Genomic DNA, 57,671 nt, shown 5'->3' with positions numbered 1-57,671 from the left:
CGAGTATGGATTACTCTCAAAAAAAGAATTTAGAAACTGGAGAGTATCACACTACAAAAAGCCCGATGATTTAATTTCTTTTGCGGACGACTTAGAAAAGTCTTTCATATTTTAGAAAGGAGGTTCTGTATATGAAGCATACTAGCTTATCAATAAGGAACAAATGGAGCCTATTATGAAAAGCAGCCTTAAACAATTACTTTTAGGTTGGTCAGGATTTATTGCTATTAACCGTAGAGTGTTGAAAGTTTTAGGCTTAGATAGAGCCTATCTGCTTAGCATTCTTGCGGAAGGAGAAGAAATGTTTTCTAAAAAGGGCGATAACGAAGGTTGGTTTTACCAAACGGTCAGCTCAATTGAAAATATGTCGGGATTCTCGCAATCGAAGCAATACAGGCTACTCAAAGAATTTGAAGATATGGGAATACTTTCAATCAAGTTCGATGGATTTCCACAAAGGAGATATTTGAAACTCCACTATGACGTTATTGAAAAAATAATTTTTGAAGAGAATGAGCAAGCTCCAGATGATCCAGTACCAAAGAATGAAGAAGTCAAAATGAATGAACAAGGTCTTCAAAATGACTGCTCAGAGGATTCATACAGTCAAAATGAATTACCAGATCAGTCAAACGGAATGACCAGATCAGTCAGACTGAATTACCAGATCAGTCAAACGGAATGACCAAATCAGTCAAAAAGACTGCTTTATATAATAAAGAAAGTAGAGATAAAGAAAGTATTAATCTAAAACATAGTATAAATAACCCCTATAAAGAAACCGCCGGGGAAAATCAAAAAATTAATTCAGTCGAAAAAAACGAAGAATCAGATGACAACGAAATTACGAATCTTGTATTTTTCTTTACTACAAATGCTGAACTTCAAGAAACGCTATTTAATTTTATTGCCTATCGAAAAGAATTAGGTGCAGCCGTAACACCTTCTGTGTTGCCATTTTTCTTGGAAGAATTAAAGACTATCACATCGAGTGAAAAAGAAATGATCGCTGTTCTAAAGCAGTCTATGGTGAACGGATGGAAAAGAATTTTACCTGTTCATCAGCAGAATCACGTAAGCAATCCACCTAAGACGGTTGTCGATGAGGTGGCGGATTTTTATGAGTGGCGTGGAGGTGTGGTATGACAATTAGCAATGATGATAGGGCAGTTGCCGAGTGTTTAAGTGTGTTAAAAGCGGCTTATCCGCAATATAAGTTTTTAACAGATCACGCCATGATGGAATTATGGCATCGAAAACTATCAGTACTGGATTCTGAAAAAAGAAGACTCGCTATTGAATTTTGGATTAATACCGAGAGGTTTCCGCCGGCAATTAGCGACATTTATGAGTTGTGCAGTCCTAAATCTTTGCCGAATAAAGATTGGTCTGAGGCGTGGCAAATAGTCCAGAGAGCAATACAACGGTTTGGTGCTTCTCGTGAAATTGAAGCTATGAAGTGGCTACAATCTGAAGATCCTATGACGGCAGAAGCAGCTCGAAGATTAGGATTTCAAAATTGCTGTTTATCGCAAAATATAGCTCAAGAAAGAGCAAATTTTAGAATGATCTACCAAAGCATGGAAGAAAAACAAGAGGCAGACGAACGCTTTATGCGTTTACCAGTCGGATTGCGCTATGGCGAAAGGAGCGAGGACATTGCCAAACTTGATATTAACGAAAGAACAATTGAGTCAGTATCACTGTTTAAAGCGGGAGATTAAATTATTATCGGAACGTTTGAGCAGGCTTGACGATGAAGTAACCGATACTGTCATAGGTTCGAACAGCTCTTTTCCGTTTCAAAAAATGCATATAACTATCCGAGGTAAAGAAACACAGACTGATTATACAACTGCTCTGAGGAAGCTTTTAACTCAAAGATTAAATAAATCAATAGAGTCTCTTTATAAAATCGAGTCATTTATATCGACGATAGAGGACGATCGAGTTCGTTATGTATTTACAAGGCGATATATCGACAAGGCAAGTTGGAAGCGAATATCCGGAGAGATGGGAAGCAGTGATGAAAGCTATGCTCGTAAAATACACGACCGCTATGCGAAGAGCTATTTTTAAATTTGTCCGATTTGTCCGATTTTTGTCCGTTTTGTCCGATTTGTCCGTATAGCATGGATAGTGAGGAAAGCTAATGCTTTTCTTTTGCACGACGTAGGAAAGGTGAATTTAGATGATTAATGATTTTCTGTTAGACAATGTTTTTAAAAATTCTGAAAACCCAAAGGAGTGGTGTATATCGTTTAAAGGAATGGATTATGAAGAATGGCAACCTCTACCGGTAAATGAGTTTATACAGGAAGTAGAAAAGAAAGATTCTTGGAACGATATTGAACCGGAGATTTACGAAAAGGCACTAGGGACTGTTGGTTTAGACTTTGCCTCATATGACAATCCGGAAGAAATGTGGAAAGAATTTTTATCCGCAGTAGAGGAAAGCAAAAGAAAACTAGCAGCGAAAGAAGCGAACGTTAACTTGTAGGTAGGTGATCTTACTCATGGGAATGGGCATCCAAGAAGGCATAGCTGATAGTGTACACGATAGAAGAAAAGTAATGTTTTTCCTTGATTTATCAAAAAAACTATTTACAAATATCGATTCATCGCTAGTACAGAAAGCCTCGTATGATGACATGAAGCTTTGGGAGGAACGACAGCAAATGAATGGTCAACTTGATCAAGAGCAGGTTATTTCAACTGATTTGCAAGAAGAATTAGTAAAAGCCTGTGATAAAGAAGGTATTCAATTTGCCGTTGCACCTATCGATGATGAAAAATTTCGACTGTACTTTCACGCCAAAGACACTAAACAAGTTGATCAGGTTCTTAAAAGAACGTATCAGGGTTTAGAAGCAAAACGAGAGCGTGAAGGGGACAGGAAACCTTATGAAGAACGCTATAATGCTGCAAAAGAAATTCGTGATAATTTACGAGAAAAGGCAGTAAACAAAGAAGATAAGTTAAAACAAAAAGACCGAGGAATGGATCGAAACTAATATTCAGGCGTAAGCCTTTTAATATAAATATTTAGTTACTATCCAAGGAGGAAATAATGAAAAAAATCACACGAAAGAAAGCCCTTAGTCTAGCACTGGCAGGATTAATGCTTGCACCGAGTATGCCGATTCAAAGTTTTGCAGAAGCAGCTAATCTTGGTACAAATGTTGAAAATAGTGCAGGAATCAGACAAACTCAACCGAAACAGTTTATATGGGGCAAGTATCAATTAACAAAATCTACTTCTGAAGAAGTTGAATTGTCAGGAAAAACAAATGGTATTCCCATCACATCGGGATTCTATAACTTTACAAATGACTATGGTTTTTATCGCGGACTTAGTGGTCAAGGTGAAGGTCGCCCAGGCATTAAAGTGGAAGGATATCAAAATGCGACCGCATTACCTGGAGGCTTGGTAAAATTAAGTGGAGCATATCAAAATTATGTTGAAAATAACAGCTCTACTAATATTGCAGGTCCCCTATATTCGGTAGCAAGTCGTTCAGAATACACGCTAAACATGGACAAGACTTGGTTTGAACCTACGGTTAGTATGAAAGGCACTTTGATTGTAGATGCTAGCCAAGTTAAAGCTGTGAAGAATGTAAATCTAGAAGTTTATGGTCCTTATGAGGATAATCCTCACTTTAGAATCACCGGTGAAGCTTACAACACAATTAAAGCTGCTTCAAAGACAGAAAAAGGTAGTTATATCGAAGATGTAACTGCCCCCCAAGGTACCTATCCTAACGATGGTGAAAAAGACGGATATTGGTATGTGTACAAGGGAGTAAAAGAGGAATATAATCCTGAAGTCTCCACATCTCCCTCTAATAAGGACGACGATATTAAGGGTGCCATCGAAAATCTACCTGAAGGTGCTACAGTTGATGTTATGTCGAAGCCTGAGCGCACTGCCTACACTCCTGAAATTAAGGAATTAACAGTAAAACCTGGTGAAAAGGCTGACTTAACTCAAGCGGTTACTAATCCTAAAGAAGGCGTCAAAATCGTCGAAAAGACTAGCGTCGATACCAGTAAAGTTGGAAAACAAACGGGAGCTATTACTGTAACCTTACCGGCAGAAACAAAAAATGCGAAAGCAAAAATCACATTTAAAGATCAAACGACTAAAGAGGTAGATGTTCCTGTCGAATTTAAAGAATTAAGCAAAGACTATGGCGTAACGGTTAACGTAAAAGAAAATGTCGTGAAAGTTGTCTTGAACTACGTTGACGAGTCCGGCAAGACGGTTGCGACGAAAGAAATGACTGCCGAATCCGGAAGCACGATCAAATTAACTGAAATTCCTGAATTATTCGGCTATGAACTTGTCTCTACCGAAGACATTGCAGTTAGTGAAGATGGTCAAGCTGTTACTGTAAAAGTTAAGGATTTAAACGCTGAAATTAAGAGTCTTGAAGATCAATTAAAAGCTAAAAAAGGTGAGCTTGATAATCTAGAAGAACAACTTGCTGCCGAAAAAGCCAAAGCCGAACAAGATGCCAATAAGATTGCCGAACTTGAAAAAGCAATTGCGGATAAGAAAGACGAAATCGACAAGCTCAATAAGCAAATTGGAGATCTCGATGAAGTCATTAAGCAACTTCAAGATAAACTCAATGAGTTAAAAGGCAACTTAGAAGATGCAAATAAGGAACTTGCTAAATCTAAAGCAGATTTAGAAAATCTAAAGAAAGAATTAGAAGCTAAGATCTCTGACCTGAATGATCAAATTGCTGACAAAGATGCTAAGGGCAAAGACCTAGAAAAACAACTTGCCGATGAAAAAGCGAAAGGCGATCAAGACGCAACGAAGATTGCTGAACTTGAAAAAGCGATCAAAGATAACAACGATGCAAAAGACGCTTTAAATAAAGAAAAAGATGCTTTAGCAAAAGAACTCGCCGACAAAGAAGCTAAGATTGCAGAACTTGAAGCGAATGCTGAAAAACTAGAAGGCGATGTAAAAGATCTTGAACAAAAAGTAAAAGATTTAGTAGATGGGAAAGCTATTGATGCAGAAACCATGAAAGATCTACAAGAGCAATTAGATAAGGCGAAAGCGGAAAATAAAAAGCTTGCCGATGATCTGAAGGCACTGCAAGATGAATTAAATGCCAAGATTAAAGAGCTAGAAGAACAAGTTAAAACTAAAGATCAAGAACTTGCTGATCTAAAAGATCAACTTGCAGCTGAAAAAGCAAAGGCTGAGCAAGATGCCAATAAGATCGCTGAACTTGAAAAAGCAATTGCCGATAAGGAAGCTGAAATTGGAAAACTCAACGATAAAGTTGGTAGCCAGTCCGAGCTTATTAAAGAACTGCAAGCCAAGCTTGATGAAATGAAGAAGGATTTAGCAGATGCTAATAAAAATCTATTAGACTCTAAGTCTGAACTGGATAATCTCAAGAAAGAACTTGCTAATAAGATCGCAGAACTGAATGATCAAATTGTCGACAAGGATGCTAAAGGCAAAGATCTTGAAAAACAACTTGCTGAAGAAAAAGCCAAGGGCGATCGAGATACCGGTAAGATCGCAGAATTAGAAAAAGCGATCAAAGATAATAACGATGCAAAGGACGCTCTGAACAAAGAAAAAGATGCTTTAGCAAAAGAACTCGCCGACAAAGAAGCCAAGATTGAAGAACTCGAAGGCAATGCTAAAAAGTTGGAAGACAATGTAAGAGACCTTGAAGCAAAGATTAAGGACTTAATCGACGGAAAAGCCGGCGACACAGATGCTTTAAAGAAAGCTGAAGACGCATTAGCACAAGCCAAAGCTGATAATGCGAAACTAGCTGATGAAGTTAAGAAACTTCAAGAAAGCTTGAAAGCTGAAAAAGAAGCAAATGCTGAAAAAGATAAAGAGCTATCCAAACTTCGAGAAGAGGCAAAAGCAGATCCCGATTCAAAACTATCTGAACTCAAAAAAGAACTGAAAAAAGAACTCGAAAGAGCGGATAAGGTTGATCGCAAACGTCTGAGTGAAAAAGAAAATAAAGAGCTCGATGAAGCAATTAAGAAGGCTAAAGATATTTTCGCTAAAAAAGATGCTAAGGACGATGAAGTAAAACAAGCTATCAAGGACTTGAAAGAAGCCTTGAAACCTTATGAAAACTTTATCTTCGATGACAAGCATATTAACGGCTTACTCGGAAAAAATGTCAAATCTTTGAAAGACTTTATTGACAAGGTAGAAAAAGCCATTGGTGGAACTCTCCTCGAAGAGGAAACCATTAGCAACGATAAAGAATACACTGCATTAAAATATGTCTTCATGATTGACTCGAACAAGTATGCACAAGCAACGAACAAAGATACTAAAATCTACAAAATGGATGTTAGTCCCTTTATTCGCAATAGCAGAACCATGTTACCTCTACGTTATGTAGCAAATGTGCTAGGAGCAGACGTCGATTGGAATCATGGAACAAGAACAGCTACCTTCACCAAGGATGGTATTGAAGCGAAAATTAATATCGACGAAGGTAAGACGATTAAAGTCGGTGGAAAGTCTGTAGATCTCTCTGCAAAACCTGAAATTGTACAAGATAGAATCTTTGTACCACTAACGGATATTTCGAGAGTCTTTGATGTAACTAACGGCAACACAGAAGACGGAATCAATCAAGATATTGAGTGGAACAAAGATAATAGAACGGTTACCGTTCACATTGCAAGATAGTACTTGATGGGAAGGGGGATACTCCCTCTTCCTATTCTTTTACTCAAAAAGGGCTATTATGGATATTATCAATCAAATTTTAAAGGACATTCAGGACTACATTGATTCAAAGATACAGGATCTGAAAGAAGTTAATAAAAAAACGCTTATAGCGTTAACTTTCCCCTATATATTATTTTTTATTTTCTTTAATCGATTCTTCTATTTAGTAGAGGTTGTTTCTTTTGGGTTTGCGTTTAAAAATCTGTCAATGTGCTTTAAAACGGAAATACCAATTATACCCTTAGGTAAATTTACACTTTATGCCTTGGCAGCAAGTGCGCTCATTCGAGTGATTGCATGGCAGAAAGCTCAAAATGCCAAAAAGTTTAGAAAAGGGGAAGAATATGGCTCTGCAAAATGGGCAGATCATAAAGATATTAAGCCTTATATTAACAGTAAAGAGCCGGATGATAATATTATCTTGACTAAAACAGAGTCGCTTACGATGGAAGAAAGAATGCCGTCTAATAAAAAGAAATACGAGAGAAATAAAAACGTGCTCGTAATTGGTGGCTCCGGTTCAGGTAAGACACGATTTTATGTAAAGCCTAATATTATGCAGCAGCATAGTTCTTACGTTATAACAGACCCGAAAGGAAGTCTTTTAACCGAAACTGGAAAAATGCTTGAGCATGGCAAAAAAGTGAAAAAGAAAGATAAAAATGGCAAAGAAAAATTAGTGCGTGAGGCTTATCAAATAAAAGTGTTTAATACGATCAACTTTAAAAAGTCGATGCACTATAATCCCTTTGCTTATGTGAAAACAGAAAAAGATATTTTAAAGCTTGTTAACACATTAATGGTCAATACAAAAGGTGAAGGCAATCACTCAGGAGATGACTTTTGGGTGAAAGCGGAGCGTCTACTCTACTGTGCGTTAATCGCCTACATCGTTTTTGAACTTGAAGAAAAAGATCGACACTTTGGAACATTGGTAGATATGATCGATAATTCCCATGTTAGTGAAGAAGACGAGAGTTATAAAAATATCGTCGACGTTATGTTCGAAGAACTTGAGAGTCGGAAAAAAGACTGTTTTGCGGTACGTCAATATAAAAAATACAAATTAGCAGCCGGGAAAACGGCTAAATCTATATTAATTTCTTGCGGTGCACGACTAGCTCCATTTGATATGGATGAACTGAAAGAAATTATGTCTTACGACGACCTTGAACTAGATAGAATTGGTGACCGTAAAACTGCTCTTTTTATTATAGTTTCCGACACAGACACGACGTTTAATTTTGTTGTGGCAATGCTTTATTCTCAACTCTTCAATTTATTGTGTGAACGTGCAGATGATGAGTTTGGTGGGAAACTTCCTGTACACGTTAGATGCTTATTGGATGAGTTTGCGAATATTGGACAAATACCTAATTTCGAAAAATTAATTGCTACGATACGCTCAAGGAGAATTTCAGCAAGTGTTATTCTTCAGACTCAATCACAACTAAAAGACCTCTATAAAGAGAAAGCAGATACCATTATAGGGAACTGTGATACTACTCTATTTCTCGGTGGGAAGGAAAAAACAACCTCTAAAGAGATGGAAGAGTTACTAGGTAAGGAAACAATAGACTTATTTAATGACTCTGAAAATAGAGGTAGGGAAAAAACTTATGGTATGTCTTATCAAAAGACCGGTCGTTCTTTAATGACTCAGGACGAGGTAGCTGTAATGGACGGTGGAAAGTGCATACTTCAGATTCGAGGTGCTAGACCGTTTTTAAGTGAAAAGTACGATCTTTTAAGCCATAAACGTTACAAGCAAATATCTGATTATAACGATAAATATGCTTTCGATATTGAAAAATATCTGTTCCGAAGAAGTATGGACTATTTAAAGCTAAAAACGACGATTCCGGAACAGGTCATGAGTAAATATACAGAAAAATTAAAAATAGAAGAAGGTAATAATGAAAAAGAAACGGCGTGAAAAATTTTCATTTGGTGTTGCGGTAGGTGTAGTAGCATTCTCTACTATTGCAACGACAGGTGCTATCGGTTTTTTAGCTCTGAATAAATTACAGAGATTTATTCAACGCTCGGCAGATACTTCAGTAGAGGTAAAACTCTATGAAAGGGACTGGGAGCGATTAATGGATGAATTAGAAGATGAAGAATGTGAAGAGTGCGATATTTATTTCGAATGTGAAAACTAAAGGAGGATATTATGGGATTTTTTAGTAGTGCAGTATCCACATTACAAACACTTGTAACAGCCTTAGGTGCAGGTCTTGGTGCGTGGGGAATCATTAACCTTATGGAAGGTTATGGTAATGATAACCCTGGTGCAAAATCTCAAGGTATTAAGCAATTTATGGCAAAATAAGGACGGAATAACACAACAAATTCTCTAAAATAAATCACTAAATCAATGTAAGATTGAATGAAATCAATATTTATGCTATAATTAAATAAATCTAATGAACATAAAAAGAGGGATATTATGGCACTTAACTATAAACCATTATGGATACAGTTAGCAAAAAAAGGTTTAAAGAAAACTGATGTAATAGCTATGGCAGGGCTTACAACAAATGTTATGGCACAAATGGGCAAGGATAAACCAATTACATTTAAGAATTTAGAAAGAATATGTAAGGCTCTATCTTGCACTCCTAATGATATTATTAGTTTTGAAGATGAATTTGAACAAGAGATTTAAATTCTTATAGTTCTTTAAACTTGATTTATAAGGAATCAAAGAAAATCTTAATAAAGTTATCTAAAATTTTATTGAAATAACAGTAATGGATGGAGGCACGTGTATATACCAGATAAGAGTAGTAAGACTTTTACTATCTGATAAATTTGATATCACAAAACATAAGAATTACAAGTTACTGGAAGATTATGATTAAATATTAAGATATAATTATTTTTGGCAAAATATCTATATACAAACCATGGAGGTAGGCATATGAGGTCTTATGAAAGTAAGGAAGAATTAAAAAATGAGATTAAAAAAACTTTTGCAAAATATATTTCAGAGTTTGATAATATCCCAGAAGAATTAAAAGATAAAAGAGTAGACGAAGTTGATAGGACACCAGCAGAAAATCTTGCCTATCAAGTAGGTTGGACAGCTTTAGTATTGAAATGGGAAGAAGATGAGAAAAAAGGACTTGAAGTAAAAACACCATCAGATAAATTCAAGTGGAATCAACTTGGAGAATTATATCAATGGTTTACAGAGAACTATGCCCATAAATCTCTATATGAACTAAAAGAACAACTAACAGAAAATGTAAAAAAAATTTATCTTATGATAGATGAATTAACAGATGAAGAATTATTTAAACCACATATGAGAAAATGGGCAGATGAAGCAACCAAAACTGCTACTTGGGAAGTATATAAATTTATTCATGTAAATACAGTAGCGCCATTTGGAACATTTAGGACTAAGATTAGGAAATGGAAGAAATTAGTTCTATAGATAGAAAAGTATAAATAAGTTTACTTAGGAGGATTTTATGGCAGTTGCAAATATCAAAGTTACATTAAATTGCCCAATAGAAAAAGTATGGGATAAAGTTACTGACCTTCGTGATTTTGGTTGGAGAAGTGATATCAAAGATATCAAAATTATTGATGATAAGAATTTTGTAGAGATTACAAAAGATGGGATAGAAACAAATTTTAAAGTTATAGAATGTATGAAACATCAATGCTGGTCTTTTGAAATTGAAAACGCAAATATAAAAGGAACTTGGATAGGAAAATTTTATTCGAATTGAGATAAAACAACATTAGATTTTACAGAAAATATTATTTCTAAAAAATTTACATTTAAACCTTTTGTAGGACTATATTTAAGAAACCAACAAAAACTGTATTTTAAAGATTTGAAGGAATCACTTAATTGTGAAGAAGCAAGTCATGTTCAAGTGTTATGAAAATAATGAAATAGATAAATTGGAGATTCCTTTACAAATATGCTCTTACGTGCTATTATTTAAGTGACTATTTAAAAGGAGTTAATAAATATGCGGCAAGGTATTCTTAAATAAACTGTCAATTTGATAGCGGGAACAAATAATTAGATGTCCTTTTTTAGGAGGGCTTAGTTTTTTGTACCCAGTTTAAGAATACCTTTATCATGTGATTCTAAAGTATCCAGAGAATATCTGTATGCTTTGTATACCTATGGTTATGCATAAAAATCCCAGTGATAAAAGTATTTATCACTGGGATTTTTATGCCCTTTTGGGTTTTTGAATGGAGGAAAATCACATGAAAATTATTAATATTGGAGTTTTAGCTCATGTTGATGCAGGAAAAACTACCTTAACAGAAAGCTTATTATATAACAGTGGAGCGATTACAGAATTAGGAAGCGTGGACAAAGGTACAACGAGGACGGATAATACGCTTTTAGAACGTCAGAGAGGAATTACAATTCAGACAGGAATAACCTCTTTTCAGTGGGAAAATACGAAGGTGAACATCATAGACACGCCAGGACATATGGATTTCTTAGCAGAAGTATATCGTTCATTATCAGTTTTAGATGGGGCAATTCTACTGATTTCTGCAAAAGATGGCGTACAAGCACAAACTCGTATATTATTTCATGCACTTAGGAAAATGGGGATTCCCACAATCTTTTTTATCAATAAGATTGACCAAAATGGAATTGATTTATCAACGGTTTATCAGGATATTAAAGAGAAACTTTCTGCCGAAATTGTAATCAAACAGAAGGTAGAACTGTATCCTAATATGTGTGTGACGAACTTTACCGAATCTGAACAATGGGATACGGTAATAGAGGGAAACGATGACCTTTTAGAGAAATATATGTCCGGTAAATCATTAGAAGCATTGGAACTCGAACAAGAGGAAAGCATAAGATTTCAGAATTGTTCTCTGTTCCCTCTTTATCATGGAAGTGCAAAAAGTAATATAGGGATTGATAACCTTATAGAAGTTATTACTAATAAATTTTATTCATCAACACATCGAGGTCCGTCTGAACTTTGCGGAAATGTTTTCAAAATTGAATATACAAAAAAAAGACAACGTCTTGCATATATACGCCTTTATAGTGGAGTACTACATTTACGAGATTCGGTTAGAGTATCAGAAAAAGAAAAAATAAAAGTTACAGAAATGTATACTTCAATAAATGGTGAATTATGTAAGATTGATAGAGCTTATTCTGGAGAAATTGTTATTTTGCAAAATGAGTTTTTGAAGTTAAATAGTGTTCTTGGAGATACAAAACTATTGCCACAGAGAAAAAAGATTGAAAATCCGCACCCTCTACTACAAACAACTGTTGAACCGAGTAAACCTGAACAGAGAGAAATGTTGCTTGATGCCCTTTTGGAAATCTCAGATAGTGATCCGCTTCTACGATATTACGTGGATTCTACGACACATGAAATTATACTTTCTTTCTTAGGGAAAGTACAAATGGAAGTGATTAGTGCACTGTTGCAAGAAAAGTATCATGTGGAGATAGAACTAAAAGAGCCTACAGTCATTTATATGGAGAGACCGTTAAAAAATGCAGAATATACCATTCACATCGAAGTGCCGCCAAATCCTTTCTGGGCTTCCATTGGTTTATCTGTATCACCGCTTCCGTTGGGAAGTGGAATGCAGTATGAGAGCTCGGTTTCTCTTGGATACTTAAATCAATCATTTCAAAATGCAGTTATGGAAGGGATACGCTATGGTTGCGAACAAGGATTATATGGTTGGAATGTGACGGATTGTAAAATCTGTTTTAAGTACGGTTTATACTATAGCCCTGTTAGTACTCCAGCAGATTTTCGGATGCTTGCTCCTATTGTATTGGAACAAGTCTTAAAAAAAGCTGGAACAGAATTGTTAGAGCCATATCTTAGTTTTAAAATTTATGCGCCACAGGAATATCTTTCACGAGCATACAACGATGCTCCTAAATATTGTGCGAACATCGTAGACACTCAATTGAAAAATAATGAGGTCATTCTTAGTGGAGAAATCCCTGCTCGGTGTATTCAAGAATATCGTAGTGATTTAACTTTCTTTACAAATGGACGTAGTGTTTGTTTAACAGAGTTAAAAGGGTACCATGTTACTACCGGTGAACCTGTTTGCCAGCCCCGTCGTCCAAATAGTCGGATAGATAAAGTACGATATATGTTCAATAAAATAACTTAGTGTATTTTATGTTGTTATATAAATATGGTTTCTTGTTAAATAAGATGAAATATTTTTTAATAAAGATTTGAATTAAAGTGTAAAGGAGGAGATAGTTATTATAAACTACAAGTGGATATTGTGTCCTGTATGTGGAAATAAAACACGATTAAAGATAAGGGAAGATACTGAATTAAAAAAATTCCTCCTCTATTGTCCGAAATGCAGACAAGAAAATTTAATTGAAATAAAGCAGTTCAAAGTAACTGTGATTACAGAGCCAGACGCAAAGACGCAGAGCCGATAAAATGAGATTAATACAATCTCATTTTATCGGCTCTTTCCGTTATGTATGGATTCTTTTAATTAGTCTTCGATGTTTCTTGCTTCGTTGATACCGCTGGCTAAAGATTCCATTAAGGATAGTTCTTTGTCTGTAAAGCTATCCATGTATTTCTCTATCTGTAATCGTCGGGTGCTTTTTACCAAGTTATTAGCAGGTAAGAAAAATTCATCAACGGAAACATGAAGTAACGATACAAGGTCATAAAGAACTTGTATGCTGGGGTGTTGCCCTTTATTTTCAATATTAGTTAAGTACCGTGGGTCAATTTCAATCAATGCTCCCACTTGTTCACGAGTTAAACCTCGTTTCAATCGAGCTTCTTTAATGGCTAAACCAAAGGCTCTAAAATCATATTTATCTTCTTTTTTACGCATAGTAGACCACCTCTATACATTTTATTGTTCCTACTGAATTAAAAACAGGTATAGAAAAACGTGTTATATGGTTTATAGGTTTATATTTAATAAAAAGCACTACTAAACGCCAATAAAAAAAACCGTTATATGGTAGTGCTATTTACGCTGTTAAAATATTGTATATTACTTCCAAATGGCGGTTTGTTGGAGGTCAACGTCGCCATGAAGTACATCATATACAATAAATTTCCTTACATTGGGTTCTTGTCAAAAAAAGTCGTCTATCTGCAATAGATAAGTACGTCCACCAATGTGGTTTTATAAATCATATAGATAGAATAACAGAAGCATGTAAACAGAGAAATAAATCTGTTTATATGCTTTTTTGGCTATTCAGAACTTTTTTACAAAGTTTATTTATCAGTAATGCAACAAATCCCCCTTTCACATTGGGACTAAGAGTGAAAGGAGATAAACGAGCAAGGCTCACTTCCTTTCCTAGACAGAAAGGGGGTGAGAAACATGAAACCATCTTCTTTTCAGACCACAATAGAAAATCAGTTTGACTATATCTGTAAACGTGCTATGGAAGACGAGCGAAAGAATTATATGCTTTATCTTTCAAGGATTGCAAAGCGTGAGGTGTCCTTTTCGGATGTTGGCGATTATCTTGTTAGCCAGTTTGCGACAACAGATAACTATTCAACTGACTTTCAGATTTTTACACTCAATGGGTTATCAGTAGGCGTTGAAAATGATTTGTTGAGTGAAGCATTACGTGAGTTGCCAGACAAGAAACGTGAAATTCTACTGCTGTTTTACTTTATGGACATGAGCGATTCAGAAATTGCAGACCTGTTGAAATTGAACCGTTCTACTGTCTATCGGCATAGAACCAGTGGACTAGCCTTAATTAAAAAGTTTATGGAGGAATTTGAAGAATGAAAACACAATATCCTATGATTCCCTTTCCTCTCATTGTAAAGGCAACAGATGGCGATACCGAAGCGATTAACCAGATTCTACATCATTACAGAGGGTACATAACGAAGCGTTCCCTACGACTTATGAAAGATGAATATGGCAATCAAAGTATGGTCGTTGATGAAGTCTTACGTGGAAGAATGGAAACCAGACTGATTACAAAGATTTTGTCATTTGAAATTAAGTAATATCCTCTCTCCTTTCGTGGAAGCGTGCTAAACCATTCCACGCTTCCCGAACAGGGAGGTTTGTTATTCCACCAAAGCATATTGAGCTTTCAATGTGTTTTGATAGGCTAACGAGCCATTGTTCTTTGAAAACTGAATAAAAGTAATCGAATACGTTTCGATAAGAAAAGAGCCAACGGAACTAACCGCCATGACCTATCTTATAAAGATAGCGAGCGATTCATGTTAGTGATCCGAGAAGCAATCTTTAGCAGGATTGCCTGCAACGACATTCTTATCGTGATAATGATACTCCCATACAGTCAATAGTCCGAGCGTGATAAAACCGTCGCAGGCAATGAGTATGGCTACATGAGAACCATGCAGGGGTGGAACTCCCGTGAGCTTTGCTAAAGCTGTTCGATTGCTGGTAAAACAACTTTTATGAAATCCAAATAAGTGATTTGGAAAGGAGGATTTTATGAAGCAGACTGACATTCCTATTTGGGAACGTTATACCCTAACCATTGAAGAAGCGTCAAAATATTTTCGTATTGGCGAAAACAAGCTACGACGCTTGGCAGAGGAAAATAAAAATGCAAATTGGCTGATTATGAATGGCAATCGTATTCAGATTAAACGAAAACAATTTGAAAAAATTATAGATACATTGGACGCAATCTAGCGTCGCCAAAGGGTCTTGTATATGATAAAATAGTATTAAGTCGTATCAAGGCTCTTTCCATAAAGGAAAGGAGCAAATGCCATGTCAGAAAAAAGACGTGACAATAAAGGTCGAATCTTAAAGACTGGAGAGAGCCAACGAAAAGACGGAAGATACTTATACAAATATATAGATTCATTTGGAGAACCGCAATTTGTTTACTCGTGGAAACTTGTGGCTACAGACCGAGTACCAGCAGGAAAGCGTGATTGTATCTCACTTAGAGAGAAAATCGCAGAGTTACAGAAAGACATTCATGATGGTATTGATGTTGTAGGAAAGAAAATGACACTCTGCCAGCTTTACGCAAAACAGAACGCTCAAAGACCAAAGGTTAGAAAAAACACTGAAACTGGACGCAAATATCTTATGGATATTTTGAAGAAAGACAAGTTAGGTGTAAGAAGTATTGACAGTATTAAGCCATCAGACGCTAAAGAATGGGCTATTAGAATGAGTGAAAATGGTTATGCTTATCAAACCATCAATAACTACAAACGTTCTTTAAAGGCTTCATTCTATATTGCTATACAAGATGATTGTGTTCGGAAGAATCCATTTGACTTTCAACTGAAAGCAGTTCTTGATGATGATACTGTCCCTAAGACCGTACTAACAGAAGAACAGGAAGAAAAACTGTTAGCCTTTGCAAAAGCTGATAAAACCTACAGCAAAAATTATGATGAAATTCTGATACTCTTAAAAACAGGTCTTCGTATTTCAGAGTTTGGTGGTTTGACACTTCCAGATTTAGATTTTGAGAATCGTCTTGTCAATATAGACCATCAGCTATTGAGAGATACTGAAATTGGGTACTACATTGAAACACCAAAGACCAAAAGTGGCGAACGTCAAGTTCCTATGGTTGAAGAAGCCTATCAAGCATTTAAGCGAGTGTTAGCGAATCGAAAGAATGATAAGCGTGTTGAGATTGATGGATATAGTGATTTCCTCTTTCTTAATAGAAAGAACTATCCAAAAGTGGCAAGTGATTACAACGGCATGATGAAAGGTCTTGTTAAGAAATACAATAAGTATAACGAGGATAAATTGCCACACATCACTCCACATAGTTTGCGACATACATTCTGTACCAACTATGCAAATGCAGGAATGAATCCAAAGGCATTACAGTACATTATGGGACATGCTAATATAGCCATGACGCTGAACTATTACGCACATGCAACATTCGATTCTGCAATGGCAGAAATGAAACGCTTGAATAAAGAGAAGCAACAGGAGCGTCTTGTTGCTTAGTAGTACAAATGAATTTACTACTTATTTACCACTTCTGACAGCTAAGACATGAGGAAATATGCAAAGAAACGTGAAGTATCTTCCTACAGTAAAAATACTCGAAAGCACATAGAATAAGGCTTTACGAGCATTTAAGAAAATATAAAAAGATAATTAGAAATTTATACTTTGTTTATTTGAAATATATTTATAGAGCAGTTTTTTATAGCTAAAAACAAAAGAATTATAGTGGGTCATTTTCAAAAATTACTGCTTGATAAGAGTGTTAAATTTGAGCTAGAGTGTTTTGAAAAAATGGAATATTACGATGAATTTAAAAAATCTAAAGATCAGATAGAGAAAAGAATAGAAGATATTCAAGAAACACTTTCAAATTTTGTGACATCAATTTTAGGAATTGGTGCATTTATTGGTTTAATAATAACTATGGAACCAATTGTAATTATATTTTCATTTTCAAGTGTATTAATGTCCTTATTTTTAAATAAAAAAGCTATAAGTATGCAATATGATTTTTATGAAAAAATAACACCATTAGAGCGAAAAGTGGATTATTTTCTTAAAATTAGTACTGATAGAGAATATGCTAAGGATGTAAGAATGCACTCTGGATTCGTATCTTTGATTAAAATGAAATTTAACTATAATTTGTCAAATATAATTAAAATAATTAAAAGTTTTTCTAAAAAATACTCATATGTATTAGTGTTTCAGAACTTGATTGTTCAAGGCGTTAATCTGATTACAGTAATTTATATTGTACGAAAAGTTTTCTTTAAATTAATTTCTATAGGAGATTTTGTAGCACTAGCCGGCAGTAACCAGCGATTGATTGAGTATATCAGCACATTATTCAGGGTTATTCCAGAAATATATGAACATGGTTTGTATTTAGAAAATCTATTCAATTTTTTGGAATACAATGTAAAAGTATATGATGGTGAAGTAGATTATGTTGATGAGAAAAATCTTGAGATACAGTTAGAAAATGTTAGTTATATGTATCCAGAAACAAATGTATATGCCATAGAAAACCTAAATATGAAAATAAGGCAAGGAGAGAAAGTTGCTATAGTTGGTGAAAATGGAGCAGGTAAATCTACATTAATAAAATTATTGTGTAGATTATATGATCCCACATCGGGTCGTTTATATTTTAAAAATGAATTATATAAAGATTTAAAAATAAATATTATAAGGGACAATATAAGTGTTCTTTTTCAGGATTTCAAAATGTATTCGTTACCTATAATTGATAATGTTTTAATGAAAGAAGTAACAGAGAAAGATGTTGATTTTGGGAATGTAATAGAAGTGCTACGAGTACTAAGAATGTTGCAAAGGATAGAAAATTGTGATAACGGGATATTCACAGAAATATCTAGAGAATTTAGTAATAAAGGGACTTTATTTTCGGGAGGAGAGGAGCAACGTATTGCAATAGCGAGAATTTTTTCTCAAGACAAAAAAATATACATTTTTGATGAACCATTAAGTAATATAGACCCTCTTGCTGAGAGTGAAATATTTGATTTATTGATGGAGAAATGCTCTGATAAGACTCTAATATTAATATCTCATCATCTGTCTAATTTATATAAAATGGATACAATATACTTCTTAGAAAATGGTAAAATAAAAGAAAGTGGTTCACATGAACAATTGATGGCAAAAAAAGGAGAGTATTATAATATGTATATGCGACAATCGGAAAGATATTTAAGGTAGCAATTTTAATTCAATATAAGATATATTGGTAAGAAAAACTTAGCCTTTTTAAATCTTAAATTTGAGGAAATTATTATAAAATAATAAAAAAATAATGGAACAAATGGAGAAAGAATAAAAAATAGAAAATCATTATAGATACATAGATGATATTTCAAAAGACATAAAATTTTAATAGTGAAACTTTGAAAGGGATAGCAGAAATGTTATCTCTTTTTTAATACAAGAAAGGAGATCAGTATGAAAAATTTAGATCAAATAAGACAAGAGTCAAAAGAAATAAAAGATAAAATTGATGATACAGAAGAAAGATTAAGGCAACTAAAAAATCAAGAAAAGAAGATATTAAAACAAGACATAATAAAAAGAAGAAAAGAAAGAACTCATAGGCTAATAACTAGAGGAGCAATATTAGAAAGCCTTATAGAAAATGCAGAAGAACTAACAGATGAAGAAATAAAAATCCTACTAGAAGAAGCAACAAAGACAAAAGAATTCAAAGAAACACTAAAAATAATGAGAGAAAATTAAGAAAAATAAAATAATCAAATATCCCTTAGATTTTCTAAGGGCGCAATTATACACCCTAAAGGGTGCTTGCGTCCTGCGGAGCCAAACCCTTGCAGGGAGCAACAACCATTCGCTTTTTAAAAGTCAAGGGTAAATAAACTCGCTAACGCTCGCCCTTGACTTTTAAAATTTGAAATGAAAGTAACAATTAAGCCGACATACTGAAACAACAAAAATTAATTCAGTAGTCGGCTTTTTCTATTCTATCATTTCAAAACGCTCATTCACAAGGTGGCTATAAAAAATCTATTAAGCCTCCACCTAAAACAACAAAAAAGAAAGGAAGTGATAAAAATGGCAGACAGTTTTCATTTTTCAGTAAACATAATATCAAGAGGAAAAGGCAAAAGTGCAGTAGCAAGTGCAGCATATATAAGTGGAGAAAAAATAAAAAATGAATGGGACGGAGTAACCCATGACTATACAAGAAAAGAAAAAGTATTAGTAAAAAATATAATATTGCCTGATCATATACCAAAAGAATTTAATGATAGGTCTACCTTATGGAATAAAGTAGAAATGGCAGAAAAAAATTCTAATGCACAACTAGCAAGACAATTCATAATAGGACTACCAAAAGAATTAACTTTAAGTGAAAATAAAAACCTGGTTGAAAGATTTATAAAAGAAAATCTAACATCACAAGGAATGATAGTAGATTATGCAATTCATGATGAGAGTCAAGATAAAAATGGAAATATTCATTGTCATATAATGACCATAATGCGACCCATAAACGAAAAAGGAGAGTTCTTAGCAAAGTCAAAAAAAGAATATATCCTAGATGAACAAGGAGAAAAGATTTTAAACAAAAATGGAAAACCAAAGACAAGAAAAGTAGAACTAACAACATGGAACGATAAAGGCAATGTAGAAAAATGGAGAGAAAATTTTTCAGACCTTTGTAATGAATATCTTGCAAAAAACAAGATAGAAAAAAGAGTAGACCATAGGAGTTTTAAAAGACAAAATTCTGATTATCTACCGACAATCCATTTAGGATCAGCAGCAAGTGCAATGGAAAGAAAGGGAATAGAAACTGACAAGGGAAACTATAATAGAGAAATAAGAAAATATAATGAACTTGTAAAAACAATAAAAGAAGAGATAAAAACATTAAAGGATTGGATAGGAAATCTATTAGATAACTTGTCTACTGCTTATGAAAAATTTAAGGATATAGAAAGAGATAAGGTAATAGACAACCCTAAACTTTTTAATCTAACAAATTATCTATTAACTTATTCAGAAATTCAAAAAGAAAAAAGTAAATATCTAAAAGGATATGCCAAAACCAATAAAGAAAAGTATGACTTCAAAAAGCTAACGAGTGCATATAGCTATTTAAGAAAAAACAACATAGAAACCATAGGTCAGTTACAAACAAAAATAGAAACTTTAAAGTCTAATAGTTACAAAATAAATAAAAAAGCAAAGACAATCCATAAAGAAATGGAAGATGTAGAAAAGAAAATTCTATACTATGAAATATACAAAGACAAAAAAGGAGTTTATGAAGAATATCAAAAGAAAAATATATTCACAAAAGACACATTCTATAACAAACATAAGAAAGATATAGACCAATATAAGGTAGTAAGAGAGAAATTAAAAAAACTCCTATCAGATAAGGAAAAACTAAGTCCTAAAAAATGGAATGAAGAAAAAAATCTTTTAATGGCAAATCTTGAAGAAATAAATAGAGAAAAAGACAAGATAAAAGATGAATACCAGGAAATTAATCATATAAAATATTCAGTAGATTTTGTAAACAAAGAACTTGGCATAGATTTATCCATAGAAATAGATAAGCTAATAAAACAAGGTGAAAAACCAAGTGTAATAGCACAGATTAAAAAATTCCAAGACCAAGTTATTAAAGATAATGAATACAGAGAAATGATGAAAAACAAGAAAATGGATCAAGAAAGATAAGACCTGGTAAAAATATCTTATCCAAGCTATAATATGACCAAACAACTAAAGGCAGATCTAGGAGGTAATAGAGATGAATAAAAGGCAAGAGCTAATAGATGAACTCATAAAAGCAGATCAAGATGGAACATACAAAACCTATAAAAGCACAGAAGAAATAAAAGCGATGAACAATGAAGAAATACAGATTATATATTCCAACATGAAAAACTATCTATCAGACAAAAGAACGCACATAAACTACTAAAGGTGGAAAGGCATTGTAAGCTATTTTAAAGTATAAAAGGTACAAATACCTAAGTAAGCTATAAAAACATCAAAATAAAGCATTCCACCACCAAGAACAATAAAATAAAAACAATCAAAGGGAAGTATAGAAAAATTAAAGCCTATACTTCCCTTTTTTTAATTCAAACAAAGGAGATAAAGCATGATAAACGAAGAAATAAGCAAAGAAGCAGGGCAAGCAGCACAAACCATAATATCATACACAATAAAGGCAGCAAAAGAATCAATTAAATTAGACAAAGAAATTAGAAAAAAGATGAATGATACTTTAGAAAAAGCAAATGGAAACCTAAAAAGCCTTATTGGCGATGAAATAAAAATAAAAGACCTCTACAAAAAAGGACAACTAGAAAATATAAGCATAGATCAAAGCAACCTCAAAGACTTAAGAAAAGAACTAAACAAACTTGGAGTAAGTTTCTCAGTAATGAAAAACAAAGAAAGCAAAAACTATGAAATATTCTTCCAAGCCAAAGACATAAAAGTAATGGAATATGCCTTTAAGCAAGTCATAGCCAAGGAAAATAAAAAAGAAAAAGAAAGTATCCTAAAACAAATAAAGAAATACAAAGACCTATCCAAGAACAAGGATAAGACAAAAGAAAAAGTCAAAAGAAAAGTAAAAGAAAAAGTAAAACCAAGTAAAAAAGATATGACCAGAGAAATCTAAGGGAGTAACGAAAAGTTACACCCTTAAATAACTAAAATAACAAGACTTCCGAAAATCGGAAATCAAGAATTCCGAAAATCGGAAATCAAGAATTTCGATTATCGAAAATCAAGAAAGGAGCAGATATGGCAACAAACAAAAGATATTATTGGATAAAATTAAAAAAAGAATTTTTTACAGACAAAATAAACAGAGGACATTGTCCTTAATGAGTCCAACCCATGTCCGACAAGAGATAGAGAAAGATATAGAGATAGATAAAGAGAGAGAGGGAGAGATAGAAAAGATTTAACATTTTTGGTATAATCACATTAATTAAACTAAATGTGTAATGATAAAATGAGCTTGTTTACCGTAAGCTGATTGTGATAAAAAGATTAAAACTCCCACCATTGGTGAAAGAGATAGAATAAAATAAAAAGAATCAGATTGGAGTGATTAGAATGGATAAAAAAGATTTAGATATTATAGGAGATGGTGAATATATAAAAATGCTTGAGAAAATAAAAAGATCATATACAAGCAGACAACTTAAAGCAGCAGTTTCGGTCAATTCTGAAATGCTAAAGTTTTATTATAGTTTAGGAGAAGAAATTATTAACTTAAAGGCAGAAAGCAGATGGGGAAGCGGATTCTATAAAAAATTAAGTTCGGATTTAAAAAATGAAATTCCCAATGTTAAAGGATTTTCTGTTACTAATTTAAAATATATGAAGAAATTTTATGAAATGTATTCGCCATTAAATCGTCCACAGCTTGTGGACGATTTACAAATATCTAAAGTCGGTGGAGATTTTAATATGATTTTTAGTATCCCATGGGGACATCAAAGATATATTATGGATAGATGTGAGGGAAATTTGAATAAAGCATTTTTCTTTATATCTAAAACATTAGAAAATAGCTGGAGTAGAGCGGTGCTTTTAAATTTCTTGGATACAGATCTATTTGAAAGACAAGGAAAAGCAATAACAAATTTCACAAATAATTTGCCTGCTACACAAAGTGATTTAGCCAATGAAATGACGAGAGATCCGTATAATTTTGACTTTATATCTATAAGGCAAAATTATGATGAAAAAGAATTGAAAGACGCTTTGATGGATAATATTCAAAAATTCTTATTGGAGCTAGGGACAGGTTTTTCGTTCGTGGGCAGAGAATATAGACTTGTAGTTGGAAATTCAGAAGAATTTATTGATATGTTATTCTACAACATTAAGCTACATTGCTATGTAGTTGTGGAGGTTAAAATTTCCGCATTTAAACCTGCGGATATAGGACAACTTGGAACCTATGTAACATCTGTAAACCATATATTAAAGGGAGATGGGGATAATCAAACAATAGGTCTTTTAATCTGTAAGACAAAGGATAATGTATTGGCAAAATATGCTTCTGAAAGCTCCAGAGAGCCTATTGGAATTTCAGAATATCATCTACAAAACTTAATTCCTGAAAGTTTAAAGGGAGCATTACCAACCATAGAAGAAATTGAAAACGAACTAAAATAAATTTTAAAAACATAATAAATGTACACAAGGCGGTAGAAGTAAAAACTATCGTCTTTTTTTATTTGAAGAAAGGTAGGAGAGCATGGCAGATAAAAGAATGTTTTCACTAAAGATAGTGGATAGCGACTTATTTTTGGATATGCCACTAAGTAGTCAATGTCTGTATTTTCATTTATCAATGCGAGCAGATGATGACGGTTTTGTAAATAACCCTAAGAAAATCATCAAGATTATCGGAGCAAATGAAGATGACCTAAAAATACTTATTGCCAAAGGCTTTGTGATAGTCTTTGATCAGGGAATTATCGTCATTACTCATTGGAAGATAAATAACTTTATTAGAAAAGACAGATATAAGCCAACAATGTATATCGATCAGAAACAGCAGCTTTATCAAACGGACAATGGAGCATATATTTCAGAAGAAAAAGTTGGTTGTCATCTGGTTAACCAAAGGTTGTCAAGTGGTCAACCCAGTATAGATAAGGGTAGATTAGATAAGGTTAGTATAGATAAGGGGAGAGAGGGAGAGATAGATAAAAAGTCCACCCCCATTTTTTATGGAGAATTCAAAAATGTAAGGTTAAGCAAAGAAGAATATAAGACCCTTAAAGAAAAATTAAACTCACACACAGAAATAATGATAAATAAACTATCAAGATACATGAAAAGTAGTGGCAAGACCTATCAAAACCACTATGCGACAATCTTAAAATGGTATGAAGAAGACAAAGAAAAACTAAGACATCAAGGAGGGAATAAAAAAATGAACTATGACGTAGGAGAATCTTTATAGGTAAAAAGAGGTGGAAAGGCATTATTAAAGACTTTAAGTCTAAAAAGGTATCAAAGTATGCCAGAGATAATAAAAATGTAAATATGACACTTAAAAGGCGATTAGAAAATTAAAAATCTAATCGCCTTTTTTTTATTGTATGAAAGGATAAGCTATGACAAAAAGACAAACAAAATACATTGTAAAAAGAAATTATGATGATAGAAGAACAGATACGGACGCTTTTCTAAGACTAATAAAAAAATCAAGCAAATTAAATAATACTAATGAAATTGAGTATAACAAATATAATATTGATAGTAATAAAAAAGAGTGCTATAATAAAAATAGTTTTAGAGAAAGTTGTGTTATTTCCGAAAACTCAAATAAGGAGGAATAGGAAATGATACAAACAAATTCAAATCACTTTTCATTCAAAGCTGCAATTTATTGCAGACTATCTAAAGATGATGAGCAGAAAGGAGAGAGTGCCAGCATACAAAACCAAAAGGAACTTTTAGAAAACTATGTAAAATCAAGGGGTTGGAGTATTTACGATGTATATATAGATGATGGATATACTGGATTAAATACAAATAGACCATCATTTCAAAGACTAATTAGAGATATTGAAAATAAAAAAGTGGATATAGTAATCACTAAGGACTTATCAAGACTTGGAAGAAACTATTTGCAGACTGGGTACTATACAGAAAATTTCTTCCCAAAGAACAATGTCAGATATATAGCTTTAAATGATGGAGTAGATACCTTTCAAGAAAACAACGAAATAGTTCCTTTTAAAAATGTTTTAAACGAGTTTTATTCAAGAGATGTTTCTAAAAAGATGAAATCTGCCTATATGACAAGAGCAAGGCAAGGAAAATTTATTGGTTGTCTTGCTCCAATAGGATATAGGAAAGACAATGAAGATCCACATAAATTAGTAATCGATGATGAAACTTCATGGATTGTTGAAAAAATTTTTGATCTTGCTTTTAGTGGTTATGGAGTACAAGCAATTAGAAGAAGACTATTTGAAGAAAAAATACCTACACCTACCTGGTGGAATAGAAAAAAAGGACTTAGAAATAAAAAAACTAAGTTAGAAATGACCGTAGATGGTGGAGAGTATTGGTGGGACTGCACAACCCTAAAAGAAATTATTGAAAACCCAGTTTATATTGGTCATATTGCTAGTCAAAAAGTTAATTATAAATTCAAAGTAGGTTGGTTATCCGATAAACCCAAAGAGGAATGGATAATAGTAGAAAATACACACGAACCAATTATTTCTGAAGATATTTATAATATAGCAAATGAAAAATTAAAGAGCAGGAGAAGACCATTTAAAAATGGAGAAGAAAGTATATTTGCAGGAATTGTGAAATGTCCCGATTGTGGAAAATCTTTAAATCTTGGAAGAAACAAATCGAAAAAAAGAGAAAAGTTACTCACTTGTAACACTTATAGAAGATATGGAAAATCATTATGTAGTCAACATAGAATTTATTACGATACTCTTTATGAGATAGTGCTTAAGGATATTAGAAAAAATGCAGAAATAGCATTAAAAGATGAAAAAGAAATTATAAAAGCACTTGAAAAATCACGAGAAATTGATAATGAAGAAGAACAAAAATTTATTATGGATAAGATTTACGAAGATCAAATAAGAGTAGAAGACTTAACTAAAAAGATTGAAAGATTATATGATGACTGGCTAGACAATAAGATAAGTGAAAGTAACTTCCAAAAAATTCTTGAAAAATCACAAAACGAACAAGACTATCTTAACCAAAGAATAGAAGATAATCAAAAATTGATTGTTAAAGAAGATCTTGAAGATATTAATGTTAAAAAATGGATTGAACTCATAAAAAAACATAGGGATATAAAGAAGCTGGACAAAGAAACCTTAAACGAACTCATCTCAAAAATCTATGTTCACGAAAAAGAAGTAGTGAATGGAGAAATCACCCAAACAATTGATATTTACTACAATTTCATAGGAAATACAGACACACTACAAGTATTTTACAATCTCTAATTAGGCATAAAGCAACTAATGGCAGGCGGTGGCGTTGTTTTAATTGCTACGCAACTAATTCCCCAATTATCGGGATTATTTTAAGACAAAACAAATTAATAGTAGCCTTTTATCGAGGAGGTGCTTATGCAGTTAGCAGAGAAGTTTCTCAATGGCTTAAAGCAACCTATGATCGATAACTGTATGAAAGTCTTTGAAAATATGCAGAATATGATGAACGATCAAATGACAAAAGCTGGCGATGTCGTATCACAAACTCCACAGGCATATAATTCAGACTTATTCAATTTGGCAAAAAGTATTAATGAGACGGCGGTTATACCAATCGCCGTCTTAATTATTACCTTTATAGCGATATATGAAATTGTACACCTTGTTATCGATAGGAATAACTTTAACGATTTTGAGACTTTTATTTTTTTCAAGTGGATTTTTAAAACAACTATATCCATTTATCTAGTAAGTCATGCTTTTGAATTTTCAATGGCTATATTTGATGTCATGCAGTCAGTCATACGTTCAGCTTCAGGAGTTAGTATTGAACAATTCCAAGTAGGACAAGATGCGATGAAAGCAAGCATAGAAAAGATGGGAATAGTGGATCTGATGTTTTTCACGACGCAACTTAACGCTATGCAGATGATTGTGTGGGCATTAGGCATTGTTATTTGGGTTATATGTGTAGGACGCATTATAGAAATGTATTTCATAATTTCAGTTGGTGCGTTACCGTTTGCAACTCTAACATCTAGCCGATACGGACATATAGGGGACTCCTATATCAAATCCGCTGTGGCATTAGGTTTGCAAGGTTTGTTTATTATTATCACATTAGGGGCATGGTCGGTATTCGTACAGTCCTTGACGGTAGCAAAAGATGGTAATCCATGGACGTTTATGTTCTCCTTCTTAGCAGCGAGTTTATTAGCTGTCATTGTACTATTCAGGACGAAATCCGCAGCAAGTGCCATAGTATCAGCGGCATAACAAGAATGGAGGTAAGTAAATGGCTTATGTAAATGTACCAAGAGACTTATCGAGGTATGAAGCGAAGGTCGTCTTTAATCTGACAAAGCGTCAATTGATCTGTTTTTCTATCGGTGCTGCACTGGCAATTCCGGCATATTGGTTTACCCGTGGAATACTTCCAAGCGACGTAAGATCTATTTTGATGTTTATCATAGCGAGTCCTTTTTTTATTGCCGGGATATTCAAAAAAGACGGTATGACTTTAGAAAAATATCTCTACATTGTTTGCCGTCAAAAATACTTCAGACCAGGAATAAGACGCTATAAGACACTAACTTCAAATAAAAAAGAAGTGCCAACTAAAACAAAAAAAACAAAGAGAAAAAAGAGGTGAGACCGTCTTGAATCAAAATTTTCAAAAGAAACAGGAACAACGTTTGAAATCAAACATTGATGCTGCAAAAAGAAACAAAGAAGATTTTGGGAATACAAAATCTAAGTCAAATTCCAAGACTCCCCAAGTCTTTCAAAACATGTTACAGTTATTTGTTAAAAAGGAAGATAACGAAGTTTATACGACGCAAGATACCTTGCCTTACGAGAAGATCTTCCAAGATGGGATTATGAAGCTTGAAGATGGGCGTTATAACAAGTGCATTGAGTTTACAGATATTAACTACCGATTGGCAAAGCCTGAAGATCAGAGGAAAATATTTGATGACTATTGTAAGTTCTTAAACTATTTCGACTCGACTATCGATTTTCAATTAACTTTTTTAAATTTAACAGGTTTTGCCGATAGGCTCATGCACAATATTCGAATACAAAAGCAAAATGACCCGTTCAATGACATTCGAATGGAATATAGTAGAATGCTGCGCAATCAATTATCCAAAGGTAATAATGGGCTTATAAAGCGTAAATTCATTACTTTTTCCATTAAAGCTAAAAATCTGAAGGAAGCTATTCCAAGACTTGAACGGATAGAAACAGACATACGAAATAACTTTAAAACACTGGGCGTACAAGCAGAGTGTTTAACGGGAAAGCAACGTATTGAATTACTTCACGATATTTTAAATCAAGGAAGCGATAGGGAGCGGACGACCTTCGATTGGCATAATGTAAGAACCGGAAGCATGACGACGAAGGACTATATATCTCCCTCATCTTTTAATTTCCAAAATCAACGTATTTTTAAAATGGGACAAATGTATGGTGCAAGTAGCTTCCTAAGAATTGATGCTCCGGAGCTTTCAGATAAAATGCTCGCTGAGATATTAGATATCGAAGATGATCTACTGGTAAATATTCATATTCGTTCCATGGATCAACAGGAAGCGATCAAGGAAGTTAAGCGGACAATTACCGACTTAGATCGTACCAAGATTGAAGAACAGAAGAAAGCCGTTCGTTCAGGCTATGACATGGATATTATTCCCTCAGACCTTGCGAATTTTTCAGAAGAGGCTAAAAATCTCTTGGAAGAATTACAAGGACGTAATGAACGTCATTTTATTGTTAGCTTCCAAATCACGACCTTTGCAAAAAGTAGGAAGAAGCTTGAAAATATCATCTTTCAATTGAATGGTATTATTCAAAAATATAATTGCAGTTTAAAGCGTATGGATTATCAACAGGAACAAGGACTTATGTCCGCATTGCCTATGGGAGTAAATCAAATAGACTTCGAGCGGAAGCTCACAACGTCTTGTGCAGCTATTTTTGTTCCCTTTACGACCCAAGAGTTGTTCATGGGAGGAAAAGCTCTCTATTACGGTTTAAATGCCATATCGAACAATATGATTATGGTAGATAGAGGAACTCTAAAGAATCCTAACGGGCTTATTCTAGGAACACCAGGTTCAGGTAAATCTTTCTCTGCGAAAAGAGAGATGACGAATGCTTTCTTTATTACGGATAATGACATTATCATTTGCGACCCTGAGGCTGAGTATTCACCACTTGTAAAAGCACTAGGCGGTGAAGTTGTTGAAATCTCGCCTAATTCAAAACATCATATTAATCCTTTGGATATTAATATTAACTACGCTGACGGTGATGACCCGATTATGTTTAAAGCGTCGTTTATCCTATCGCTTTTTGAGCTGATAACTGGTGGTACTCAAGGTTTGCAACCGACGGAAATTACTATTATCGACCGTTGTACAAGAGCAATTTATAGGAAGTATTTGGAAGATCCGGTACCGGAGAACATTCCTGTTCTAGAAGATCTTTATAATGAACTCAAAAAACAAGAAGATATAGAAGCCGAACGATTAGCGACTTCTCTTGAAATCTATGTAACAGGTTCGCTTCGAGTATTTAACAATCGAACAAATGTAGATGCTAACAATCGTGTCGTTTGCTACGATATTAAAAATTTAGGTAATGCTCTTAAAAAACTAGGGATGCTTATTATTCAAGACCAAGTTTGGAACAGAGTATCTATTAACCGTGATAATTATAAAAAGACTCATTTTTATATTGACGAGTTTCACTTACTTTTGAAAGAAAGACAAACGGCTGAATACTCTGTTGAGATTTGGAAAAGATTCAGAAAATGGGGCGGTATTCCGACGGGTATCACGCAAAACGTTAAGGACTTGTTACTGAGCCAAGAAATTGAAAACATCATTGAAAACTCAGACTTTGTTCTGATGCTCAATCAAGCTTCAGGTGACCGTGAAATTCTAGCCCATCGTCTTGGAATTTCGCAAGACCAACTTTCTTATATTACCAACTCAGGAGAAGGAGAGGGCTTATTGTATTTCGGTAATGTTATCGTTCCCTTTATAGATAAGTTTCCGAAGGAAACTAAGTTGTATAAATTGATGACGACGAAACCGGGAGAAAAAATGTATTAGATAGGAAGGTGAAGTGTTGAAAAGAAACAATTATAAAAATAAACCTAGTCAACAACCTATTGACCCTTCCAAAGTGCAAAAGAGTAAAGAGAATTATAACCAGTCTCTCAACAGATCGAGAGATAACTATAATGCCAAACATGAATCTTTTCATGCTTCATCTTACAAGGATTATCGAACTTACACGAATCAACAAGAAAATGTTAAGAAACAAGAAACTGCCAAACGAGATTTCAGAAAGTCTGAAAATGCAATAAATGCTCAACGCACGGTGTCCTATGAACAACAAAAAAGATTAAATTATAGAAAAAATCTGATGAGGAAACAACATAGGGAACGTGCAAAAGCGGAATATGCCAAAGAACTTGAACAAAGACGACAGGATGAAGAGCGTCGGTTAGAAGAAAATAGGAAGATAGAAGAGCGACGATTACAAGAAGAACGGCGTCGTCAAGACTATCTTCAGGAATTGGAAAATCAAAAGTACATTCCAACACAATCACCACTTTCGGCTGCAATTCAACGTGAATTGGTAGATAAACCCGCCAATCGTGTAGTTGATTTAACTGAAAGAAAAGAGAAGTATGAAAAACTAAACAAGAAAAAAACTATTGATGATAACTTTTCATCTAAGCCTAGAGAAAAGGCAGATAGAAATGGAAAAAGTTTTGACGATCAATCAAAAGCTCATAGTGATCAAAACTTTTTTGAAGCTGATCGTTCTTCCGTTAGGGAAAGACCTGTAAGTTCGAAAGATCCTAAAAAAGAAAAGCTGAAAAAGAAACAAGCAAAAGCGGTTTATCAAAAGTTTCAGGCTGAAAGTCTTCAAAGTTCAAATTTCGATAGTAATCAAATAAATGACCATCGACTTTCTGAACCGCCTCAGAATCAAAAATTCAAAATGACAGACGAAATGGATCTCGACGGAGACGGCATAATCGATCGATACGATGCTGATTTTCGAGATTCCAATGTTGAACATTTTGGTGACCTAGATGAAAGAGAAGATGCAAGAGCGGAGAGCGACTATAAAGTATCATCTGAAAAAGAATATTCTAGTAAGAATCCCAAGGACTCGATTCTTTTTAATTCGGAAACACCTGATAATGGAGCGGAAGGTCAGCCAAAGCAGAAAAAACTCATAAAAAAAGCTTACTCTTCGAAGTTTCGTAATGAACAAGATAGAAAATCGGATCTAAAAAAAGAAAAACGATTTTCAGATAAGATGTTCTTTGACGATGAAGAAAAGATGAATGAGGCACATTTAAATCTAGACCAGAAACTGGAAAGTGTTTCGGATCGGATAGCAAGGCTAAATAAAGATAAAAACGCAGGTGCCGATACAGTGGCACGAAGTGTCGGTATGTCAGCTTTAGCTTTAAAAGCAGCTAAGAAAAGAAAACAGTATGCGTCTCGTCTAAAAAACGATGAATCATCCATGATCCATAAGGTTAAAGAGCATAAGTTTAACATTGAGGACGAAGCGACTAAGCGAGTCGATCAACTGAACGCAGATAGAAATATGGCAGTTGAGACCGCCAATAAGACAGCTAAAGCAGCTTCCAAGGCAAAGAAAGCTAACAAAAAAGCTAACCAAGCTTACCAAAAAGCTAGGAACAAGAAAAAAGCGAGAGAAGCGTATTTAGAATCAAAAGGCGCAACGTCAAACTCACAATCCATAAAAGAGAGAATAAGCAATGCGGTGAAGAATCCCGGTCAAGCGATAAAAAAGATCGGAGAAAAAGGGGGAATAAAGATTTTTGCCCTAGGTATTATCATCGTGCTGCTTATTTTTGTGCTTTTTTCGTGTGTATCTTCGTCTCTGGTAGGTATCACCTATTTAGGCAACACCTCCTATCTTGCCGAATTTATCGACGTTACAGAGGCAGATAAGTACTATATGAAACAAGAGGCAGAACTGCAGTGGGAGATTCAAAATATAGAAAGAGTCTATCCGGGATTCGATGAATATATCGTCCAAGACGATGCCATCGGTCACGATCCCCATTTGCTTATTGCTTATCTCACCGTAAAATATGAAGACTTCAAACTGAAAGATGTTACTGGTGAACTTGATAGTATTTTTAAAGAACAATATCAATACAATGTCGTCAAGCGTACAGAAGTACGCTATCGTCGCAATGGCAGCCCTTACCTGTACAAGATTTTAGAGGCAACTCTATATACTAATGATTTAGAAACAGTGCTTCGATCTCGTCTGGGAGGAGAAGATTTCACAGGAGAGATTGGCGATTTTGGCAATGGTCAATTTGCACAGCCTTTAAAGAACATGAGTGTTTCTTCTCGTTTCGGACCTCGAAGGGCACCGGTACCTGGAGCTAGTACCTATCACAGAGGGGTGGACTTTAGAGCTTCAATAGGCACACCAGTTTATGCTTCTGAAGCAGGTAAAGTTGTAACAAACAAATTCAATCGCTTCCGTGGTTGGTATATTGTTGTGGACCATGGTGGTGGTCTAAGAAGCTTATACCAACACTTAAATGGTAGGGCTCCTAAACCGGTAGGTTCAAGTGTTCAGCGTGGAGAGGTCATCGCCCACACAGGAAAAAGTGGGATCGGTTCAGGTCCACATTTACATTATGAAGTTCATGTCAATGGCAAGCCCGTCAATCCGCTACCTTTTATTCAAGGCAATGGAAGGCGTAAGCCAAAGCCCAAACCTAATCCACCGTTAACGCCGTCACCTTCGACTCCGGAAATCTCAGGTGGTTCAGGAGACTCAGACAAAGTAACAGACCTTGAAAAGTTCGATATTTATATGGAATCTAAAGGTAACTTCATGCTCTTTGAATCTCCTATAGAAAGTGATTGGAAGGGTAAGATATCACGAATGTTCGGTTGGAATGTCATCAACAATAAAGTGACACTTTATAATTGGTTAGATATTAATGCCGGAGGTGAAAAGGTAATTGCCGTAAATGACGGTACCGTATCTTCAAGCAGTGACGGATTAACTTTAACCGACGACACAGGATGGAAAATTAAATATAAAGGAGTTAGCCCGACAAAGAGCGGAAAAGTAAAAATTGGCGATCAAATCGGAACAGCGTCTGGAAAGCTATCTATTCAGATTATTAATGACCAAAATCAAATATTAAATCCCTACTTTCATCTATGGTCGGAAAGTGGTCAGGTTCAATACAAAATGTACAATCCACGACCTAATACCAATATAGGCTCTCTTGATTTCAGCTCCGGAGGAGGTTGGGGTCAAGGCGGAGCTATGCCCAGTGAGGCTCAGCCAATAGGTGATTATTTTATAGCGACTGCTTATACTCCTGATCCTAAAGAAAATGGAGGTTACAGTGGAACTGCCATGGGAACAAAGCTTGTTCGTGGTGTAGTGGCAGTGGATCCTAAAGTAATTCCATTAGGAAGCGTCCTTTGGGTAGAAGGGTATGGTGTCTGCCGTGCAGAAGATACAGGTGGAGCTATTAAAGGCAAACGCCTTGATTTGCTATTCGAAACTAAAAAAGAAGCCTACAATTGGGGGCGTCGAAAAGTACGTGTAGCTATACTTCCAAAGGGCTATAAGCCTACAGGCAATGGAGGAAATGTCAGTGAACGACGAATTTCGATTTTAAAAGAAGCACAACGTTATGGAGGAGTACCTTATGTTTGGGGCGGAACGAGCCCTAGAGGTTTTGACTGTAGTGGCTTTATACACTACGTGTATAAACAAAAAGGTATTAATATCCCAAGAGAAACAGTATCTCTATACAATGGCGCTAGAAAAGTATCTGCGGAGCAAGCAAAACCTGGCGATATTGTGTTCTTCCATAGAACTTACAATACCAGTAAGCCAATTTCTCACGTCGGCATCTATATTGGTAATGGGAAGATGATCCATGCTTCAACTCGGGGTGTAAGAGAGGCGAATTTAAATTCAAGGTATTGGAGAAGTAAACTTGTAGGATTCGGAAGTTATTTGCCGTAAAAGGAGACAAAATGACAATTGAAAGAGTGTTAAAAAAGAAAACGAAGATTCAAAAACTCGAATCAAAGATTGCTGATATGCAAGAAGAGTTAGAAAAATTAAATGATGAATACTATGCCAATCTCGGCAAGGAAGTTGAAGAATTGTTTGTTGAAAAGGAACTAGATCTAAAAGATTTAGTTCCTTTATTAAATATGATGGAATCTTCTGATGAAGCATATGAGATAAACGAAGAAGGAGGCGAAGATGAGATCGCAAATTAAAAAAGGACTTATTCTTTGTTTAAGTATGATACTGCTAACAAAGCCGATTTATGCAAGTAATTCGGATATAGCTGATAAATTAAAGCTATATAATAATCCGTCACAAAACCGTTATATAGAGAATAAATTGAGACCGGAAACAAAAAAACAACAACCAAGGGCTAATGAGCAAACGACAGTGAAGCCCGCACCGGCAAAAAAACAAGCGTCTACTCAAAAAAAGGTGGCACCACAATCCCCGAAAAAATCAACGACACCTGTTTCTACGCCTGCTCCTCCAACAGCTCAAGTAGAACAGCCTCAACAGGTTAAGCCTGAGGCGGAAACGACGCCAGAAAAAGAAGCTAAACCGCCGGTTGCTAAACCTGAAGAGAAAAAACCTGATACGCAACAGTTTATAAAATTTCGAGCTACAAATGGGAAATTATATTATCTCGTAACTACGAGAAATCCCGACACAGGCGAAATAATTGATTCTGAACTGTTTAGCGAGCTTTCTGAAGATCGTTTGAAAGTAATGAGTGGTGAAGATTTAGATCAAGAAGAAAGAGAGCGGGAAGAGGAAGAAAAACGTCGGCAAGAAGAACTTGAGCGTCAACGTCTTGAAGATGAGAAGCAGAAAAAAGAAGAACTACCAGAGAAAAAAGGTAATGGTGGGACGATTTTTCTTGTCATTTTAGTTCTTGTTGGTGTAATAGTAGCTAAACGCTTTAAAGATCAAAAGAAACAACACGAAGAGTTTGATGATGATGGATTTGATGATGACGACGATGATGACGAATTTTATGAGGACTATGATGTAGATTATGACGAAAATGGTGATACAGAGTTATATGAAATCGATCAGAGCCTCTTTGATGAAGATGATGAAGACGAAAGAGAGGATCAAGATGAAGAATAAGCTAAAAATAGTGGCGATGGCTTTGTGTTTTTTAAGCATTTCTTCACAAGCCTTTGCTACAGGAAAATCAAATATAAATGACTATGGCACTGACGTAAAAGAAGAAACAATCGTTAGCTCAGATACGCCTCAGTATCAAGATACTCAGGAACAGAATAAAAAGATTGTACCCTTTGATCCTTCGAAGAAAAATGATATTCATGAGTCGAGAGGTCGCATTATTATGAACGTCGATCAGAAAGGGAACGACTTTAACTCCAGAGGAAATAAATTTGATTTAATTCCCTTTACGACGGCGAATGGTACGACTTTAAAGTTATTAGTAAATTACGACGAATACAGTGAAGACGTGGTTTTACTGGGTACGACAGACGAACAAGAACTCGCAAGTATGACCAAGAACTTGACGGAAGAAACTCGTGAGAGAGAAAAAGAAAGAGAAGAGTTCCAGAAAGAAAGTAGGAAGCTTCGAGAAGAAAATAGAGAAAAGCTCCAGGAAGAAAAGAGGCTTGAAAAAGAGAAGAAAAAACAAATTCAGCGAATGCTAATGTTACCCATTATTCTAGGCGGAGTTGCAGTAGCTTTAGTCTTAAAGTATTTAAAGAAAAAGAAAGAAGCAAATGAAGAAGGCCTAGAAGATGAAGGCGATGTACTTGCGGAGGACATGGAAGACGAGTTTATAGAAGCAGAAGACGAATTTGACGATGACGACGAAGAATAAGGAGGGAGCTTGTGAAATTAATTGTTGCAGAAAAACCCTCTGTCGCAAAAACAATTGCAAAAGTGATTGGCAATAGTCATAGCCGTAATGGCTATTTTGAGTGTGGAAACTATATTGTTACTTGGTGTGTCGGGCATTTAGTGTCATTGGCAGTACCGGAAGATTATACCGATTCATGGGCAAACTGGGATTTGAAAGTTTTGCCCATGATCCCGGTTCAATGGAAATTCAATGTAGTGCAATCTACACAGAATCAGTTTAAAGTAGTAAAAGCACTCATGAATCAAAAAGAAGTAAGTGAAATCATCTGTGCAGCAGATGCCGGTCGAGAAGGCGAGCTTATTTTCAGACTTGTTTATGCTAAGACAAACTGCTCTAAGCCCATAAAAAGGCTATGGGTATCTTCACTTGAAGATAAAGCCATAAGAGAGGGTTTAGATAAGTTAAGAGATGGAAGTGAGTTCGACTCGCTTTATCAATCGGCACTGGCAAGAGCAAAAGCCGATTGGTTGGTAGGAATGAATTATACACGCCTATACACTGTAGGTTATTCTGAAAAACTAACAATTGGTAGAGTACAAACACCTACGGTCGCCATGGTAGTTGAACGAGATAATGCTATTAAAAACTTTGTGAAATCCAAATACTATGAACTAGAAGTACAGGCGATCAAGGACAATCAAAAGATCCTCTTTAGATCTATTAATCAATGGGAAAAGAAAGAAGATGTTCCCGGTGATCTGGGAAGACATATTATAATTACTAGCTATGTTGAAGATCAAAAGAAAACTTCCGCTCCTCGTCTTTACGATTTAACGAGTTTACAAAAAACAGCCAATCAAGTGTATGGTTTCACAGCCCAGCAGACTTTAGATTATGCACAGAGTCTATACGAAAAGAAGCTTATAACCTATCCAAGAACGGATTCACGTTATCTCACTGAAGGTATGAAAAGTACAACGGAAGAACTAATTCATCATTGTCCGTTATACGAAATGAACGACAAAAAGAGCAATCACGATCGATTGTTTGATGATAGTAAAGTTTCTGATCACCATGCACTGTTGCCGACACTAGAATCTTTAGATGAAGATCTTCATAATGTGCCAAGTTCAGAAATTAAAATTTATGAACTCATTTACTATAGGCTATTAGAATCGGTTTCGGGAGATCACATCATCAGGCAACAAAAAGCAGAGGCTATCTTTAAAGAGCGTCCTGAAGTTAAACTTCAAGCAGTTGGCAAAATTATTGAAGAAGAAGGCTTTAAGTCGGTCGAGAAGTTATACAGAGAAATCAGCCTTGAGAACAGTCCAATTTTCAGAATTGAAGAAAATGAGCTTCTGTCAATTGAAAATATCTCTATCGTTGAAAAAACGAAAAGTCCGCCAAAACCCTATAATGAGTCAACACTTTTAGGAGCTATGGAAACGGCGGGAACTGAAGATCTAGATACGAGTTTAGAGATAGAGCGAAAAGGCTTAGGCACTGCTGCTACAAGGGCTTCTATTATTGAAAAGTTGATCCAGTCCGAATATCTAGTGAGAGATAAAAAGAATCTCAGGTCTACAGAGAAGGCACAAAGACTCATCACCGTAGTTGATAGTCGAATTAAAGATCCTAAGACAACAGCTCAGTGGGAAAATTTACTATCTTTAATTTCCACAGGCGACTATCAAGCTGAGAATTTTTTAAAGAAGATTATTAAGGAAATTACAGACCATTGTTCAGATTTTGAACCTGATTCAAGTTTAATTCGCAGCAATCAAATTGGATCTTGTCCTATTTGTGGTAATGCAATAATTAAGACGAAGAAGGTTTATTTTTGTACGAATAAGGAATGTAATTTTCATATTTTCATGGAAATGTGTAGAAAATCCATTAATGAATCAGAAGTTGCAGAACTTCTGGAAAATGGAGAGACAAAACTTATAAAAGGCTTTGTTTCCAAGAAAGGCAATAAGTTTAATGCAAAATTAAAATTGAATTCAGATCATGAAGTGATTTTTGATTTTGAAAACAAGAAATAGTTTAGGAGAGAGAACAATGACTCAAAATAAAGACAAAAAAAGAATTGTACAAGAAGGATATATTGCAGAAGATATCAAGATTGAAGCTGCAATATCTAAAGAAGGTAAGCCCTTTTCCGTTGCCAATTTTTCAATCGTATTTGAAAATGAGGGTGGAGAAAGAGAATACCGCCCTGTAAGTGCCTATAAACATAATATAGATAAAGTCATGGATCTCAAAAAAGGAGATCTAATACGAGTGTATGGAACAGAGCAAGAATACTCTAAAAAGTCCGGAGAGAAGGCTGTCTCAATCAATTTAAATGATTGTGATCTTCTTGAAGGTGTAAAGAGGCAAGACATTGTTTCTTTAAGAGGTAATCTGACACAAGATGTAAGCCTTACCGATATAACGACTCGTGAAGGTGAAAAAATTCAAGTAGCTAACTTCTTTATTGTTTATAAAGATGAAAATGGAGAAAAAGCCTCTCGATCGATCAGTGCTTATGGAAAGAATGCGTTAAAGGTCGCCGACTTGAAACAAGGAGATTTTGTCCATGTTCAAGGTGTGGAAAAGCACTATAAAAATAAAGAAGGAAAAGATCGGACGTCCGTTCATCTTTATAGTTTTAAGATGCTAAAAGCTAAAGAAGATAGACAAAAAAATAAGGAAGTCGATCGGGAAGATAAGAAAATGAAAAATCAAGATGAAAGAGAAATCTAGGAGGATATTATGAATCATTGCATGTTTTCAGGAAAAGTAGTTTCAAAGGAAGCTGTTGAACAATTTACGGGCAAAGATGGCAGAACCTTTGATTCGATGAATTTTCAATTAGAAGTAGAAAATCAGAAAGAAAAAATGTTAGTACCCTGTCGCTATATTTCGTCTGCTGAAACAGACAATAATTTAATGACGACGCTAGGAAATCTCGAAGACGGTCAAGACGTTATTCTCATGGGCAAGCTCAATATTCGTTCTATTAATTTTGGATTGACCACTATAACTGAGCCGTCTATTTATGTTCGCTCGATCGAAATTTTAAAAAGTAAATACAACATTGTAGATGAAGATGACAATTATATGATTATAGATAAAATGGAAACACCGTTTTAAGCTCTAGATCTATAAAAGACTAAGAAAGAAAGGGGTAGCAAAATTTTTTGTTACCTCTTTTTTTATTTAGTATTGACATATATTCCATGGAATAGTAATGTGGAGGTAGAAGATGAACGCTAATAAACATGATGAAATTTACGATAATATTTATAATACGATTGGGGGGTTGCTTGAAGCTGAACAATGGAAAGGGTTTATGCAATCTGCTGCCTATAACTATAAATATGATTTTATGAGACAGGTTGCTATATACAGCCAAAGACCTGATGCAAAAGCTTGCGCTCCGTATGACTTTTGGACACGAGTAGGACGATATGTTAAACGTGGGAGTGCCGGGATAGCAGTACCAGACGAAACCACGCAAAAAATGAATTATCTTTTCGACATTTCTGATACAGGAACCAAAGTAAACTACAATGACCAGGTTTTTGTATGGCAAATAAACAGAGAGGCGTTTAATGAAAAATATGGTACCAATTGGTATCAGGCTCTTAGCGATGAAATAAAAGAATCCATAACATCACGAAATATGATTGATGAATTGTCAGATAACCAAAAAGACGTATTATTTCATACTGTTCTGTATCAAACACTCTATCGCATGGGTGTACCTCAAGAACAGTTAAGAGAAATAGATTTTACTAATTTAAAAAGCTTGTCATTTAGTGAGTTTTTAGTCGTTGTTAGACTTGCAAATGAACAAACAAAAGAAAGTATTAATCAACTACGCTACGAATTTAAGGATTATATAGAAAGAGAGGCTCAAAATGACAGTCAAAGTTATGAACAACAAACAGTATCAAAAGATCAACGGATATTGGATTCCGGAGACAAAGATCAAGAGCGAACAAAGACCGATCAGGAAATACGGACACATGAGGTGGAAGTATCTCAGAGAGAGCGAGAAGCTTTCGGATATGGAACTGTTGAGCGAACTCGAAGTAACCGGACAACTGATGAACTATCTGGCGAATATAGAGGAGGAAGCGGAGAAAATCAAGGAATCCCGCTCGAAGATGATGGAGGAACGGAAAATCGATTCCAATCTTCAGAAGAGCGACTATCAAGCCTATCTACAAGGGGTTCTACAAATCGAGACGGAATTAGAAGAAATAATTCTGCACACTCTAATTTACGCATAGAAGATATAACACAAGAAATATCCAATAGATTCGTCATGTTTCCACCTGAGGAAGCAACACAAAAAGAAGTCATTCAGCAAGATATGGCTTCTTTTTTAAATGAGCAAAACAATAAAACTGCCTTGGATATGGATATGGATAACGACGGTGTTATTGATCGATATGATGCCGATTATCGAGATTCCACAGTACAGAGTATTGGGCAACTCGATGAAAGAGAAGAGGAACGAAACAGGGAAAATGAAAACGAAGACTATGAACTAGGCTATTTCAGTCTGGGGAATGGATACGTGGTTTCAGATCAAAATATAAACGATAGAGAAACAAATGATTTTTTGTACCTAGCTCATATAAACGCTGATCGAACGATCGATTTTTATAATGCGACATTAAGCAGCCATTATTCTCCAGGAATAGTGGATAAGATTATAGGCGAGGTTTGCTTGCAAGCGATGATCTTAGATGGGAATATCTCTTTTACTCAAAATCTAAAAGTTTTAAACGAACTATCTCCATTACTCAAAAGGGAAGAATTATCTAATGGAGAGATAGATAATTTAAAGACTTTACTCACAAAAATAGATTTTAACAGTTACATCGAAGCGGAAAAACTTAATCTTCAAGTTTTATCAACTGAGGAAAGAGTTAGAGAGATTAGTCAATTAGCACTCGATGTAAACAAAAATAAGGCAAAAGATCAAGTAGAACAGTCATTACCCGAATCCAATGCTTTAAGTCAACAATTGAAATTTAACTTTCCTCCCACACCTATCACTCAGGAAGTTATAGATACTATATTAGTTCATGGTGGGAATGTTGATGGAGGAAGACTTGCTATTGTTGCAGAGTTTTCAAAAGACAAAAGCATAGAAGAATTAGGCGATTTTTTAAAGCAGTCATTTAAAGGTGGCAACGGTTTTTATATCGATGACAATCAAATCGCAGCATATTATACAGACGAAGGTCTTCAAATAGCACATGGTACATCTGCTAAGGAAAGCTATACAACGATTTCGTGGGAAGAAGTAGCGAAAAGAACTGACGAACTCCTCCAAACCGGCGATTTCGCTACGAAGGAAGAATTAGAAAATGCACTCACTTTCGAGAGGGAGAAAATTGCAGAATCGCTATGGTATTTAATACACGATCTAAATGCGGAAAGCACAGGAAGCTATTTCAAAACACTAAAGAACGAACGAAGAGGCTTCTCAGAAGATACCAAGGATATTGCGGCATTGCTATCAAATCCCGTTTCTCTCCAAGGCATCAAAGAGGAATATAGCGACTTCTTAGAAGCATATAAAGATGACAAAGATCTTCTGCGATTTAACTTTCATAAGGTAGATGATCTTTATCAAAAATTAAGTGAACTCGAATTAAAACGTCGTGCATACAAGACAAACCTAACAGAAAACAAAGGAGTGAAGTCATTTATTACAGAAGATGAAATATATGACTTCTTTCATAGCGGAAGTGGAATGTCAGGAGGAAAAGAACGAATTTATCGTTTTTTCACGGAAGATCACGGTTTAACGGAAAAGGCAGAATTTTTAAGAGATGAGTACGGCACGGGTGGTCGTATGCCGGTCTTTCCGGGTTCCAGTAGCAGTCAAGAAGAACATGATTCAAGAGGAGTTAAATTAGAAAAGGAAAACTGTTCTGAAGTTTTTCTTACCTGGTCAAATGCGGCTAAGTATGTTGATGACTTAATTCTTCAAGGTCTATACCTCGATAAGCAAGAAACGAACCTAGAAAAAGACTCAGAAGACAAGAGCAATAACTATTGGATTGTTGAATTTAATGAAAATGATCCTCTAATTCCTGATTATTCGGGCCAATTAGTAACACAGGAACTAATCAACGATATCAAAGAAAAAGATCAGTTGGTATTCAATCACAACAGAAACGTTGGAATCGACGCAAATAATGAAATGACAGACGATTATATGGGCTATTTCAAGTTTTATTTTGACCATTATGTCGATGGCGAAAGAATCGAGCATCGTCGAATTGATATTGGAGATGGAGAAGAAGCTAATGCACAAGAGTTTGCATATCTCGAAGATCAATTACTCAGAATTAAAGAAGAGCCGATTAAGCAGCAAGTCGTTTCCACGCTAGAGAAAGAGAATTTTGAAAAAATTGAGGGAATTGAAGGGAACTTCTATTTACTCAATCGAAAACAAATACCGAAAGGTGTATTGAAAGAGCCGAGCCTTATTAAAGATAGTGTAAATGGTCGTTTGGGATATGAGGCAGATCTTCTCCTAGACTTAAATGAACAAAAACTAAAATCGGTTTTTTTGTATAATGGTTATTGGATTAATAATAACGATTTTGATTATGAAAGTTATGCTGATATTGAAGCTGCCCTCGTAGATTTAACCGATCGAAGCTATACAGGAAATATCCTAGATGAGTTTACTGAAGCCAGTGCTGAAAAATATGAACTCAATGTACGTGAAGTACAAAATGTTTCTGTAAAAGATGAGAAACAAAGCTTCGATTTAGTTAAGGATTTTGATCCGCCTTCTGTCCGACTGGAAAATAATATTAAAGCGTTAGAAGTCCTCAAACGTTGTGAGAACGAAAGTCGATATGCTACAAGTGACGAGCGAAAAATTTTAGGAAACTATGTCGGTTGGGGCGGTCTTGCAGACGTTTTTAATGAAACAAAAGGTGGACAATGGGAGCGTTCAAGAGAAATAATTAAACAATATTTATCGGAAGAGGAATATGAATCCGCTAAAGAGTCCACGTTAACATCGTTTTATACGTCGAATGGGATTATCGATGGAATCTACAGTGCTTTAGAGAACATGGGATTTAAAGGCGGAAATGTTTTAGAACCGAGTGCCGGAATAGGAAACTTTATAGGCAATTTACCAAAGAGTTTGGAGCCGTCATCGTTTCATGCAGTAGAGCAAGATACGCTAAGCGGTCGCATAGCAAAACAGCTTTATCCGGAAGCTACTATTGAAGTTTCGGGATTTGAAGATGTGAAACTACAAGATGACTACTATGATATAGCAATAGGTAATGTTCCCTTCGGAAATTACAAGCTATATGATGAAGCTTATAGTAAGCAGAATTTTTTAATTCATGATTACTTTTTTGCGAAGTCTCTGGATAAAGTTCACGATGGTGGCATTGTTGCTTTTATAACATCAAAAGGAACAATGGATAAGACAAATAGTGAGTTCTTAAACTACATGGCAGATCGAGCAAAACTGGTAGGGGCTATAAGATTACCAGAAGAAGCTTTTAAGCAGACAGGAACGTCTGTCACTTCCGATATTTTATTTTTCCAAAAGGGAGAAAACAGTGATCGCACCTGGAATGAGCTGGGGAGAGATGAAAACGGAATATCCCTGAATCAGTATTTTATAGAACACCCTGAAATGATCATTGGAACTATGGTAGAGCGAACTGGTCCTTTCGGGAAGGTTGCTGCTTGTCAGCTGGGCGATAAAGATTTTTCAGTACTCTTTGAAGAAGCCATTAAAAATCTACCTAAAGGTATATACAAAGAGCCGAATGAACGGTCGATCGAACCTAAAAAAGAAGAAAATCAAATTACAGCGGAACTGCCTGATTTGTCTGATGTAGAGGATTACACCTACTGTAAAGTAGGAGATAAAATATACTACAAGAATGAAAACGTCGTCGAAGAGATCTCACAAGATGTCGAGCTGCTTAGCGGTATGATCGAGCTACGTGATACAGTTAAAGAACTTTATTACCTGGAATATAATAATTTCGATAGTAAAGCGATCGATGAGGAAATGGAAAAGCTCAATAGTGTATATGATGAATTTGTCGAAAAGCACGGTCGCATTAATGAACCTTCGAAGATTAAAGCTTTCAGAGGAGACGACTCCATTGCCATTCTTCTAGCATTAGAAGAATTAGATAATGACGGTAAGTTTGAACAGAAGGCTGATGTCTTCAGAGAACGTGTTATTAAGGGAGTAGAAGTTCCTGAGCATACAGAAGATCTGGTAGATGCTGTCATTCTTTCTCTCAATCACAAAGGTAGAATTGATCTGAATTTTATGTCTGAAATTATGGGAAGAGATTCCGCAGAAATTAAAAACGATCTTTTAGAGAAAAAGCTGGCTTTTAAAAGCGAGAGAGGTACAGGAGAATTAGTATATCGTGAAGATTTTTTATCCGGTGATATTCGCAAAAAAATAGAAACGTTCCAAGCAAATATCGACTCTTTTACAGTAGAGGAAAGAAAATCGATGATAGAAGCACTTGAATCAGCAATACCTGAAGCCATTAAGGCAAAAGACATAAGCTTTAGGCTAGGCTCTACATGGATTCCTGAAAGGTATATTTCTGATTTCTGTAAAGAAGTGTTAGGTGGAAGAAAGCGGATTGAATTTTCCGAAGCTACGTCAAAGTGGTATGTACCTGATAAAGGGAATGACTGGAGCGTTTATAGTACGACTAAATTTGGTACCCGTCGCATGAATTCGTGGCATATTCTGGAGAAAACACTTAACCAGAATGAACGATTAAAAATTGAAGATACAATCTATGTCGATGGCAAGGAACAAAAAGTACTAAACAAAAAAGAAACCATTTTGGTACAACAAAAGCAGGAATACATGAAACAAGAATTTGCAAATTGGCTTTTCAGTGATCCGGAAAGGGCAAGTCAATTAGAGAAGATTTATAATGAGCGATTTAACAATATAGTTATTCGAAAGTATACAGGAGAGAATCTTCCGTTTAGTGGCATGAACCCGCTTATTAGCTTGCGCCCACATCAAAAAGACGTAGTAGCCAAATCAATATTCAATGGGAATACGTTGGCAGCTCATACAGTTGGAGCAGGTAAGACTTTTTCTGCAATTGCAGCCATAATGGAATCGAAACGCTTAGGTCTATCATCTAAGGCTATGATCGCCGTACCCAATCACTTAACGGAGCAGTGGGGTAGAGACTTCTTGAAATTATATCCAGACGCAAAAGTCCTTGTGGCGACAAAAAAGGATTTTGAAAAAAAGAATAGGCATAAATTAATGGCGAAAATCGCCAGTGGAAATTATGATGCCGTTATTGTAGGACATAGTCAGTTCGGTATGATTCCCGTGTCGCAAGAATATGAAAAAAGATTCCTACAAGAACAATTGGAAGAACTCGATCTAAAATTAAATTCTTGCAATAAATACACACAAGGGTTTTCTGTCAAGCAATTACAGCAAAAGAAGAAAAAACTAGAGTCGAAAATAAAGGCGTTAATGAAAGAAAAACGCCGTGATGATATTGTCAACTTTGAGGAAATGGGAATTGACAAGCTAGTTGTGGACGAAGCTCACGAATTCAAGAATTTACAAATTCCCACGAGTTTAACAGGAGTAAGTGGAATTAGCAATAGTGCGTCTCAAAAGGCATATGACCTCTATATGAAAACTAAATATTTAGATGAGAAGACCGGTCGTAAAGGTCTTCTTTTTTTAACCGGGACACCTGTTTCAAATTCTATGTGCGAACTTTTTGTTATGCAAAAGTATTTGAACAATGAAGATCTTGTCCGAACCGGATTATTGGATTTTGACGCTTGGGCTTCCACCTTTGGAGAGATTAAAAATGTGCTTGAACTATCGGTCGATGGTACAAGCTATAAGATGAAAACAAAATTTAATCGATTCAATAATATGCCAGAACTAAAAAAACAATTTTTAAATTTTGCAGATATAAAGATGCCTGAAAGCTTAGATTTGCCGGTTCCTGATCTAAAGTCTGAAGTAGTAAAGGTAAAGCCTAGCGAATTACAAAAAGAGATTATCGAAGATCTCTCTTCCAGAGCTGACAAGGTAAAATCCGGGATTGATCCTAGAATTGACAATATGCTAAAGATCACGAACGACGGGCGTAAACTGGCACTTGATCAAAGGGTATTTGACCCGATGCTGCCAGATGAAGACAACAGTAAAGTGAATGCTTGCGTCGATAAGATTGTAGAAATCTATAATCAAACTATGGATAGTAAATCCACACAAATTGTATTTTCTGATTTATCTGTTCCGAATAAAGATGAATTTAATGTTCATCATGATCTTAAGGAAAAACTTATTAAAAAAGGTCTCAAAAGCCAAGAAATTGCCTTTATACATGATGCCAATACTCCTGCAGAAAAAGAAAAGCTATTTGCGAAGGTTCGTTCAGGCGATGTTAGAGTCATCATCGGTACTACTCAAAAAATGGGAACCGGTACGAATATGCAAGACAGGGCTATCGCCTTACACCATTTAGATTGCCCGTGGAGACCGGCAGATAGAGAACAACGGCTTGGTCGTATGGTAAGACAAGGAAATGAAAATAAAGAGGTATACGAATATACCTATATTACCGAAGGTACTTTCGACGCCTATATGTATCAAATTCTAGAGAACAAGCAACGATTTATCAGTCAATTAATGACAGAAGAATCGGCTCTTCGATCTATTGAAGATGTAGATGAAATCACTTTGAACTATGCGGAGATAAAAGCTTTATGTGCTAACAATCCTTTGATTAAAGAAAAGATGGAACTAGAAAATGATGTTAATCGATTGAGCATTGAAAAAGCTGGTTATTTGCAGAATATAAATCAACTTAAAAATCAAATAGCAAATGTATATCCTGGAACCATGAAAAAACTTGAAAATAACATGAATGTTATAAATAAGGATTTAGAAAGAGCTCGTAGAAGCGAGAATAAGCCTTTTGAAATTAAAATTAATGGAATTGTATATAAAGATGAAAAAGAGGCTGCAAAAGCCTTTATAGAGTCTTATCAGGGAAGTATTAAGAAAACAACACCATTTGCAGAGTATGAAGGATTTAAAATCTTCATAGATTACAGTTCTATCGACAAGCAATATATTTTAAATATCGCAGGAGAGGAACGTAACTATAAAGAACTCGCTTCGAAGGCGGGGCACTGGAATATTACTAGAATAAAAAATATGACGTCTCCGGAATATTTCGAAGAACTTGTCATGAGTACCGACGAACGATTAAAAGAACAACAAAGAAACTTAGAGACTGCAAAAGAAGAAGTGTTAAAACCATTTATAAATGAGGAGGAATATGTAGAGAAAATGAATAGGCTTACGGAAATTAATCTGAAATTCAATGATGGAGATATTTCATTCGATCAGTCTCTGGAAGAAGCTAAAGAGAAATTATCAGATTTTTGTATTGCCTCTCAGGGTTATTCAGATATTGATTTTACCGACCTAGGAGATGTACATCTCATGACCAAAAAGATTGATGGTCAACGGAAAATAGATATATCTTGTAATTTACTCGATCAACCCGAGCTAATTACAAAGTTAAATGGTGAGATCATAGATATAAGAAGAGAACAGTCATTAGAAGACTTTATAAAACTTAATATCACTTCACTAGATCTTTCTCAACACATCCACAAACTTAAAGAAACAGGGAAGCTTGAACTTTCTGAGAAAACAAATAAAGAGGTGACCAAGCATGACAGATTCGAAGATAGAGATGATCGCTAGAGAGATAGGTGAAGATACCGAGTCCTATTTAAAGGCTTTTTTTCAATATTTTCTATTTATAGAAGATGAAACGATTTTAAACGATCTATATTCAGCCTTCACGGAGTCAAGCTATTCACTTTTTAGCGATGAGATTGTCAATTTTGAAGAAGAAATTAATGCCATAAGATATGAAGCAATAAATGACTTTATTTCTAGGGTGAATGATGTAATAGGTCAAAAGATAGATCTAAAAGCTTTTGAGACAGAATTAGAACAAAAAGATATCATCGATGCCTATGAAATAAATCTCATGGGGAAACTAACGAGAATTATAATAGTCTTTAAAAATGAAGAAGGAATAGTTCTAGGTATAAGCGAAAAAATGATATTAGAGCTAGTAACGCCCCTAGAGTTGGTCTATGAAACAAAGATTCAGCAATTACTTGGAGAAACTGAAAGTAGATCTAATATAATTCAAATTTATTTTCAAGCTCAAAAGATAGGCACATTATATTGGGATAGGTCAATAAACTTGAAAATTAAATATGGTCTTCTTTCAGATTATCTTGACGGAGAGTTCTATACTCTGAAAGAAGAAAAAGAAAAGATGGAGAAAGAGTTTAGAGACTTTTATCTAGATACGATTAATAGTTTGACGTACTTTAAAATTCCTAAATCAATTAATTTAGAAGAAATTTTCCATTTTGAAAATATCGATAGAGACTATAAAGTTATTCTCTATATGAAGAAGCTATATAAGGAGATCCTACAAGGAAAAAAGTCTAGAATGCCTGATTTTAAAAATATTATTGAGATGGAAAGCTTCATTGGGCAAGCTAACGTTTATCAGCCTTTGTTTTTGGAAAAGCTAAGTAAAGTAGACAAGACAAAACTTAGCTATGAGCAGGCAAAGAAAATAGCATTAAAGAAAATTGAAAATCAAAAGATATAAAAAGAGCTGTCTAGATAAAGAACGATTTGTGAATTGGTAAGTCATTAATATGACAGAAAGTAGATGAAAGGGTCTATTTCTAGAGATTTCCTATAGCATTGGCAGGAAAAAGACATTGCGGGGCATGGTAAAAGGTTGTATAATTAAACAAGAGGAAAACCTTTTAGTACTTTAGCATTAAGAATTTTAATAGGGGGTGATTTTTAATCTGTATTGTTGGAGTAGTGTGTAATTCTGTTGCGAGGGTTAAATAATGGTGGTAGAGCAGGAAATATTAATACAAGGTCTGGCAAAGTTGGAAATACCTTTGGTTTAGATTGCTCAGGATATGTAAGTAGATGTTGGGGCCTAACATCCAAAAGAGGCACAACTACAATTGAAAATGTGGCAAGACGGATTTCGTATAGCAGTCTGCAACCAGGAGATGCCCTGAATTATCCGGAAGAACACGTTATGTTATTTGAAAAGCGTGACAGCAACGGGGACTATGTATTGTATGAAGCAACGAAATTAAATGGATATGATCGAGTATCTCATACAATACGTTCAAAATCGAAAGTAGAGAGTCAGTATAAAGCTATTCGGTATAATGGCATATGATCCATAGATAGCTTAACGTATAGATAGATGAATGCATAGATGAATGAGTGTAGGAGGCCTTTAATGAAAAAGATGGCAGTATTGTTATCATGTTTATTGCTTCTCCCTTCAGTAGCCTTGGCGAAGGGACCTTCTCCTGTTGGACGTTACGTTGGAGTTTACGTTAATGGGCGGGAACCCTTAGAAGAAGATGTGATGCCCGTTATCCGTCACAATCGAACGTTTCTTCCTTTGCGTGCGGTCACTGAAGAATTAGGCTATGTCGTGTCGTGGAATCAAGATAAAAAGGAAGCAACTTTAACGAAAGGTAAAGAAAAAGTCGTGATGACGATCGGAATAAAATCTTATCGTCAAAACGGAAAAGATGTGGCGATGGATGTCGCGCCATATCTAGAAAAAAATCGCACATTTATTCCGGCGCGTTACTTAGGGGAGGCGACGGGGCTTTCAGTCCAATGGATGCCAAACGAGCGCATCGTCACCGTCGGAAGCTATCCTCAAAAGGATATTCCTGGAGCGAAACGGATCTACATCAAGGAAATAGATATGTCCTTTATTTTACCGAAAGATGCAAATATTGATTACAAGCTCGAAAACGACGAGCTTTGTTTCTATGAAAAGTCGAATGAACAAATAGGTGGCGATGGTTTTCTCTTTCGCCTTTCAAAAGTCAAAAATCCGAGGACTGATTGGTGTAATGGTCCTGTGATCCTTGCTCATAAAGATGGCATCTACTACGGTGCAGATTTCCGAGGAGATCCAGCGGAAATTCAAGATAAGGCACTAAGGGAAAACTTCGAAAAAGCTTACGACTATATTGATGATATTCTGATGACAGTTCGAGTAGGAAAGTAAGAGGAAATTCTATATTAAATAGTGTTAATAGTGTTGGTGGAAACACCGGCACTATTTTTTTATTATAATTCTGGTCAGACTCAATTTAAAATAAACTTCGAAAAGTTTATCAAACCATAAGTAACGGATATCAAAGAATTGTTTGATTTTAATTTATAGACCAATTCATGTAGGTTCAAGATAGAACCTAAATATTTAGTAATTTACTCCCTTTTAGTGTAATAAAGAAAATGATTAATGACTCTTTTATCCATTCACTTTTGAAGAGATAGATTTATGAACGAAGCTTGAATCGTTTTTATTACACTAAGATTAAAAACATAATCTGAAGAATTTACAAGATCTTAGTTGAAATGTGCAATTGCACATGATATCATCTAACCAAGATATAACTCAATCACATTTCGTATGGAGGTTTAAAATGAAAAAGAAAATGTTAGTCAAAAGTGTATTGTCCGTTACCTTAGCTACAACTATGATTTCTTCAGCAGGGATAGCGTATGCCAACCATGCTCCTGTCAATGCGAATGACAAGAAGATTCAAATTAATGGAATTAAGTATTTGAAAATTGCAGATTTAGAAAAAATGGGATTTAAAGTAATTGTTAAAGATGGCGTCCTAATTCTTGAAAAGGATGGAAAAATTATTCACTTAAAGTTAAATCAGAAGACTGCTTTAGTTAATGGCTTAGAAATCTCTTTATCCAATGTAATTTACTCTAAAGAAGGAGTAAATGAACAAGCTCTAAAAAATCTATTAGAAGCATATGACTCGGGTAAAACCTATTATGTTCGTAATATCTTAACGAAAGGCGAAGACGCAATTAAAGATTCGAAAGCTGTAGAAGAAACTAAAGAAAAAGAAAAGAACTCCCCGAATCTTCTCGACATTCTGAAAGATGAAGAATCGAATAAGAAGATTTATGATGATCTAAGCAAAGATAACGAAGTATTTGATAAACTGTTTGATTTCAGTGTAGAAACCCCTGGAACAGAAGAACCTGGAACAAGACCTGAAGAACCCAAGGAAAAAGAAGAAGGCACTTTAGATCTCCTGGACATTCTGAAAGATGAAGAATCTAACAAAAAGATCTATGACGATCTAAGCAAAGACAACGAAGCTTTTGATAAGCTCTTCAATTCAAAAGGTGAGAACTCTGATAAAAAAGAACAAGATGAAAGCCCAGAACAAACGCCTGAAATCGTATATGAAGAGATAACCGTCAAATTAAAAGATGGAAAAACCGCTACTGTTAAAGTTCGATATGATGAGGCTATGGCTCAAAAACATCTCGATCTTTTGAATAACTACAGAAAAGAAAACGGGCTTCCTAAAGTCAAAGACAATAAAGAACTAGTCAAAATTGCAAAAGAACGTGTTGCTGAAATTGTATATGAAAAAATGACGACCGGAACCATTAGCCATACTCGAACGAATGGCGATGCAATTAAGAAAATGAACGACTTTGCCGGTGAAAATATTCAGAATATACGTGGGACTTTATCTGAATCAGAAATGAAACGTGCTTTGGATAACTTTATTAATTCTCCTGTACACAATGAGGTTATGAAGCATAATGAGTATGACAGGAACGTAGGCGTAGGAGTAGGCAACTACGAAGATAGCGGTGTATCTCGAGTCGTTGTTGTACAACTATACGGAAAAGATTTAAAAGGTAAGGAAAAATATACTTTTGACGAAACAGAAAAACAAAAAATAGCTGAGGAACGAAAGGATGAAGAAGAAAAGAAACTGATTGACGATGTAAAAGGTCAAATCACCGATGAAATCAATGGAGAATCTGAATCCGTAGTACAATCTGAAGCCAAGGAAACTTCCTTCACTAAGGAAGAGAAGGCTTTAGTTGCAGAAGTTAAAACAAAGATCGAAGAAGAAATAAACAAAGACGGAAACACAAACGAAATCGTCGCGTCTCCTGAAGAAGCAGCACCGACTGATAGTAGTGAACAATAAAACAAGAGCCTTGCGTTAAGCGAGGCTCATATAACTATAAGTTCTCTCTCATAGATAGGTGTCATTGCACATTTATCTGATATAATTACAGTAATAATAAACGGAGAAGGAACTTAACATGAATGAAACAAATAATATTATTCTTTTAGATCCCGAGGATCTTCTAATCGATCCAGAGAATCTAATTTATGAAAGGGATCCGGAGGATGATGAAAAACTTAGAGAAAGTATAGATCAATATGGAATCCAAAAACCTTTATTAGTATATGAGAATCCTAGTGGCAAATATACAATTATTGATGGACATCGCAGAGCAAAAATAGCAATACATGGTGACGCAATGGTACCTTGTATTCTGTTCCCGATTGAAAATTCCCTAGATCTCATAAAAGCTAAAATAGCCGTTGTGCAATCAAACCATGATGAAAATAATCGATCTGTACAAGATAAATACCGTGAAATAGTTTTTCTAGAAAAGTATATTAAGGAATTAAAAAAGCTAGACCCATCGGTAAAGGGACTTACTAGAAAGCTTATTGCTGAAAATATAGGATTAAAAGAACGTCAAGTAGCTGACTATACAAAAATAAAAAACAATTTAAGAGAAGACGATATGAAGTCTTTTTTATCAGGAAAAATTAATGTTAAAGAAGCTCTTAGTATAATAGATAATTACAAAGAGTTTATACCTGACGCAGTAAGCGAGTTATTTATTAATGATGAAAATAATCCTAAAAAAAACAATCGTTTTTCCGGGAAAAGTATAGACGAAATAGAAACCGTTATTTTCGATATGGTACACAATGAATCGACTTTAAACGGTTATAAAATTGAGCCACAATCGAAGAAAAAAATAAGGCTAACTGATTTAAATACAAATCAAAGTCAAATATTCAAGATTAGAAATATTGCAATAAATATACACGACTACAACGAAAGATACAACGAACGAGAAGGTGAAGAAGCAAATCCGAAAGTTCAATCTATCTATGATCTAACAATGGACTTAAATAAAGAAAATTTGAATCCTATTGATCGTAGAATCCTATCAGACGTAATAGAAAAATTGCACGGCAAGGGAGTTTAGAATGGAAAAGAAAACATCTAAAAGCCAAATGCGTGCAACGAAAAAATGGAAGCAAAAAAATAAAGAAAGAAACCGTTTTTTATCCTATCGATCGACTGCCTTTCTTTTCGCTAAATCTTATGCAACGAAGGAAGACATAGAGGAATTAATAAACGTCTTTCAGTCCGAGAATCCCAATGCGAGAGAAGAAGAGGTGGAGAAATGAAACTGTTAATCAATGTGATCTCTATTTTAGGAAAAATCTTGTTCAAATTAATTGCTATAGCCTGTCATCTATTAATTGCATTCGTTCTGCTTGCATTCTCGGTATTGTCTCTCGTGATAGGCTGTCAATTTTCCAGACGATAAAATATTTCTTTTATACTAGCATAGTCTGAAAGGGTCGGAGCTTTACGCTTCGATCCTTTTTTGTTGTATTAGAAAACCTCCGGTTAGACCGGGGGTTCCGTTTAGCTTTAGCGATGAGAACCTAACAGCCTCTCGTGTTATGATAAAAAAGGTCTGGAAACCACGCAACATTATCATCAACAGGAGGTAAAGATGTCATCGCTAAATGGCACTCATAGTCTATCACACACAAAATGGAATTGTAAGTATCACGTTGTATTTGCACCGAAATATAGAAGAAAAGAATTCTATGGGTCAAAGCGACTCGAAATAGGTGCAATTTTGCGAGAGTTATGTGGTTGGAAAGAAGTCAACATAGAAGTCAACATATATGTAGTCAATAATATTGTATCTTTCGTCAATAGAGGCTTCGCCTTTTGTATTAAATCTGTTCTCAATTTAACAACCCTGGTTTAGCTTACCGAGAAAAGGTACGTTTAAATTATTTAAGGAAACCACCTAAAAAGTGAAATGAGGAACATTGAATAGATACATTTCGATTCTCTAACAAGCGTCCTCTAAATGCGTGCTGTTGATGTAAAAAACGATAGGTTATAAAAGTATAACAAAGGTAAGATTTTAATTTTTCAAGTAAATTTAAGTAAATTAAGGAAGACATATTTTATATTAAAAGATATATTAGAAATATTTCAACACAATAAATTAGAATTCTACTACCACAAAGATTAGAAAATATGAAAAAGGGGAAGTTATCAAAAAGAAAAGAGAACTTTAATACAGTGCAGAAATACTTGACAAAACAACATGTGGATGTTACCCTAGCTTTAGGAAGCCTTATGCAAACTATGATTCAACAGTGCCATCAAAGATCTAAGAAAGGATGAGAAAAGGTGGAGACCCTTGGGTAACTGCGCATTCTTCATCTTATTCGGGATATTTCTCCAGCAGATATAGGGGTATTCACAATGCTAAGATAAGAATTGATGGATACTACTATTAATGCTATTTTCAATTAGAAAAAGGAGATTCTAATATGATGAAAAAAACTCGTACTATATTTCTTTTATTAATAGTGTTATTCGTTTTGCCATTTAGCTTAGGAATGAAGACTGCAAATAATCAAAAAAAGGATACCAAGAAAGAGCAACAAACGGATGATAATGTTATAAATACTATGCTATCAAGTAAACCAGGCGCAGATCCCTTAACTCTTGTCGCTGGTTCGGATGATTATTTGATCCTAGAACACTATTGTGGTTTATTGATTTTAGATCGCAATTTTTTGGAACCTGTTGCTGAAATTCCAGCAAAAGATATCGAATTAAAGACACAAGGAGATGAAGCTTTTTCTTATAGCTTAGATGGAAATACACTATATTTAAAGAGAATGGGAAGTGGAAAATCTTTTACCTTTAACATCGCAGATAAAGTTCTACAAGTGGAGCAAAACAAGGACCAAATGAATAGAATGGATTCATTTAAGTCTCTCTCTAAGGATAGGTTGGAAGAGGTTTTAGGAAGAAAGTGTAATGCTCAGGGGATTCAAGGGGATAACTGGATATTTATCCTTATACCTGACCCAAATAAATTAGGAAATAGTCAGTTAATGATTGTTGATCAAGATACGGGTAGTAAACGCACAAAAAATCTTCGTGATTTAGTTGAAACAAAACACAACGTATCTATATTCTTAGATGAAAAAACTTTGAACTCAAAAGGTTTTATGGAAAAAGGAAGAGTTTACCTTCCTTTGCGATCGATCTTAGAGGGGCAAGGTTATGAGATAAATTGGAACCAAAAGGACTCTAGTATTGTAATTAAAAATAAGAATCAAAAGATTCTCATGGTTCCAGATGGTCAACGTTATTGCTTAATTAAAGAGGGGGAGAAGCGGAGTTATGATTTTTATGTAAGAGAAAATCGAACTTATTTAAGTCAGAAATTTTTTAAAGAGATAGCGGGGTTGAACCTTTCGGTTAATAAATAAAAAGATAAATCTTAATTTTTTATCAAAATGATAAGGTTCTAAGTTCAATGTTTATTAGGGAGATTTGTTTTTGCAAATCTCCCTTTTTATGCAATGCTTTCATAAAGTTATAAAGAGAATAAAGACTTTGAAAAAAGATTATGTGTTATACAATAGAAAATAATTGACCTATTCCCACATACGAGGCTTTTGAGTAATATTAAATTTTATCCATACTGACCACTCAAGCCATGTCGAGAAAAGGCAACTGCTACGACAACGCCCCCATGGAGAACTTCTTCAGTGTACTGAAAAGAGAAATCTACGACGGTTACGTCTACCGAAGCCGACAAGAACTCGTGCGTTCCATCGAACGTTTCATCCACTATTACAACAACGATCGAATCAAAGAAAAGTTAGGAGGCTTGAGTCCAAAGCAATACCGTGAACAGATGCAATCTGCATAGAACAAATGTTATGTAAAACAAAATCGAGCAAGCGAAATGCTTACTCGATTAAGTCCAACTTTATGGGGTTACTCTACCGTGAAGGGTCTGTTTTTAATATAAAAGTTGATACATGAGAGGGTTAAAATGAAGAGTGTTTTGATTATAGAGGATAATAAAGAGATTGCCTTACAAATGGAAAAGTATTTAGTTAATAATGGTTATGAGGTAGAGATTGCATCATCTTTTTACGAGGCGACCTATAAGATGAATGTAGACATGGACGTGGCACTATTGGACATAAATCTACCAGATAAAGACGGTCAACATTTGATAGAAAGATTAAAAGATAAGGACATAAGAGTTATTGTAACAACAGTTAAAAATGACGAAGATTTTATAGTTTCTGCCCTAGATCAAGGAGCAGACGACTACTTAACTAAACCATTTTCTCTTGCAATATTAAGGGCAAGAATTGATGCAGTTTTAAGGACAATACCTCTAAGTCAAGACAAAATAATTACTTACAAGGATATCAAAATAGATTTAAATGATTCAAAAGTTTATTTTAAAGGTAAGCAAATAGAACTAACTCCACTTGAGTATGAAATCCTAGTCTTATTTACTAAAAATCCTCACCGAGTTTATACAAGAGACCAGCTGTTAGAAAGGTTTTGGGAAGATAGGGATAGGTTTGTAAATGATAATACACTCACATCTACTATTAAGAGAATCAGAGAAAAACTTGATAAGGAAGTTATCACTACTGTCAGAGGAATTGGTTATAGGATGAATTGAGATGTTATATGTATTTTGGATAATAAGTCTGGGACTTCTTTATTATTTTTTAGAATCAAGAAAGAAAAATAGAATAAATGAGCTTATAGATCTGGTAGAGAATATGAAAAATCAGAACTATAAAATCCCTATGAAGCAAGATGATTTTTCAATTTTGGAAGATGAAATTTATAAGCTTTTTATAGAAATAGTAGAAGCCAAAGAGACAAGTAGAAAAAATAGCGAAAAGCAAATCGAATACCTAGAAGATATCGCCCATCAAGTTAAAACTCCTATTACATCTATGCTTTTTTCCATAGAAAATTTGGAGATGGACTTTCCAGCTAATGGAGATATAGAGATTTTAAAAAGACAAACTATTAGATTAAACTCTCTATCAGATATTCTTCTTAAACTATCAAGCCTTGATGCCAACAAAGATCTTATGAAAAAAGAAGAAATTCGTTTAGATGAATTAGTGGCTTATGCTTTAGATAGTTTAGATTTAAGGAGCTCTACTAATGTAGAAGTAGCAGAAAGTTTAAAGAAAAATAGTATTTATGGAGATTTTTATTGGCTGGCAGAAGCTCTCATTAATATTGTAAAAAATGCTGATAATAGACCGACTTGTGATAAAATCCTGGTTTCATCATACAAAACCCCCATCTATACATGCTTAATCATTGAAGACAATGGCGGAGGAATTGCAAAAGATAATATCAAAAAAATCTTTAAACGCTTTTATAAAACGCCTGACTCAAATGGTTTTGGCATAGGACTTGCTATGGCAAAGACAATTGTCGAAAAAAACAACGGGGAAATCTCTGTTTCAAATATTGATGGTGGAGCAAGATTTGAAATTAAATTTTACAATGTCACCTAAAAGTCACTTTACTTTCATATGCTTACCTTGACACAAGAAAAAGGAGGCAGTTATGGAAATATTAAAAGTAGAAAATCTAAGAA

At 34.8% G+C, this 57,671-nt stretch carries 50 protein-coding genes and 3 pseudogenes (1 of these 53 running past the window's edge); 52 read left to right on the top strand and 1 reads right to left on the bottom strand.

All coding sequences use genetic code 11. The annotated features are described in order from the left end of the window. The 17 genes and pseudogenes from HMPREF1863_RS03035 to HMPREF1863_RS08840 form a co-directional block, all read left to right on the top strand. Nucleotides 1-115: the 3' portion of a hypothetical protein gene (locus HMPREF1863_RS03035; protein WP_068367254.1), read on the top strand. It extends 206 nt beyond the left edge of the window; the window shows 115 of its 321 coding nt (coding positions 207-321); its start codon lies beyond the left edge, outside the window; it ends in the stop codon at nucleotides 113-115. 48 nt (nucleotides 116-163) lie between these two features. Continuing rightward, complete coding sequence (locus tag HMPREF1863_RS03030; protein WP_198142704.1) at nucleotides 164-685, top strand: hypothetical protein; 522 nt, start codon at nucleotides 164-166, stop codon at nucleotides 683-685. Then, complete coding sequence (locus HMPREF1863_RS03025; protein WP_068367252.1) at nucleotides 682-1,146, top strand: hypothetical protein; 465 nt, start codon at nucleotides 682-684, stop codon at nucleotides 1,144-1,146. Before HMPREF1863_RS03030 ends, HMPREF1863_RS03025 begins: the two co-directional genes overlap by 4 nt. Continuing rightward, on the top strand, nucleotides 1,143-1,724 hold the full coding sequence (locus HMPREF1863_RS03020) for a replicative helicase loader/inhibitor (protein ID WP_068367249.1): 582 nt from the start codon (nucleotides 1,143-1,145) through the stop codon (nucleotides 1,722-1,724). Before HMPREF1863_RS03025 ends, HMPREF1863_RS03020 begins: the two co-directional genes overlap by 4 nt. Before the next feature lie 467 nt (nucleotides 1,725-2,191). Next, nucleotides 2,192-2,500 (top strand): hypothetical protein, encoded by a 309-nt coding sequence (locus HMPREF1863_RS03015; protein ID WP_068367246.1) that lies wholly within the window; start codon nucleotides 2,192-2,194, stop codon nucleotides 2,498-2,500. A gap of 16 nt (nucleotides 2,501-2,516) precedes the next feature. After that, nucleotides 2,517-3,014 carry a hypothetical protein gene (locus tag HMPREF1863_RS03010; protein ID WP_068367244.1) on the top strand — a complete coding sequence of 166 codons (498 nt, stop codon included), beginning with the start codon at nucleotides 2,517-2,519 and terminating at the stop codon, nucleotides 3,012-3,014. Nucleotides 3,015-3,070: 56 nt separating this feature from the next. After that, the gene (locus tag HMPREF1863_RS03005) at nucleotides 3,071-6,703 is read left to right on the top strand and encodes a stalk domain-containing protein (RefSeq protein ID WP_068367242.1); all 3,633 of its coding nucleotides are present in this window, start codon (nucleotides 3,071-3,073) and stop codon (nucleotides 6,701-6,703) included. Nucleotides 6,704-6,761: 58 nt separating this feature from the next. Next, nucleotides 6,762-8,681, top strand: coding sequence for a VirD4-like conjugal transfer protein, CD1115 family (locus tag HMPREF1863_RS03000; RefSeq protein ID WP_068367240.1), 1,920 nt, complete (start codon nucleotides 6,762-6,764; stop codon nucleotides 8,679-8,681). Next, the gene (locus tag HMPREF1863_RS02995) at nucleotides 8,662-8,907 is read left to right on the top strand and encodes a hypothetical protein (protein ID WP_068367236.1); all 246 of its coding nucleotides are present in this window, start codon (nucleotides 8,662-8,664) and stop codon (nucleotides 8,905-8,907) included. Before HMPREF1863_RS03000 ends, HMPREF1863_RS02995 begins: the two co-directional genes overlap by 20 nt. 11 nt (nucleotides 8,908-8,918) lie before the next feature. Next, nucleotides 8,919-9,077, top strand: a complete 159-nt coding sequence (locus HMPREF1863_RS08860; RefSeq protein ID WP_083508490.1) for a Maff2 family mobile element protein — start codon at nucleotides 8,919-8,921, stop codon at nucleotides 9,075-9,077. A gap of 117 nt (nucleotides 9,078-9,194) precedes the next feature. Next, on the top strand, nucleotides 9,195-9,413 hold the full coding sequence (locus HMPREF1863_RS02990) for a helix-turn-helix domain-containing protein (protein ID WP_004830100.1): 219 nt from the start codon (nucleotides 9,195-9,197) through the stop codon (nucleotides 9,411-9,413). A 73-nt stretch (nucleotides 9,414-9,486) separates the two neighbouring features. Then, nucleotides 9,487-9,606: pseudogene (locus HMPREF1863_RS09430) on the top strand (conjugal transfer protein); the annotation flags it as partial. A 62-nt stretch (nucleotides 9,607-9,668) separates the two neighbouring features. Beyond that, nucleotides 9,669-10,187, top strand: a complete 519-nt coding sequence (locus HMPREF1863_RS02985) for a ClbS/DfsB family four-helix bundle protein (protein WP_019117173.1) — start codon at nucleotides 9,669-9,671, stop codon at nucleotides 10,185-10,187. A gap of 37 nt (nucleotides 10,188-10,224) precedes the next feature. Beyond that, the gene (locus tag HMPREF1863_RS09305) at nucleotides 10,225-10,488 is read left to right on the top strand and encodes a hypothetical protein (protein ID WP_007894970.1); all 264 of its coding nucleotides are present in this window, start codon (nucleotides 10,225-10,227) and stop codon (nucleotides 10,486-10,488) included. A gap of 394 nt (nucleotides 10,489-10,882) precedes the next feature. Beyond that, nucleotides 10,883-10,969 carry a tetracycline resistance determinant leader peptide gene (locus HMPREF1863_RS08845; protein WP_011058339.1) on the top strand — a complete coding sequence of 29 codons (87 nt, stop codon included), beginning with the start codon at nucleotides 10,883-10,885 and terminating at the stop codon, nucleotides 10,967-10,969. 15 nt (nucleotides 10,970-10,984) lie between these two features. Beyond that, a complete protein-coding gene (tet(M), locus tag HMPREF1863_RS02975) occupies nucleotides 10,985-12,904 on the top strand; it encodes a tetracycline resistance ribosomal protection protein Tet(M) (protein ID WP_000691736.1) in 1,920 nt (639 codons plus the stop codon). A gap of 118 nt (nucleotides 12,905-13,022) precedes the next feature. Next, on the top strand, nucleotides 13,023-13,190 hold the full coding sequence (locus tag HMPREF1863_RS08840) for a cysteine-rich KTR domain-containing protein (protein ID WP_032459511.1): 168 nt from the start codon (nucleotides 13,023-13,025) through the stop codon (nucleotides 13,188-13,190). A gap of 59 nt (nucleotides 13,191-13,249) precedes the next feature. Here HMPREF1863_RS08840 and HMPREF1863_RS02970 read toward each other — a convergent pair whose 3' ends face one another. Further along, a complete protein-coding gene (locus HMPREF1863_RS02970; RefSeq protein WP_001227347.1) occupies nucleotides 13,250-13,603 on the bottom strand; it encodes a helix-turn-helix transcriptional regulator in 354 nt (117 codons plus the stop codon). Nucleotides 13,604-14,107: 504 nt separating this feature from the next. On the opposite strand from HMPREF1863_RS02970, the gene HMPREF1863_RS02965 reads away from it, so the two are divergent. From HMPREF1863_RS02965 to HMPREF1863_RS02810, 35 genes and pseudogenes are all read left to right on the top strand, one after another. Next, a complete protein-coding gene (locus tag HMPREF1863_RS02965; RefSeq protein WP_000804885.1) occupies nucleotides 14,108-14,530 on the top strand; it encodes a sigma-70 family RNA polymerase sigma factor in 423 nt (140 codons plus the stop codon). After that, the gene (locus HMPREF1863_RS02960) at nucleotides 14,527-14,757 is read left to right on the top strand and encodes a helix-turn-helix domain-containing protein (protein WP_000857133.1); all 231 of its coding nucleotides are present in this window, start codon (nucleotides 14,527-14,529) and stop codon (nucleotides 14,755-14,757) included. The genes HMPREF1863_RS02965 and HMPREF1863_RS02960 overlap by 4 nt, the downstream gene beginning before the upstream one ends. A 460-nt stretch (nucleotides 14,758-15,217) precedes the next feature. After that, on the top strand, nucleotides 15,218-15,421 hold the full coding sequence (locus HMPREF1863_RS02955; RefSeq protein ID WP_000814511.1) for an excisionase: 204 nt from the start codon (nucleotides 15,218-15,220) through the stop codon (nucleotides 15,419-15,421). Between the two features lie 81 nt (nucleotides 15,422-15,502). Further along, nucleotides 15,503-16,720, top strand: coding sequence for a tyrosine-type recombinase/integrase (locus HMPREF1863_RS02950; protein WP_001291561.1), 1,218 nt, complete (start codon nucleotides 15,503-15,505; stop codon nucleotides 16,718-16,720). 228 nt (nucleotides 16,721-16,948) lie between these two features. Then, entirely contained in the window at nucleotides 16,949-18,448 is a 1,500-nt protein-coding gene (locus HMPREF1863_RS02945) for an ATP-binding cassette domain-containing protein (protein WP_009346042.1), read from the top strand. A 240-nt stretch (nucleotides 18,449-18,688) separates the two neighbouring features. Further along, on the top strand, nucleotides 18,689-18,979 hold the full coding sequence (locus HMPREF1863_RS02940) for a DUF3847 domain-containing protein (protein ID WP_009346049.1): 291 nt from the start codon (nucleotides 18,689-18,691) through the stop codon (nucleotides 18,977-18,979). Nucleotides 18,980-19,312: 333 nt separating this feature from the next. Further along, the gene (mobQ, locus tag HMPREF1863_RS02935; protein ID WP_066537330.1) at nucleotides 19,313-20,953 is read left to right on the top strand and encodes a MobQ family relaxase; all 1,641 of its coding nucleotides are present in this window, start codon (nucleotides 19,313-19,315) and stop codon (nucleotides 20,951-20,953) included. A 73-nt stretch (nucleotides 20,954-21,026) separates the two neighbouring features. Next, nucleotides 21,027-21,200, top strand: coding sequence for a hypothetical protein (locus HMPREF1863_RS09210; protein WP_019035175.1), 174 nt, complete (start codon nucleotides 21,027-21,029; stop codon nucleotides 21,198-21,200). A 183-nt stretch (nucleotides 21,201-21,383) separates the two neighbouring features. Further along, a complete protein-coding gene (locus HMPREF1863_RS02930) occupies nucleotides 21,384-21,911 on the top strand; it encodes a PcfB family protein (RefSeq protein WP_009345651.1) in 528 nt (175 codons plus the stop codon). A 443-nt stretch (nucleotides 21,912-22,354) separates the two neighbouring features. Next, entirely contained in the window at nucleotides 22,355-23,425 is a 1,071-nt protein-coding gene (locus HMPREF1863_RS02925; RefSeq protein WP_007516562.1) for a PDDEXK nuclease domain-containing protein, read from the top strand. 82 nt (nucleotides 23,426-23,507) lie between these two features. After that, complete coding sequence (locus tag HMPREF1863_RS02920) at nucleotides 23,508-24,221, top strand: hypothetical protein (RefSeq protein WP_009345654.1); 714 nt, start codon at nucleotides 23,508-23,510, stop codon at nucleotides 24,219-24,221. A gap of 154 nt (nucleotides 24,222-24,375) precedes the next feature. After that, on the top strand, nucleotides 24,376-24,600 hold the full coding sequence (locus tag HMPREF1863_RS02915; RefSeq protein WP_007516568.1) for a hypothetical protein: 225 nt from the start codon (nucleotides 24,376-24,378) through the stop codon (nucleotides 24,598-24,600). Between the two features lie 3 nt (nucleotides 24,601-24,603). After that, nucleotides 24,604-26,250, top strand: coding sequence for a recombinase family protein (locus HMPREF1863_RS02910; protein ID WP_007516570.1), 1,647 nt, complete (start codon nucleotides 24,604-24,606; stop codon nucleotides 26,248-26,250). A gap of 6 nt (nucleotides 26,251-26,256) precedes the next feature. Continuing rightward, nucleotides 26,257-26,334 (top strand): Maff2 family mobile element protein, encoded by a 78-nt coding sequence (locus HMPREF1863_RS08825; protein ID WP_269746507.1) that lies wholly within the window; start codon nucleotides 26,257-26,259, stop codon nucleotides 26,332-26,334. A 42-nt stretch (nucleotides 26,335-26,376) separates the two neighbouring features. Continuing rightward, entirely contained in the window at nucleotides 26,377-27,237 is an 861-nt protein-coding gene (locus HMPREF1863_RS02905) for a VirB6/TrbL-like conjugal transfer protein, CD1112 family (RefSeq protein ID WP_068367234.1), read from the top strand. Between the two features lie 19 nt (nucleotides 27,238-27,256). After that, on the top strand, nucleotides 27,257-27,613 hold the full coding sequence (locus HMPREF1863_RS02900; RefSeq protein WP_068367231.1) for a PrgI family protein: 357 nt from the start codon (nucleotides 27,257-27,259) through the stop codon (nucleotides 27,611-27,613). A gap of 7 nt (nucleotides 27,614-27,620) precedes the next feature. Beyond that, nucleotides 27,621-30,086, top strand: coding sequence for a VirB4-like conjugal transfer ATPase, CD1110 family (locus tag HMPREF1863_RS02895; protein ID WP_456297571.1), 2,466 nt, complete (start codon nucleotides 27,621-27,623; stop codon nucleotides 30,084-30,086). Nucleotides 30,087-30,099: 13 nt separating this feature from the next. Further along, complete coding sequence (locus HMPREF1863_RS02890; protein WP_068367229.1) at nucleotides 30,100-34,044, top strand: CD1108 family mobile element protein; 3,945 nt, start codon at nucleotides 30,100-30,102, stop codon at nucleotides 34,042-34,044. Between the two features lie 11 nt (nucleotides 34,045-34,055). Continuing rightward, complete coding sequence (locus HMPREF1863_RS02885) at nucleotides 34,056-34,307, top strand: hypothetical protein (RefSeq protein WP_068367224.1); 252 nt, start codon at nucleotides 34,056-34,058, stop codon at nucleotides 34,305-34,307. Beyond that, the gene (locus HMPREF1863_RS02880) at nucleotides 34,291-35,208 is read left to right on the top strand and encodes a hypothetical protein (RefSeq protein ID WP_068367222.1); all 918 of its coding nucleotides are present in this window, start codon (nucleotides 34,291-34,293) and stop codon (nucleotides 35,206-35,208) included. The genes HMPREF1863_RS02885 and HMPREF1863_RS02880 overlap by 17 nt, the downstream gene beginning before the upstream one ends. Beyond that, nucleotides 35,198-35,929 (top strand): DUF4366 domain-containing protein, encoded by a 732-nt coding sequence (locus tag HMPREF1863_RS02875; protein WP_068367220.1) that lies wholly within the window; start codon nucleotides 35,198-35,200, stop codon nucleotides 35,927-35,929. Before HMPREF1863_RS02880 ends, HMPREF1863_RS02875 begins: the two co-directional genes overlap by 11 nt. A gap of 11 nt (nucleotides 35,930-35,940) precedes the next feature. Continuing rightward, nucleotides 35,941-37,959 carry a type IA DNA topoisomerase gene (locus tag HMPREF1863_RS02870; protein WP_068367218.1) on the top strand — a complete coding sequence of 673 codons (2,019 nt, stop codon included), beginning with the start codon at nucleotides 35,941-35,943 and terminating at the stop codon, nucleotides 37,957-37,959. A gap of 16 nt (nucleotides 37,960-37,975) precedes the next feature. Continuing rightward, the gene (locus tag HMPREF1863_RS02865) at nucleotides 37,976-38,662 is read left to right on the top strand and encodes a single-stranded DNA-binding protein (protein WP_068367217.1); all 687 of its coding nucleotides are present in this window, start codon (nucleotides 37,976-37,978) and stop codon (nucleotides 38,660-38,662) included. A gap of 9 nt (nucleotides 38,663-38,671) precedes the next feature. Next, nucleotides 38,672-39,052: a hypothetical protein gene (locus tag HMPREF1863_RS02860; protein ID WP_068367215.1), complete on the top strand. Its 381-nt coding sequence runs from the start codon at nucleotides 38,672-38,674 to the stop codon at nucleotides 39,050-39,052. A gap of 112 nt (nucleotides 39,053-39,164) precedes the next feature. Next, complete coding sequence (locus HMPREF1863_RS02855) at nucleotides 39,165-47,717, top strand: SNF2-related protein (protein WP_068367210.1); 8,553 nt, start codon at nucleotides 39,165-39,167, stop codon at nucleotides 47,715-47,717. Then, on the top strand, nucleotides 47,686-48,651 hold the full coding sequence (locus HMPREF1863_RS02850; protein WP_068367208.1) for a hypothetical protein: 966 nt from the start codon (nucleotides 47,686-47,688) through the stop codon (nucleotides 48,649-48,651). The genes HMPREF1863_RS02855 and HMPREF1863_RS02850 overlap by 32 nt, the downstream gene beginning before the upstream one ends. 663 nt (nucleotides 48,652-49,314) lie before the next feature. Continuing rightward, entirely contained in the window at nucleotides 49,315-50,106 is a 792-nt protein-coding gene (locus HMPREF1863_RS02845; RefSeq protein ID WP_068367206.1) for a copper amine oxidase N-terminal domain-containing protein, read from the top strand. A 421-nt stretch (nucleotides 50,107-50,527) separates the two neighbouring features. Beyond that, complete coding sequence (locus tag HMPREF1863_RS02840; RefSeq protein WP_068367204.1) at nucleotides 50,528-52,081, top strand: CAP domain-containing protein; 1,554 nt, start codon at nucleotides 50,528-50,530, stop codon at nucleotides 52,079-52,081. Nucleotides 52,082-52,199: 118 nt separating this feature from the next. Further along, on the top strand, nucleotides 52,200-53,168 hold the full coding sequence (locus HMPREF1863_RS02835) for a ParB/RepB/Spo0J family partition protein (protein ID WP_068367202.1): 969 nt from the start codon (nucleotides 52,200-52,202) through the stop codon (nucleotides 53,166-53,168). A 1-nt stretch (nucleotide 53,169) separates the two neighbouring features. Further along, complete coding sequence (locus HMPREF1863_RS02830) at nucleotides 53,170-53,373, top strand: hypothetical protein (protein WP_068367200.1); 204 nt, start codon at nucleotides 53,170-53,172, stop codon at nucleotides 53,371-53,373. Nucleotides 53,374-53,708: 335 nt separating this feature from the next. Then, a pseudogene (locus tag HMPREF1863_RS02825) lies at nucleotides 53,709-53,873 on the top strand (transposase); the annotation flags it as partial. A 676-nt stretch (nucleotides 53,874-54,549) separates the two neighbouring features. Further along, a complete protein-coding gene (locus HMPREF1863_RS02820) occupies nucleotides 54,550-55,503 on the top strand; it encodes a copper amine oxidase N-terminal domain-containing protein (RefSeq protein WP_068367198.1) in 954 nt (317 codons plus the stop codon). A 221-nt stretch (nucleotides 55,504-55,724) separates the two neighbouring features. Next, nucleotides 55,725-55,949 (top strand): annotated as a pseudogene (locus tag HMPREF1863_RS08815) (IS3 family transposase); the annotation flags it as partial. A 126-nt stretch (nucleotides 55,950-56,075) separates the two neighbouring features. Continuing rightward, nucleotides 56,076-56,726 (top strand): response regulator transcription factor, encoded by a 651-nt coding sequence (locus HMPREF1863_RS02815; RefSeq protein WP_068367196.1) that lies wholly within the window; start codon nucleotides 56,076-56,078, stop codon nucleotides 56,724-56,726. A 1-nt stretch (nucleotide 56,727) separates the two neighbouring features. After that, a complete protein-coding gene (locus tag HMPREF1863_RS02810) occupies nucleotides 56,728-57,588 on the top strand; it encodes a sensor histidine kinase (protein WP_068367194.1) in 861 nt (286 codons plus the stop codon). The last annotated feature ends 83 nt before the right edge of the window (nucleotides 57,589-57,671 follow it).

The organism is Aedoeadaptatus coxii, assembly GCF_001553115.1.
Lineage (GTDB): Bacteria > Bacillota > Clostridia > Tissierellales > Peptoniphilaceae > Aedoeadaptatus > Aedoeadaptatus coxii.
This window is presented reverse-complemented; position numbering and strand designations above follow the sequence as displayed.

What these genes read in the sequence shown, in the direction of transcription:
- HMPREF1863_RS03030 (WP_198142704.1), top strand. Translation starts at nt 164, where the DNA reads ATGGAGCCTATTATGAAAAGCAGCCTTAAACAATTACTTTTAGGTTGG.
- HMPREF1863_RS03025 (WP_068367252.1), top strand. Translation starts at nt 682, where the DNA reads ATGACCAAATCAGTCAAAAAGACTGCTTTATATAATAAAGAAAGTAGA.
- HMPREF1863_RS03020 (WP_068367249.1), top strand. Translation starts at nt 1,143, where the DNA reads ATGACAATTAGCAATGATGATAGGGCAGTTGCCGAGTGTTTAAGTGTG.
- HMPREF1863_RS03015 (WP_068367246.1), top strand. Translation starts at nt 2,192, where the DNA reads ATGATTAATGATTTTCTGTTAGACAATGTTTTTAAAAATTCTGAAAAC.
- HMPREF1863_RS03010 (WP_068367244.1), top strand. Translation starts at nt 2,517, where the DNA reads ATGGGAATGGGCATCCAAGAAGGCATAGCTGATAGTGTACACGATAGA.
- HMPREF1863_RS03005 (WP_068367242.1), top strand. Translation starts at nt 3,071, where the DNA reads ATGAAAAAAATCACACGAAAGAAAGCCCTTAGTCTAGCACTGGCAGGA.
- HMPREF1863_RS03000 (WP_068367240.1), top strand. Translation starts at nt 6,762, where the DNA reads ATGGATATTATCAATCAAATTTTAAAGGACATTCAGGACTACATTGAT.
- HMPREF1863_RS02995 (WP_068367236.1), top strand. Translation starts at nt 8,662, where the DNA reads ATGAAAAAGAAACGGCGTGAAAAATTTTCATTTGGTGTTGCGGTAGGT.
- HMPREF1863_RS08860 (WP_083508490.1), top strand. Translation starts at nt 8,919, where the DNA reads ATGGGATTTTTTAGTAGTGCAGTATCCACATTACAAACACTTGTAACA.
- HMPREF1863_RS02990 (WP_004830100.1), top strand. Translation starts at nt 9,195, where the DNA reads ATGGCACTTAACTATAAACCATTATGGATACAGTTAGCAAAAAAAGGT.
- HMPREF1863_RS02985 (WP_019117173.1), top strand. Translation starts at nt 9,669, where the DNA reads ATGAGGTCTTATGAAAGTAAGGAAGAATTAAAAAATGAGATTAAAAAA.
- HMPREF1863_RS09305 (WP_007894970.1), top strand. Translation starts at nt 10,225, where the DNA reads ATGGCAGTTGCAAATATCAAAGTTACATTAAATTGCCCAATAGAAAAA.
- HMPREF1863_RS08845 (WP_011058339.1), top strand. Translation starts at nt 10,883, where the DNA reads ATGCTTTGTATACCTATGGTTATGCATAAAAATCCCAGTGATAAAAGT.
- HMPREF1863_RS02970 (WP_001227347.1), bottom strand. Translation starts at nt 13,603, where the DNA reads ATGCGTAAAAAAGAAGATAAATATGATTTTAGAGCCTTTGGTTTAGCC.
- HMPREF1863_RS02965 (WP_000804885.1), top strand. Translation starts at nt 14,108, where the DNA reads ATGAAACCATCTTCTTTTCAGACCACAATAGAAAATCAGTTTGACTAT.
- HMPREF1863_RS02960 (WP_000857133.1), top strand. Translation starts at nt 14,527, where the DNA reads ATGAAAACACAATATCCTATGATTCCCTTTCCTCTCATTGTAAAGGCA.
- HMPREF1863_RS02955 (WP_000814511.1), top strand. Translation starts at nt 15,218, where the DNA reads ATGAAGCAGACTGACATTCCTATTTGGGAACGTTATACCCTAACCATT.
- HMPREF1863_RS02950 (WP_001291561.1), top strand. Translation starts at nt 15,503, where the DNA reads ATGTCAGAAAAAAGACGTGACAATAAAGGTCGAATCTTAAAGACTGGA.
- HMPREF1863_RS02940 (WP_009346049.1), top strand. Translation starts at nt 18,689, where the DNA reads ATGAAAAATTTAGATCAAATAAGACAAGAGTCAAAAGAAATAAAAGAT.
- mobQ (WP_066537330.1), top strand. Translation starts at nt 19,313, where the DNA reads ATGGCAGACAGTTTTCATTTTTCAGTAAACATAATATCAAGAGGAAAA.
- HMPREF1863_RS09210 (WP_019035175.1), top strand. Translation starts at nt 21,027, where the DNA reads ATGAATAAAAGGCAAGAGCTAATAGATGAACTCATAAAAGCAGATCAA.
- HMPREF1863_RS02930 (WP_009345651.1), top strand. Translation starts at nt 21,384, where the DNA reads ATGATAAACGAAGAAATAAGCAAAGAAGCAGGGCAAGCAGCACAAACC.
- HMPREF1863_RS02925 (WP_007516562.1), top strand. Translation starts at nt 22,355, where the DNA reads ATGGATAAAAAAGATTTAGATATTATAGGAGATGGTGAATATATAAAA.
- HMPREF1863_RS02920 (WP_009345654.1), top strand. Translation starts at nt 23,508, where the DNA reads ATGGCAGATAAAAGAATGTTTTCACTAAAGATAGTGGATAGCGACTTA.
- HMPREF1863_RS02915 (WP_007516568.1), top strand. Translation starts at nt 24,376, where the DNA reads ATGACAAAAAGACAAACAAAATACATTGTAAAAAGAAATTATGATGAT.
- HMPREF1863_RS02910 (WP_007516570.1), top strand. Translation starts at nt 24,604, where the DNA reads ATGATACAAACAAATTCAAATCACTTTTCATTCAAAGCTGCAATTTAT.
- HMPREF1863_RS02905 (WP_068367234.1), top strand. Translation starts at nt 26,377, where the DNA reads ATGCAGTTAGCAGAGAAGTTTCTCAATGGCTTAAAGCAACCTATGATC.
- HMPREF1863_RS02900 (WP_068367231.1), top strand. Translation starts at nt 27,257, where the DNA reads ATGGCTTATGTAAATGTACCAAGAGACTTATCGAGGTATGAAGCGAAG.
- HMPREF1863_RS02885 (WP_068367224.1), top strand. Translation starts at nt 34,056, where the DNA reads ATGACAATTGAAAGAGTGTTAAAAAAGAAAACGAAGATTCAAAAACTC.
- HMPREF1863_RS02880 (WP_068367222.1), top strand. Translation starts at nt 34,291, where the DNA reads ATGAGATCGCAAATTAAAAAAGGACTTATTCTTTGTTTAAGTATGATA.
- HMPREF1863_RS02875 (WP_068367220.1), top strand. Translation starts at nt 35,198, where the DNA reads ATGAAGAATAAGCTAAAAATAGTGGCGATGGCTTTGTGTTTTTTAAGC.
- HMPREF1863_RS02865 (WP_068367217.1), top strand. Translation starts at nt 37,976, where the DNA reads ATGACTCAAAATAAAGACAAAAAAAGAATTGTACAAGAAGGATATATT.
- HMPREF1863_RS02860 (WP_068367215.1), top strand. Translation starts at nt 38,672, where the DNA reads ATGAATCATTGCATGTTTTCAGGAAAAGTAGTTTCAAAGGAAGCTGTT.
- HMPREF1863_RS02855 (WP_068367210.1), top strand. Translation starts at nt 39,165, where the DNA reads ATGAACGCTAATAAACATGATGAAATTTACGATAATATTTATAATACG.
- HMPREF1863_RS02850 (WP_068367208.1), top strand. Translation starts at nt 47,686, where the DNA reads ATGACAGATTCGAAGATAGAGATGATCGCTAGAGAGATAGGTGAAGAT.
- HMPREF1863_RS02845 (WP_068367206.1), top strand. Translation starts at nt 49,315, where the DNA reads ATGAAAAAGATGGCAGTATTGTTATCATGTTTATTGCTTCTCCCTTCA.
- HMPREF1863_RS02840 (WP_068367204.1), top strand. Translation starts at nt 50,528, where the DNA reads ATGAAAAAGAAAATGTTAGTCAAAAGTGTATTGTCCGTTACCTTAGCT.
- HMPREF1863_RS02835 (WP_068367202.1), top strand. Translation starts at nt 52,200, where the DNA reads ATGAATGAAACAAATAATATTATTCTTTTAGATCCCGAGGATCTTCTA.
- HMPREF1863_RS02830 (WP_068367200.1), top strand. Translation starts at nt 53,170, where the DNA reads ATGGAAAAGAAAACATCTAAAAGCCAAATGCGTGCAACGAAAAAATGG.
- HMPREF1863_RS02820 (WP_068367198.1), top strand. Translation starts at nt 54,550, where the DNA reads ATGATGAAAAAAACTCGTACTATATTTCTTTTATTAATAGTGTTATTC.
- HMPREF1863_RS02815 (WP_068367196.1), top strand. Translation starts at nt 56,076, where the DNA reads ATGAAGAGTGTTTTGATTATAGAGGATAATAAAGAGATTGCCTTACAA.
- HMPREF1863_RS02810 (WP_068367194.1), top strand. Translation starts at nt 56,728, where the DNA reads ATGTTATATGTATTTTGGATAATAAGTCTGGGACTTCTTTATTATTTT.